This window comes from Variovorax sucrosi, assembly GCF_051216635.1.
Classification (GTDB): domain Bacteria; phylum Pseudomonadota; class Gammaproteobacteria; order Burkholderiales; family Burkholderiaceae_C; genus Variovorax.
The window spans coordinates 335,232-390,936 of the sequence record NZ_JBPJZU010000004.1; the positions used below are offsets into that span (position 1 = coordinate 335,232).

Consider the following 55,705-nt stretch of genomic DNA (forward strand, 5'->3'; position numbering starts at 1 on the left):
GGCCTTCGGTCGCGATCATGGCGGGCACCTGTCCGCCGAGCGTGTCTTTCACACCGGGCGGGCCGCCGGCATAGGCGATCGCTTCGAGCTTCAGGCCGCTGGCGCGCGCCAGCAGGAGCGTCAGGAAATGCGGCAGCGAGCCTTCGCCGGGATTGCCCACGCTCGCCCTGTCGGGGTTCGCCTTGAACCAGCCCAGCAGGTCCGGCAGCGTCTTGACCGATTCAGGCACGGCCGGCCCCACCGCGATGCCGTGCACGAACTCGCAGATGGTGCTGATCGGCATCAGGTCGCGGAACGGGTCGTAGTTCAGCTTGCCGTACACGTGCGGGTACATCGACACCACCGAGGAAGGCGTGACCAGCACGGCCGAGCCGTCTGCCGGCGCGGCCTTCACCGTCTCCATGATGAGGCGGCCCGCCGCACCCGGCTTCGATTCGACGATCACGGCCTTGGCCGTGTCGGGCACCAGCTTCTGGCCCACGCCGCGGGTCACCAGTTCACCCACGCCCCCTGGCGGATAGCCGAACATGATCTTCAAGAGGGGAACGGCCTCGTGCGCAGGCGCGGCGCCTGCAGGCAAGGCCAATGTCGCGAGCGCTGCGCATGCAAGGGTGCGCATCGCCTGTCGGCGGTCGGGATCTGTCATCGTTGTCTCCTTGTGGTTATCGAAGAATCGCGAGTGATCAATGCAGCGGTCGATCGGCCTCCAGGTCCATGGCCGCGACCGCATCGCGTGCGTCCTGGGGCTGTCGCCCCGTGAGCCGCTCGAAGTCGGGGCTCAGTGCGCTCATGTAGCCCTCGCGCATCGCCCGCACGTAGGCCAGGCGTCGCAAGATCATGTCCGGGGCCAGCGAGATCGCCTGCATTTCGGCCTGGTAGGCGCTGTCGTCGATGGCCTCGTAGCGCAGCGGCGACCCCAGCTTGGCGCCGACGATGCCCGCCAGATCGTGGAAGGACAGAAGTCGGGGGCCTCCGAGGCGGTAGGCACAGGTGTCGTGGCCCTCGCCGACGAGGGCGTGCGCGGCGGCAAAGGCCAGGTCGTCGCGCGCGATGAAAGGCAGGCGGGCATCGCCAGCGGCCATGCGGAACACCTGGCCCTGTTTGGCCGCATGGGCCATGCGAAGCACGGCGTTGTCCAGATAGGGCCCATTGCGGAGAAACGTCCACTTGCAGCCCGTCCGTGCGATGGCTTCCTCGGTGCTGCGGTGAACCTTGGCCACCCGCGAAGGCGAGGCCGGCGCGACATCGTAGAAGCTGGTGTAGACGATGCGGCGCACGCCGGCCTGGGCCGCCGCATGCACTGCGCGCGCTTGCACCGCTTCGCGCCAGTCGTCTTCGCCTTCGACCGACACCAGCAGCAGCGTGTCCAGGCCCGCGAAGGCACGCGCGAGATCTTCGGCCGATCCGCCGAAGTCGGCGCTGCGGAATTCATCGGCCAATGCCGCCAGTGCGCTCGGCGGTGCATCAGACCGTGTGAAGGCCCGAATCTGCATGCCGTCCGGCCGGATCCGATTCAGATGGGCCAGCACCCGTTGCCCGAGCTGACCGGCCGCGCCGGTGACGCCGACCGTCTGGCGCTGGGGCGCGCCCGTCATGAGGCCACCGCCGGGGTCGCAAGGCGCTGCGTGTCGAACCAGACGTGGATGTTCCCGGTGCCGCGTGCGTTCTCGTAGGCGGACAGCGGCTCGCCCTCGAGGCGACAAGCCGCGCCGCCCATCGCGCCGAGCATTTGCAGATAGTGCGCGCCGAAGGCTTCCCAGGGCCTGCGCCGGTAGTCGCCATCCCAGCGCTCGAGGATCAGATCGTGCCGGCCTTGCTTCATCAGTTCGATGGCCTGCTTGTCGCTCTCGATGTTTTCGGGCCGCGACACGTTGCTCTCGTGAAAGATGCGCGGATGGTTCGGCTTCCAGTCGATGCCGTTGAACTTGTGGCTCAGCGCACCGGACGCGATGAGCAGCACGCGCAGGTCGCTGCGTGCGATGGCCTCGCCGATCGCCTCGCCCGATGTCAGGAAGTGCGGCCACTCGCAGTTCTGGCACGAGCTCACGGTGACGACGGGCATGGCCGGCTCTTCGAAGCCCAGGTGCTTCACGAGGTTGATGGTCGGGTACTGCCGGCCGAGGTCGGGATGCGAGATCGCGCGGTTGTAGCCGCCGCGTTCGCGCGACACCGTCTCGATCGCCTGCGCCAGCTGCGGGTGGCCGCGGTAGTCGTAAGGCACACCGTGCAGGTACCACGGCATCTCGTCGGAGGTGTACATGCCGCTGTAGTGCCGGCCGGCATCGACCAGGTGGTAGCCGGTGGTGAACCAGTGCGTGTCGAACAGCACAACGACATCCGGCTTGGCCTCGGCGATCTTCGTGCGCAGCCGGGCGTAGCCGGCGATCAGGTCCGAATCCTCGCCCGCGCCCTGGAGGCGGCGGAACTCCTCGCACTGCATCAGGCCGGGGTGGTGCGACACCAGGGCGGCGCCAACGATCTGTCCCATGACTTGTCTCCCTTTGAAATCAGCGATGGCTGAAGCTGGCCTTGAAGGGCTTCTTCGGCACCACGACGTCCTTGACGTCGCAGAAGAACTCGAAGCTCCAGTCGCCGCCCTCGCGCCCGACGCCGCTGCGCTTGATGCCGCCGAAGGGCGCGGCCAGGTCGCGGATGCCGAAGCTGTTGACCCAGATGAAGCCGGTGCGCACGCGCTGCGCGACCTCGGTGGCGCGCGCCAAAGCGCCGTAGCAGACGCCGCCCAGGCCATAGTCGGTGCCATTGGCCAGCGCGATGGCCTCGTCGTCATCGGCGAAGGTCTGCAGCGTGAGCACCGGGCCGAAGACTTCGTTCTGCACGATCTCGTCGCTTTGCTTCAGGCCGGTGAGCATCGTGGGCTGGTAGTACTGCGCGCCGAAGGCATGCTTCGCGCCGCCCCACAGCACCTGTGCGCCGCCCGCCACCGCGCGGTCGACGAAGCCGGCCACGCGCTCGACCTGGCGCGGATGGATGATCGGCCCGACCTCGGTCACCTCGTCGCGCGGGTCGCCGACGATCAGCTTCTCGACGTAGCCACGCATCGCGGCGACGAAGGCGTCGACCACCTTTTCGTGCACCAGGAAGCGCGTGCCCGCCAGGCAGACCTGGCCGGCATTGCGGTACATCAGCGCGCCGGTCGCGGCCGCGGCATCGAGGTCGGCGTCTTCCAGCACGATGAACGGGCTCTTGCCGCCCAGCTCGAGGCTGCAGGGCACGAGGTTCGCGCCGGCGGCCTGCGCGATGGCCTTGGCCGTCGGCACCGAGCCGGTGAAGGACACGCGGGCGATGCGCGCATCGGCCACCAGCGCGGCACCGGTGCTTGCGCCCGTGCCCTGCACCACGTTGAACACGCCCGGCGGCAAGCCGGCCGCATGCGCCGCATCGGCCAGCAGCGAGCAGGTCAGCGGCGCCCATTCCGGCGGCTTGAGGATGCAGGTGTTGCCGGCCGCCAGCGCCGGGCCGAGCTTCCAGGTCGACAGCATCAGCGGCGCGTTCCAGGGCGTGATGATCACCACCACGCCGGCCGGGTCATGCCGCACGATGTGGTGGGCCTGCTCGGTGTCGATGGGCCGGTCCTGCAGCGTCAGTGCGTGCTGCGCGAACCACGAGATATTGAGCATCGCGCGCGGCACCACGCCGTGGCGCATGCGCGAAAGCAGCACGCCGGCGTCGTTGCTCTCCAGCGCGCAGAAGGCGTCGGCGCGCTGGCCGATCTCCTCGGCGAAGCGGTCGAGCAGCGGCTTGCGCTCGGCCGCGGTCATCGCGCTCCAGGCCGGGAAGGCCTTCTGCGCGGCGACGATGGCGGCCTCGACGTGTTCTGCGGTGCCCTCGGCGATGCGGCCGAGCACGCGCTGGTCGATCGGGCTCTGCAACTCGAAGTGCTGGTCCGACGCCACGCGGCGGCCGTCGATGTAGTGGTCGGGGGACACGGCGATGCCGGCCACGTCGAGGGTTGTCATGGGTGCACTTTCAGAATGATCAGACGAAGCGGACGGAGATGGAACCGAGCGGCCCGTAGTCGGCATGGAACACGTCGCCGGCCGCGCAGGGCACCGGCCGCGTGAACGAGCCGCCGAGCACGGTCTCGCCGGCCTCCAGCCCCTGGTCGAAGGCCGCGAGCTTGTTGGCCAGCCACGCAACGCCGTTGCCCGGGTGGTTGAGCACCGCGGCGCCCAGGCCCGACTCCTCGATCACGCCGTTCTTGAACAGCAGCGCGCCGGCCCAGCGCCAGTCGACGGCGTCGGGCTTCATCGGTCGGCCGCCCATCACGATGGCCGCGTTGGCCGCGTTGTCCGCGATGGTGTCGAGCACCTTGCGCGGGGCCTTGGTTTCGCGGTCGAACTGCTCGATGCGCGCGTCGATCAATTCCAGCGCGGGCACCACGTAGTCGGTGGCGTTGAGCACGTCGAACAGCGTCACGTTCGGGCCCTTGAGCGGCCTGGCGAGGATGAAAGCGAACTCGGTCTCGAAGCGCGGCACGATGAAGCGCGCGGCTTCCACCTCGGCGCCGTCGCGCAGCAGCATGTCGTCGAGCAGCGTGCCGTAGTCGGGCTCGGTGATCTGCGAGGCGAGCTGCATGGCGCGCGAGGTCAGGCCGATCTTGTGGCCGATGACGCGGCGGCCTTCGGCCAGGCACAGCTTCATCCATTCGGCCTGGATGGCATAGCTGTCCTCGATGGTCATCGTGGGATGGCGCAGCGAGAAATGGCCGAGCTGCACGCGGGTGCGCTGCGCTTCGTGCAGTTCGCGCGCCAGCGCGGCGTGGGTCGACGCGTCGAGCATGGGTGTGTCTCCTGTTGTTGTGCGCCCGCTCACCGGGCCGGGCGCCAGTGTCGAACGCGACACCGCCAGCAACAAGCAATGCTTCTGGATGCATTGCCAAGCAGAGATTGATAATCGCGCCATGTCCCTGTCCCGCGTCAGCCTGCGTCAGCTCGAAGCCTTCGCTCGTGTGGCGGAGCTGCACAGCTTCAGCGCCGCCGCCGAGCGCCTGGGACTCACGGCGCAGGCCGTGAGCCAGCTGGTGGCCGAGCTCGAATCGATCCTCGGCTTCCGCGTGTTCGACCGCACCACGCGGCGCGTCGCGCTGTCCGCGGCCGGCCGCGACTTCCTGCCCTCGGCCGAGACGGTGCTGCGCCACCTCGACGCGGCCGAGCGCGCCGCCGACGACGTGCGCCATCGCGCGGCCGGCGTGGTGCGCATCGGTGCGCCGCTCGCGCTGGCGAGCACTGCCCTGCCGGCCGCCATCCGCGACTACGCGGCCGAGCGGCCCAAGGTCGTGATCCGCATCCGCGATCTGCCGGTGGACCAGTTGGTCGACAGCGTGGCTGCCGGCGATGTCGACCTGGCCGTCGGGCCCGACCGCCCGGTCGGCGCCGGCGTGCAGAGCCGCCCGCTCTTCGACAGCCCCTGGGTGATGTGGTGCCCGCCCGACCACGCCCTGGCCAAGCGCAAGGTCGTGCGCTGGAAGGACCTGCGAGACCAGCCCTTGGTGGCCGCCGGCCACGACCACGAACGCAGCGTGGCGCAGATGCGGCTCACCGTGCCCGAGGGCTCGCGCGTCGGGCCGGTCGACGTGGTCGACAACCTCACGACCGCGATGGGGATCGCCTCGCAAGGCCTCGCCGCGACGCTCGCGCCGGCCTATGTGCAAGTGCTGGCGCGCCACTTCGGGCTGGTGATGCGGCGCGTGGTCGAGCCCGAGGCGATCCGTTCCGTCTGCCTGTACCAGGCGCAGGGGCGACACCTGTCGCCCGCAGCGGAAGGCTTCGGCGAGCACCTGGCGACGTGGCTGCCGCGATGGCATGCCGAGATGGCCGCGAGTAAGACAGCGCGCTGAAGCATTCGGTTGCGTGCCCGCCTCCAGATGCTGGCAACCTGTACGGCGAACTGAAAGGAATCTCTCATGCACCTTGGAAACGCACGCGCGCATTCATCGTGGCTGCTGCTCGCGGCCTGCGCGCTGGCCGGCAACGCCGCCGCTCAGGACAGCAACAACTGCGAAGCCATTCGCGCGCAGATCGAATCGAAGATCGCCGCATCGGGTGTCATCGGCTTCAGCGTCACGGTGGTGGACGCGAACGCGACCTCCAGCGGCCAGGTGGTCGGCAGCTGCGCGCTGGGCACGCGCAAGATCGTCTACACACGACCGAGCTCGGCCGGCACCGACAACGCCGCACAGCCTGCGCCGCCACGCGGGCCCGCCATGCTCACCGAGTGCAAGGACGGCAGCGCCCCCGTCGGTGGCACCTGCAAGCGTTGAGATTCGCGAGGCGCTGCTAGGCTCGCGGACATTGCCTCCGGAAGCCGCCGTGCTCATCTGCCAACTCTCCGACCTGCACATCCGCCCCGCGGGCCAGCGCTACAAGGGCGTGGCCGACTCGAACCGGATGCTGGGCGATGCCATCCGCCACGTACACGCGCTCGACGTGCGCCCCGACTTGGTAGTGCTGACCGGCGACCTCGTCGACCACGGACACCCCGACGAATACGCCCACGCCCGCACGTTGCTGGCGGACCTGACGATCCCGTATCGGGTCATGCCCGGCAACCACGACGACCGCGACCACTTGCGCGTGGCCTTCGCGGACCATGCCTACCTGCCGGCGACCGGCCCGCTGCACTACTGCATCGACACGCACCCCGTGCGCCTCGTGGCGCTCGATTCGACCGTGCCCGGACGGCACCACGGCGCCCTCGATGCGGCCGGGCTCGACTGGCTGCGGACCACGCTGGCACAAGACACGACGAAGCCCACCATCGTGATGCTGCACCACCCGCCCTTCGTCTCCGGCATTGCGTACATGGACGCGTACCGCTTCCTCGACGCGGCGCCGCTGGCCGAGGTCATCGGCGCGTTCCGCAACATCGAGGCCGTGCTGTGCGGTCACGTGCACCGGCCGATGTTCCGGCGCTGGGCCGGCACCGTGGTCTGCGCCTGCCCCAGCACCACCACTGAGATCGCGTTGCGCCTCGCGCCCGACGCGAAGCCCGCGTCCTTCATGGGCCCGCCGGCCTGCATGCTGCATCGCTGGGACCCGGCCGACGGCCTGGTGAGCCACATCAGCTACATCGGCGACTTCGAAGGCCCTTACGACTTCTATTGAGCGTGCACAGGGCGCTCAATCCTCGGCCTCGCCCTTCTTCACCAGGAACTCCACCATCTTGGCCGCCGCCGGCTGCAGGTTGTCTGCCTCGCGGTAGCAGATCGCGAAGCGCCGCCGCGCCCAGGTCTCATTGAGCGGGATCACCTTGACCGACCCCGCCGGCACGTAGGCCAGGCTGACCTGTCGTGGGATCACGCTGATGCCCAGGTTGGCCGACACCACGCGCAGCGCCGCATCGAAGTTGGAGACCACCACCCGGTAGCTCAGCGTGCGGCCCACGCGCGCGGCGGCGCGGTGCAGCATCGTGTGCACCGCGGTGGCGGGCGGCAGGCCGACGTGCTCGTAGTCGAGCGTCTGCTCGAAGCGCAGCGTGCGCTTGCGCGCCAGCGGATGGTCGGCGTGCACCGCCACGGCGAGCTCGTCGCGGCGGTAGGGCCGGTGCTGCAGGCCCTCGAAGCCGATGCTGTCCCAGCACACGCCGAGCGACGCGCTGCCCTCGCGCACCATGCGCACCAGGTCGCGCGAAAAGCGCTCCTCGATGTCGACCTTGATGTCGCGGTGCGCCGGCTCGCGCATGAAGGCGGCCACGTCGTCGAGCAGCGATTCGGCGATGGCCGACGCGCTCGCCACCAGCCGCACCTGCCCGCGAATGCCGCCTGCGAAGGCCGCGACGTCGGACTCGATCCGCGCCATGGTGAAGAGCAGCGTGCGTGCGTGCTCCAGCAATGCGACGCCCGCCGGGGTGGGCACCACCCCGCGCCGCCCGCGCACCAGCAGCGGCGCGCCGAGCTGCTGCTCGAGCTGCGCGATGCGCTTGCTGATGGCCGAGGGCTCGATGTGCTCCTGCGCAGCGGCCTGCTTGATGTTGCCGTGGTCGCAGACGGCCACCAGCAGCCGCAGCGTCTTGAGGTCGAGGTCGTGCATGGAATGGGCTCCGGTTCAGAGATTCCGATTTGGAACTTTTCATGTTCCGATTTACCACTGGATCATGCCATTGGGAATTCCTATAGTTCATCACATACCAGGAGACGAACGATGAACGGATTGCCAGCACGCGCTGTCGTGCGAGAGGTGGGCTTGCGCGACGGCCTGCAGAGCATCGCCACGGTGCTGCCCACCGAACGCAAGTTCGAGTGGCTGCGCGACGCGGTCGCCGCCGGCCAGCGCGAGATCGAGGTCGGCTCCTTCGTGCCGCCGCGCCTCTTGCCGCAGATGGCCGACACCGCCGAGGTGCTGGCCTATGCCAAGACGCTCCCCGGGCTCGTCGCCTCGGTGCTGGTGCCCAACTTGAAAGGCGCCGAACGCGCGCTCGAAGGCGATGCCGACCTGATGATCCTGCCGCTGTCGGCCAGCCACGCCCACAGCCTGGCCAACCTGCGCAAGACGCCCGACGAGGTGGTGGCGGAACTGGCCCGCATCCGTGTGGCACGCGATGCCTCCGGCCGCAAGACGCTGATCGAAGGCGGCGTGGGCACGGCCTTCGGCTGCACGCTGCAGGGCGCCGTCGAGCCCGCCGAGGTGCTGCGGCTGATGCAGGCGCTGCTCGACGCCGGTGCCGACCGCGTGAGCCTGGCCGACACCGTGGGCTACGCCGACCCGCTTTCGGTCAGCCGCCTGTTCGAGCAGGCGCTGAAGATCGCCGGCGATCGCTTCTGCTGCGGCCACTTCCACGACACGCGCGGCCTGGCGCTGGCCAACGTGCTGGCCGCCGCGCAGCTGGGCGTGACGCGCTTCGACGCCTCGCTCGCCGGCATCGGCGGCTGTCCGCACGCGCCCGGCGCGAGCGGCAACGCATCGACCGAAGACCTCGGCTTCATGCTGGGCGCGATGGGCATCGACACCGGCCTCGACATGGATGCGCTGCTCGCGCTGCGCACCAAGGTCGCCGGCTGGCTCGTCGGCGAACAGACCAACGGCGCCCTGTGGCGCGCCGGCCTGCCCAAGACCTTCCAACGCGCCGCGGCGCACTGACACCGAACCGAAAGCCCATCCGCATGAACACCGCATCGACCGCCACCGGCCTGCCGCTCGAGGGCGTGCGCGTCATCGAATTCACCCACATGGTCATGGGGCCGACCTGCGGGATGATCCTGGCCGACCTCGGCGCCGAGGTCATCAAGATCGAGCCGCCCGGCGGCGACAAGACGCGCAACCTGCCCGGCCTGGGCATCGGCTTTTTCCGCAGCTTCAACCGCAACAAGAAGAGCGTGGTGCTCGACATCAACACCCCCGACGGACACGCCACGGCCGTCGAGCTGATCGGCCAGTGCGACGTGATGCTGGAGAACTTCCGCCCCGGCCTGATGACCAAGCTGGGGCTGGACTACGAGACGTTGTCGGAAACCCATCCGGGCCTCATCTACGTGTCGCACAAGGGCTTCCTGCCCGGCCCGTACGAGCACCGCACGGCGCTCGACGAGGTGGTGCAGATGATGGGCGGCCTGTCGTACATGACCGGCCCGGCCGGCCGGCCGCTGCGTGCGGGCACCAGCGTCAACGACATCATGGGCGGCATGTTCGGCGCCATCGGCGTGCTGGCCGCGTTGCGCGAACGCGAGCGCACCGGCCGCGGCCAGGAGATCCAGAGCGCGCTGTTCGAGAACTGCGTCTTTCTCTCGGCGCAGCACGTGCAGCAGTTCCTGATGACGGGCGAGCCCGCGCCGCCGATGCCATCGCGCGTGTCGGCCTGGAGCGTGTACGACGTGTTCACGCTGGCCGAAGGCGAACAGCTCTTCATCGGCGCGGTGAGCGACAAGCAGTTCCAGACACTCTGCCGCGTGATCGACCGGCCCGACCTCGCCACCGACCCGGCCCTCGCCACCAACGCGCAGCGCGTGGCGGTGCGGCCCGAGCTGCTGCGCCACCTGGGCGAGACGATGGCGCATCGCCGCATCGACGAACTCTCGACGCAGCTCGAAGCGGCCGGCCTGCCTTACGCCCCGATCACCCGGCCCGACCAGCTGGTCGACGACCCGCACCTGCTGGCCAGCGGTGGCCTCGCGCCAATGCAGGCCGAGGACGGCACCGACACGCAGGTGGTGCTGCTGCCCCTGCTGATGGGCGGCCGCCGGCCGGGTGTGCGGCAAGCGCTGGCGAAGATCGGTGAGCACACCGACGAAGTGCTGGCCGGCCTGCCCGGGCGCTGACAGCGGTCCTTTCCCCACCCTGAAAAATGACGGAGACAAAAGACATGAGCTCATCCCTTGCACGCCGCACCCTGCTGACCCTGGCGGCCGCCGCACTCTGCGGCGCCACCGGCCTGGCCGGTGCACAGACCCCGACGACACCGCTGCGCGTCATCCTCCCCGTGGGCGCCGGCTCCGGCGTCGACACCATCATGCGGTCGGCCCAGGTCGCGCTGTCCAAGGCGCTCGGCGGCCAGCCGGTGGTGATCGAGAATCTGCCGGGCGCCGGCGGCATCAATGGCACGCAGGCGGTCGTCAAAGCGGCACCGGACGGCAACACCGTGGGCGTCGTGTCGAACAACCATGCGGTGAACCCGAGCGTCTTCAAGAAAATGCCCTACGACAGCATCGGGGACATCACGCCCATCAGCGTGATCGGCGGCTCGCCCTTCGTGCTGGTGGTCAACCCGGAGAAGGTGCCGGCGAAGAACGCGAAGGAACTGCAGGCCTTCCTGAAGGCCAAGCCCGGCGGCTACAACTACGGCTCGTCGGGCAACGGCACCGTCATCCACCTGGCCGGCGAGATGGTCATGGAGGCGGCGGGCGTCGACGTGCGCCACATCCCGTACAAGGGCATGGGCCCGATGCTGGCCGACATCGTCGGTGGCCAGGTCGAGATGGGCGTGGGCGCGGTACCCGCCGTGCAGGGCCACCTGAAGGCCGGCACGCTGCGCGCCATCGGCATCATGGGCAAGCAACGCGTGGCCTCTCTGCCCGACGTGCCGACCATCGCCGAGCAGGGCTTCCCGTCGGTCGACGTCGAAGGCTGGTTCGCCTTGGTCGGCCCGGCCAAGCTGCCGGCCGCACAGGTCAAGCGCCTGCACGACGCCATCGTGGTGGCCTTTGCCGACCCGGAGGTCAAGGCCGCGATGGCCAAGCAGGACAACTTCATCGACCCGAGCACGCCCGAGGCCGCGGTGAAGTTCTTCAAGTCGGAGCAGGAACGCTACGCGAAGCTGGTGAAGAAGGCGAACGTGCAGGTCGAGTGACCTGCCGGCCTTATGCGGCGAAGCGCGCGAAGGTGTCGTTGAGCCGATCGATGTAGCGCGCCTTGGCAGCGTCGTCGATGAAGCTTCCCTCGAAGCTGTTGGCCGCGAGTTGCCAGGCGTGCTTCGCCGTCAGGCCGGTGGCCGCGAAGGTCTGCAGGAAGTTCTCGTTCATGTAGCCGCCGAAGTAGGCCGGGTCGTCGGAGTTCACCGTGGCGACCAGGCCGGCATCGAGCAGCGTCTTCAGGTTGTGTTCCTTCAGATCGGGGAACACGCAGAGCTTGAGGTTCGACAGCGGGCAGACCGTCAGCGGGATGCGGTCCTTCGCCAGCCGCGCCATCAGCGCCGGGTCCTTCGCGCTCTGTACGCCGTGGTCGACGCGTTCCACCTTGAGCACGTCGAGCGCGCTCCACACGTAGGCGGGTGGGCCTTCCTCACCCGCATGCGCCACGAGATGCAGGCCGAGTTCATGGCAGCGCGCGAACACCTTCGCGAACTTCTCCGGCGGATGGCCGACCTCGCTCGAATCGAGGCCGACGCCGATGAATTTGTCGCGGTAGGGCAGCGCCTGCGCGAGCGTCTCGAAGGCCTCTTCCTCGCTCAGGTGGCGCAGGAAGCACAGGATGAGCGCGGCGCTCACGCCCAGCTTGGCTTCCGCGTCGACGCAGGCGCGGTGCAGGCCGTCGATGACCACCTTGACGTCGACGCCGCGGGCCGTGTGCGTCTGCGGGTCGAAGAACATCTCGGTGCGCACCACGTTGTCGGCCGCGGCGCGCTCGAGGTAGGCCCAGGCCATGTCGTAGAAGTCCTGCTCCTTCAGCAGCACGCTGGCGCCTGCGTAGTAGATATCGAGAAAGCTCTGCAGGTTGGTGAAGGCGTAGGCCCGGCGCAGGTCCTCCACGCTGGCGTAGGGGATGGCAACGCCGTTGCGCTGTGCCAGCGCGAAGATGAGTTCGGGCTCGAGCGAGCCTTCGATGTGCATGTGCAGTTCGGCCTTGGGCATCGCGCACAGCAGCGCGGGCAGGCGCTCGGCGGGGATCTGGAAATCGTGGGAGGTCATGGTGGCACTGTAAGTCCATCTTCCGTGGCGGGCCAGCTTCCGCACGGGGCCTCACGGCATTCATCCGCCGTCCATCTTCGGCAGCGACAATCGCGACGCCCATGAATGCCTGGAACCTCACGCTCTTCGACTTGATCGCTGCCGGTCACCGGCCCCACCCCGTGTTGTTGTGGGTCGCCGCGGTGTTGGCCGAGCGCTCGACCTGGGTGTGTGCCGCGCTGATCGCCGCCGCCGCCTGGAAGCGGCCAGCCGCGCGTGCACGCGTGGCCTTCGTCCTGGTGGTCGCGGCGCTCGCCTCGCCGTTGTCGCGCGAACTGGCCGCGGCCATCGATGCGCCGCGCCCGTTCATGTTGGGGCTGAGCCCCGAGTATGTGGCGCATGGCGCACGCGCTGGCCTGCCGAGCACGCATGCCACCGTCATGTTCACCGTGGCCTTCATGCTGGTGGCCGACCGGCGCCTGCGCACCGTCGGGCTGGCCGTGCTCGCGATCGCGGTGGCGACCGCCTGGGCGCGTGTCTATGTGGGCGTGCATTTCCCGTTCGACGTGGCCGCCGGTGCGCTGCTGGGCGCCGGCGTCGCCGCGACCGCGCAGGCCGTGCTGGCGGGCGTGGCCCGTCTGCGCCGGCGCACCGTGTCCTGAAGGCGCAGGCGACGGCCAGGCCGGCGGAGCCCGGAGCGCCAGCAGGCTCGCTAACATCAGAGCGCAATGGCTGGTGCCCGCATCGGCGCAGCGCTCCGTCCTCCATCCATCCCCGTCGCCGTCGGCGACCCCATCCCCATGGCACTGACCCGCCTTCGCGCCGAATGGGCGCCGAACATTCCCCGCGAACTGATGGCCGGCGCCGTCGCCACCTTCGCACTCATCCCCGAGGTCATCGCCTTCTCCTTCGTGGCGGGCGTCGATCCGTCGGTCGGCCTGTTCGCGTCCTTCGTGATCAGCCTCGTGATCGCATTCACCGGCGGGCGGCCCGCCATGATCTCGGCCGCAGCCGGCTCGGTCGCCCTGGTGGCCGCGCCGCTGGTGCAGTCGCACGGCCTGGCCTACCTGCTGGCAGCTGGCGTCCTGGCGGGGCTGGTGCAGGTGCTCTTCGGCCTGCTGCGGCTGGGCGTCCTGATGCGCTTCGTCTCGTCGTCGGTGCGCACCGGTTTCGTCAACGCGCTGGCCATCCTGATCTTCGCGGCACAGATGCCGCACCTGGTGGGTGCGAACGCCGCCACCTGGGGCATGGTGGGGCTGGGCCTGGCGATCATCTACGGGCTGCCGCGCATCACGTCGGCCGTGCCCTCGCCGCTCGTCTGCATCGTGGTGCTGGCCGTGATCGCGTCGTGGTTCGGCCTGCCGCTGAAGACCGTGGCCGACCTCGGCACGCTGCCCGACGCCCTGCCGGTCTTCGCATGGCTGGACGTGCCCTTCACCCTCGGCACCCTGCGCCTCATCGCGTTGCCCGCACTGGCGATCGCGATGGTCGGCCTGCTCGAATCGATGATGACCGCCAGCGTGGTCGACGAGCTCACCGACACGCCCAGCTCGAAGAACCGCGAATGCAGCGGCTTGGGGCTGGCCAACATCGCGGCCAGCCTCTTCGGCGGCATCGCGGGCTGCGGAATGATCGGCCAGACGGTGAGCAACGTGCGCTATGGCGGCCGCGGGCGACTGTCGACGCTGTTCGCTGGCGCCTTCCTGCTGATCCTGATGGTGCTGCTCAAGCCCTGGGTGTCGCAGGTGCCGGTGGCCGCGCTGGTCGCGATCATGGTGATGGTGTCGGCCTCGACCTTCGACTGGGGGTCGCTGCGCAGCGTGGTGCGCCACCCTCGCCTGTCGAGCGCCGTGATGCTGGCCACGGTCGCGGTCACCGTCGCGACCGACAACCTGGCGGCCGGCGTGGCCGTCGGCGTGATGCTCAGCGGCGTGTTCTTCAGCTTCAAGGTGTCGCGCCTGCTCGCCGTGCACGCCGAGGACGACCCGGCCAGCGGCATGCGCACCTACCGCGTCGCCGGCCAGGTTTTCTTCGCCTCGGCCGACGTGTTCGTCGATGCGTTCGACACCCTGGACACCGAAGGCCGCCCCGTGCGCATCGACGTGACGCAGGCGCACCTCTGGGACGTGACCGCCGTCGCGGCGCTCGACAAGGTGGTGCAGCGGCTGCAGAAGCACGGGAGCGCGGTCGAGGTGATCGGGCTCAACGCCGCGAGCGCGGTGCTGGTCGATCGGCTCGGGCCGCAGAAGTAGCGGGTTGTCCCCTCATGCGGGGACCGCCCGCAGGCTGCGCGGCGACTTCCGCCGGGTGGACGGGGTGTCCTGGCGGATCGCCTGGCGCAACAGATCCGCGAGACGCGCGACCGTCGCTTCGGGCTGTGCCTGCGCACGATAGAGCCAAAGGCTGATCACCGGAAGTTCCGGCAAACCAGCAGCCGCAGCATTGAGCCCCTTCACGCTGCGCGGCAACCCGAACGAGGTCCGCACCGTCAGGCCGAGGCCGGCCGCGCTCGCCGCCCACAGCGCGGCCAGGCTCGAACTGCTGAACCCGTGGCGCCACGGAATGCCCGCACGGTCGAGCGCCGCCGTGGTCATCTCGCGCACCGGGCAAGGTGCGTCGAGCAGGACCAATGGCAGCGCCTCCGCATGGCGGCCGCCCCCGGCCCGGCGCTCCGGCCACCAAGGCGGCCGCTCGGATGCGTGTTCGCTCGCAGCGCCGATCCATTGCAGCGGCGCGTGCAGCAAGCACTCGCCATGAGGCAGTGGCGCTTGGTTGCCCGTTTCCCAGACGAGGGCCAGGTCGAGCTTGCCCAGGCTCAGGCGTTCGCGCAGTTCGGTGCAGCGCGCCATGCAGGCCTCGACCCGCACCTGGGGATGCGCGCGCGTGAAGCGGCCGAGCACGTCGGGGAGCAGCGTCTCGCCGAAGTCCTCCTGCAGGCCGAGCCGAACCAGGCCATGCAGATGGGCACCGCGCATGGCCGCGGCGGCTTCGTCGTTGAGTTCGAGCAGCCGGTGCGCATAAGCCAGCATGGTCTGGCCGGCGTCGGTCAATTCCAGGCCTCGGCCGGACTTGCGAAACAGGGCCGTGCCCGCCTGCGCCTCAAGCTTCTTGAGCTGCGCGCTCACCGCGGAAGTCGACCGGCCCAGTCGGTCGGCGGCACGCGCAAAGCTGCCGAGGGCGACGCCGGTCGCGAAGCTGCGAAGCACGTCGAGGTCGAACATGGGTTGGGCCATGGAACAGTCCTGAATTTGTGGATGGTTTGATCCATATTTTCTGATATTCAGAATTGTCGCGAGATTCGACACTGCCGCCATGCCTTGTCATGCCTCGTCCTCCAGCACGCTACCGGTCGTGCCCGCCGCACCCGCACCCGCTTCTCTTCCCCGCCATCGATGGAAGGTACTCACCGCCGGCGTGGTCGCCAACGCGGCGTTCTCCGTGGCCTTCAGCGGCATCCCGATGACCGCGGTGCTGATGCGCTCCGACTACCGGCTCGACACGGCCACCCTCGGTCTCGTCCTCGGTCTCATGGGCCTGGGCATCGCGTTGAGCGAGTTGCCGTGGGGGCTGCTGACCGATCGCTGGGGTGACCGGCCTGTGCTGCTGACCGGCCTGACCAGCACCGCCGCCGCCTTGGCTGCCATGGCTTTGTGGGCTGCGCCGCACGGCGCACAGGTGCCGCCGCTGAGCTGGCTGGCTGCCGGACTGGTGCTCGTCGGATTGCTCGGCGGCAGCGTGAACGGCGCCAGCGGCCGTGCCGTGATGACGTGGTTTGCCGAAGGCGAGCGCGGCTTGGCCATGAGCATCCGGCAGACCGCCGTGCCACTGGGCGGCGGCGTCGGTGCCCTGCTGCTGCCGGTGCTGGTGCTGCATGGCGGCTTCGGCGCCGTGTACGCGGTGCTCGCCGGCTTGTGCGCGCTGGGCGCACTGCTCGTCATGGCCTGGGTGCGAGAGCCAGCTCCGAGTTCGGCGCGCAGCCCGGCCCAGGCAGCACCGACGGCCGGCCGCGCGCGCGGCCAAGGCCCGTTGCACGACGCGCGGGTCTGGCGCATCGTGGCCGGCATCGGCATTCTGTGTGCGCCGCAGTTCGCGGTGCTCTCTTTCGGCACGGTGTTCCTGCACGACTTCGGCCATGCGACGCAGGCGGCCATCACCGCGGCCATGGTGGTGGTGCAGATCGGTGCGATGGGCATGCGGATCTGGAGTGGCCGATGGACCGACCGCCATCGCAATCGCCCGGCCTACCTGAAAGGCTGCGCCTTGCTGAGCGTGCTGCTGTTCATGGCACTCGGCGCCTTAGCTCTCCCGGGCGACTTGGTTCCCGGCTCTTCCGGTGGACGCGCCGGACTTGTCGTGCTGCTGGCCTTGAGCGGCGCCTGCGTGTCGGCCTGGCACGGCGTGGCCTACACCGAGTTGGCCAGCCTCGCCGGTGCCGCGCGCGCCGGCACCGCACTGGGCATGGCGAACACCAGCGTCTTCGTGGTTTGTTTCGTCACGCCCCTGTCCATACCGCATCTGATCTCGCTGCAGGGCTGGCCGCTGGTGTGGTTCGCCGCCGCGGCGTGCGCGCTGGTGGCTCTCCCGTTGCTGGTGCCTTCTCGCACGCGGTCGACACACTGACGGCACGCAGAACGAAAAAGGCCGCCTCGACGGGCGGCCTTTTGTGTGCGCGCAGAACGCCTTACTTCTTCTCGCCGCCCGGCACCTTGCCTTCGACGCCCTTGACGTAGAAGTTCACGCCCGAGAGGAACTTGTCGTCGGCCACGGCGCCGGCTGCGACCAGCTCCTTGCCGTCCTGGCCGACGATCGGGCCCTTCCAGATCGAGTACGTGCCGTCCTTCAGGCCGGCCTTCACGGTCTCGACCTTGGTCTTGATGTCGGCGGGCACGTCGTCGGCGATCGACACGATGTCGATGGCGCCTTCCTTCACGCCCCACCAGCTCGAGCCGGTCGCCCACTTGCCTTCAAGTGCGTCCTTGGTGGCCTTGATGTAGTACGGCCCCCAATTGATGACGGCCGACGCCAGGTGGGCCTTCGGGCCGTAGGCCGTCATGTCCGAATCCCAGCCGAAGGCGCGCTTGCCCTTTTCCTGCGCGGTCTTGAGCACGGCCGGCGAGTCGGTGTTCTGGAACAGCACGTCGGCGCCGCCGTTGATCAGCGCGGTGGCCGCTTCGGTTTCCTTCGGCGGGCTGAACCATTCGTTGACCCACACCACCTTGGTCGTGATCTTCGGGTTGACCGACTGCGCGCCCAGCGTGAAGCTGTTGATGTTGCGCAGCACTTCGGGGATCGGCACCGAGCCGACCACGCCCAGCGTGTTCGACTTGGTCATCGAGCCCGCGATGATGCCGGCCATGTACGCGCCTTCGTAGGTGCGGCTGTCGTAGGTGCGCAGGTTCTCGGCCGTCTTGTAGCCGGTGGCGTGCTCGAACTTGATTTCCTTGTTGTCGGCGGCGACCTTGAGCATCGGTTCCATGTAGCCGAAGGTGGTGCCGAAGACCAGCTTGTTGCCCTGGCCCACCAGGTCGCGGAACACGCGCTCGGCATCGGCCGATTCGGGCACGCTCTCGACGAAGCTCGTCTTGACCTTGTCGCCGAATTCCTTCTCGAGCGCCTTGCGCCCGTTGTCGTGCGCGAAGGACCAGCCGCCGTCGCCCACCGGGCCGACATAGGCGAATGCGATGTTCAGCGGTGCGGCCGGTGCAGGCGCCGCAGCGGCCGGCGCAGGTGCAGGCGCTGCAGCAGGTGCCGCCGCTTCTTCCTTCTTGCCGCAGCCGATCAGGGCGGCAGATGCGACGGCCGTGAGTGCAGCCAGCTTGAGCAGGGAGCGCTTGTTCAAATCATTCATTGGTCGAGATCCTCGAAGGACAGGTTGGCGGGAGCGAAACGGGAATTATGAGCCGGGGTAGAACGGTTTACCGATCGACGCCGGCATGTTGATGCGGATGAAGGCCGGGTTGCGCGAGATCAGGGCCAGAACCACGATCGGCGCGATGTACTGCAACATGCTCAGGAACTGGCTGGGCACGTCGACGCCGGTGCTCTGCAGGTGGAAGCCGAGCATCGACACGCCGCCGAACAGGTAGGCCCCCAGCAGCACGCGGACCGGCCGCCAGGTGGCGAAGGTGGTGAGCGCCAGTGCGATCCAGCCGCGGCCGGCCACCATGCCTTCGACCCACAGCGGCGTGTAGACCGTCGACAGGTAGGCGCCCGACAGGCCGCACAGCGCGCCACCGGCCACCACCGCCATGAAGCGGATGCGCCGCACCGGATAGCCGAGCGCGTGCGCCGATTCCGGCGACTCGCCCACCGAGCGCAGCACCAGGCCGGCGCGTGTGCGGTACAGGAACCAGATGAGTCCGATGGTCAGCGCGACCGCGAAGTACACCATCGGGTGGTGCCGGAAGAAGGCCGGGCCGACGAGCGGAATGTCGGCCAGTACCGGGATCGCGTACGGCACGCTTTCGGGCAGTTTGGCCTGCACGAAGCCGATGCCGACGAAGGCCGAAAAGCCCACGCCGAACAGGCTGAGCGCCAGCCCGGTCGCGTACTGGTTGGTGTTGAGCCAGATCACCAGCACGCCGAAGATGGCCGCCAGCACCGCACCGGCCCCCATGCCGGCCAGGAAGCCGAGCCACGGGTTGCGGGTGACCACCACCGTCGCGAAGCCGGCAATGGCGGCGCAGAGCATCATGCCCTCGGCGCCGAGGTTGACGATGCCGGCCTTCTCGTTGATGAGCAGGCCGAGCGCCGCGATGGCGAGCACCGTGCCGGCGCTGAGCGCCGAGCCGACGAGCAATGCGTACGAATCCATCAGACGGTCCCCTCGGAAGTGCGCGCTGCTGGCGCAGTCAGTGGCGTGCTGGCCTGCAACGATGACGTGCTCGCCACCACCGCGGGCACCGCCTTGGCGGCGGTCTTGCGGCGGATGCGATAAGCGATCAGCGTGTCGCAGGCCAGCAGCGAGAACAGCAGCAGCCCCTGGAACACGCCGGTCAGCGACTTGGGCAGGCCCAGGCGCGACTGCGCCAGTTCGCCGCCGATGTAGAACATGCTCATCAGGATGGCCGAGAAGATCATGCCGACCGGGTGTAGCCGCCCGACAAAGGCCACGATGATGGCCGCGAAGCCGTAGCCGGCCGGCACATAAGGCGTGAGCTGGCCGATGGGGCCGGCGACTTCGAGCGCGCCCGCGAGGCCTGCCGCGCCGCCCGAGGTCAGCAATGCGATCCACACCGCCCGCCGCGACGAGAAGCCGGCGTAGCGCGCGGCCGCCGGCGCCAGCCCGCCGACCTGCTGCGCGAAGCCGGCACGCGTGCGGAACAGGAAGACCCACAGCACGCCTGCGCCGACCAGCGCGATGATCAGGCCGATGCTCACGCGCGAGCCCTTGATGAGGCGGGGGATCTGCGTCACCGCATCGAAGTTCTTGGTCTGCGGAAAGTTGTAGCCCATCGGGTCTTTCCACGGGCCGAACACCAGGTAGCCCAGCAGCAGCGTCGCGACGTACACCAGCATCAGGCTCACGAGGATTTCGTTGGCGTTGAAGGTGTCGCGCAAGAAGGCGACGATGCCTGCCCACACCATGCCGCCCAGGATGCCGGCCATCAGGATCGGCAGCACGATCCACGGACCCGTGCCCTTGTCGGCCAGCAGCGCGACGCCGCCGGCCGCGATGGCGCCCATCACGAACTGGCCTTCGGCGCCGATGTTCCACACGTTGGAGCGAAAGCACACCGCCAGGCCGAGCGCGATGATGAGCAGCGGCGTGGCCTTGACCATCAGCTCGCCGAGTGCGTAGCCGCTCTTGATCGGTTCCCAGAAGAAGACCCCCAGGCCCTTGACCGGGTCCTTGCCGAGCAGGGCGAACAGCGCGACGCCGATCACCACCGTGATGACCAGCGCCAGGATGGGCGAGCCATAGCTCCAGAAGCGCGAGAGCTGCGGGCGGGGTTCGAGCTTAAGCATGGGCCGTCTCCTGGGCGTTGCGAGAAGCGGTCGCGCCTTGTGCATCCCACAGCCCGCTCATCCATTCGCCGATCTGCGGCACGGTCGCGGCGGCGCGGTCCACCGAGGGCGACAGCCGCCCCTTGGCGATCACATACAGCCGGTCGCTGATCTCGAACAGCTCGTCGAGCTCTTCGCTCACCACCAGCACCGCGCAGCCGGCATCGCGCAGCGCGAGGATCTCGTTGCGGATGAGCGCGGCCGCGCCCACGTCCACGCCCCAGGTCGGCTGCGAGACGATGAAGAGCTTGGGGTTGGCATCGATCTCGCGGCCGACGATGAACTTCTGCAGGTTGCCGCCCGACAACGAACGCGCCGCCGACTGCGGCCCACCGGCCTTCACGTTGAAGCGACGGATGATCTCGCTTGCATGCTTGGCGAGCTGCCCGGTGCGGATCCAGCCGCCCGCACCGACCGCGTTGCTGCGCGTCAGCAGCATGTTGTGCGCGAGCCCGAGCGTCGGAACCGCGCCGCGGCCCAGCCGCTCTTCCGGCACGAAGTGCACGCCCAGTGCGCGGCGCTTGCGCGGGCGGAAGCGCGCCGCCGCCTGGCCGAAGACCTCGATCATCGCGGGCTCGGCGCGCGTGTCTTCGCCCGACAGCGCATAGAGCAGTTCTTTCTGGCCGTTGCCCGACACACCGGCGATGCCGACGACCTCCCCCGCGCGCACGTCGAGCGACACCGCGTCGAGGTCGACGCCGAACTGGTCTTCGCGCGCCAGCGTCAGCGCCTTGACGCGCAGCGCCACCGCGCCCGCCTTCAGTTCGCGGTGCTGCAAAGGCGGCGGCTCGGCGCCGATCATCAGGCGCGAGAGCGATTCGTTGGTTTCGTTCTGCGGGTTGCACACGCCCGTGACCTTGCCGCCGCGCAGCACGGTGCAGGCCGTGCACAGTTCGCGGATCTCGTGCAGCTTGTGGCTGATGTAGAGGATGCTGCAGCCTTCGGACGCCAGCTTCTTCAGCACCACGAAAAGCTTGACGACCGCCTGCGGCGTGAGCACCGAAGTCGGCTCGTCGAGGATCAGCAGTTGCGGGTCGGTGAGCAGCGCGCGGATGATTTCCACGCGCTGCATTTCGCCGACCGACAGCGTGTGCACCGGCCGCGAGGGGTCGATGTCGAGCCCGTACTCGCTCGCCTTGGCGGTGATGCGCCGCGTGACCTCGGCCAGCGCCAGGCTCTTGTCGAGCCCGAGCCAGACGTTCTCGGCCACGGTCAGCGTGTCGAACAGGCTGAAGTGCTGGAACACCATGCTGACGCCCAGCGCGCGCGCCTCCTGCGGGTTGCGCACGTTCACCGGCTGGCCGTTGAACGTCACGCTGCCCTCGTCGGGCTTGACCGAGCCGTAGATGATCTTCATCAGCGTCGACTTGCCGGCGCCGTTCTCGCCGAGAACGGCATGCGTTTCGCCCGGCTGGACGACCAGCGACACGTCGCTGTTCGCCACCACCGCCGGGTAGCGCTTGGTGATGTGTGCGAGTTGGAGTCGTGGGGTTGTCATTCGATCGATCTCAATGGATGTCCTTGGCGGCACCGGCCGGCGCGCGCAGCGATGCCGCCACCGACTTGATGCGTTCGCGCAGCCAGCGCGCGGAACTCGACGCATGGGTGCGCTCGTGCCACAGCTGGTAGTACATGAGGCGTGGGAAGTCGACCGGGCACGGCAGCAGCTTCACCGGGAGCCGATCCGTGAATCGCTCGCAATACTGGCGGCCGGTGGTCAGCACCAGCAGGCTCGACGCCACCATGTCCGGGATCAGGCCGAAGTGCGCGCAGCGCACCGTGATGTTGCGCTGCAGGCTCTGGGCGTCGAGCATCTGGTCGATGATGCCGCGCGCGCCAGGATGCAACGGCGTCGGCGCGATGTGCTCGGCGGCGAGCCAGGTGTCGGCGTCCCAGCCGCGTCGCGTCGCGGGATGGTCGGCGCTCACCAGCGACACGATCTCGTCGCCGAAGAGCCGCGCCATGTGCAACTCTTCGGGCGGCTTGAGCCAGTTGCCGATGACCAGGTCGATGTGGCCGAGCGACAGGTGCGCCTGGTAGTTGGAATCGGGCGACAGCGGATGGATCTCGATGCGGCACCCCGGCGCCTGGGCCTTCACCTGCGTCACGAACATCGGCAGGAAGAGCGGATCGAGGTAGTCGCTCGCGGCGATGCGGAAGGTGTTGGTGGCGGTCTGCGGGTCGAAGCCCCGCGCGTCGCTGAACAGCACCTCGGCCGAGCGCAGGATGCTGGCGGTGGGCTCGATCATCCGCAGTGCCGCGTCGGTCGGCACCATGCCCGAGCCGGAGCGCACCAGCAGCGGGTCGCCCGACAGCTCGCGCAGCCGCTTGAGTGCCGACGACACCGCCGGCTGGTACATGCCCAGGCGGATGGCGGCGCGCGAGACGCTGCGTTCGGTCAGCACGGTGTGGAGAACCCGGATGAGGTGAAGATCGATCTTGTCGAAAAGGGCTTGGTCACGCATGCGGCGCCGCGGTGTGGGGGATGCGCAGCGTTATACCGCCGCTCAGGCCCCCGCCTGCACCGCGGTGATCGCGTTCAGGATCGCCTCGCTGGTCGCCGGCGCGCGCAGCGGCGGGTCAACACGGTGACCGCCAGCCGCCGACACCGCATCGCGGATCGCGAAGAACACCGAGAACGGCAGCAGCAGCGGCGGCTCGCCGACCGCCTTGCTGCGGTGGATGGAGTCCTCGAAATTCGGCCCCTCGAACAGCTTCACGTTGAAGACCGGCGGGCAGTCGTTGGCGGTCGGGATCTTGTAGGTGCTCGGCGCATGCGTGCTCAGCTTGCCGCTCTGCGGGTGCCACACCAGTTCTTCGGTGGTGAGCCAGCCCATGCCCTGGATGAAGGCGCCCTCGACCTGGCCGATGTCGATCGCCGGGTTCAGCGAGCGGCCGGCATCCTGCAGGATGTCGGCGCGCAGCAGCTTCCATTCGCCGGTCAGGGTGTCGATGACGACCTCGCTCACCGCCGCGCCGTACGCGTAGTAATAGAAGGGGCGGCCCTTGAGCGTGTCGCGGTCCCAGCTGAGGCCGGGCGTCGAATAGAAGCCGTCGGACCACAGCTGCACGCGGTCGAGGTAGGCCTCGGCGACGAGGGTCGCAAAGCTCAGGCTGCGGCCGGCGACCTCCACCGTGTCGTTGGCGAAGCGCACATCGGCCGCATCGCCGCCATGGCGCGCAGCGGCACAGGCGGCGAGGCGTTCGCGGATGCGGCGGGCCGCGTCCTGCGCGGCCTTGCCGTTCAGGTCGGCGCCGGTCGAGGCGGCGGTGGCCGAGGTGTTGGCGACCTTCGTCGTGTCGGTGGCCGAGGCCCGCACGCTCTCGAAGCTCACGCCCAGCTCGTGCGCCACCACCTGCGCGATCTTGGTGTTCAGGCCCTGGCCCATCTCGGTGCCCCCGTGGTTCACCAGCACCGAGCCGTCGTTGTAGACATGCACCAGCGCGCCGGCCTGGTTGAAGTGCGGCACGTTGAAGGAGATCCCGAACTTCAGGGGCGCCAGCGCGATGCCGCGCTTGAGCACCGGGCTCTGCGCGTTGAAGGCGGCGATGGCGTCGCGGCGAGCGCGGTAGTCGCTGCCGGCCTCGAGCTCGGCCACCAGCTCGTGGATCACGTTGTCGGTCACGACCTGCGCATAGGGCGTGACGTTGCGCTCCTCTTTGCCGTAGAAGTTGATGCGCCGCACGTCGAGCGGGTCGCGCCCGAGCCGGCGCGCCACCGTGTCGAGGATGTTCTCGACCGCGATCGCGCCCTGCGGTCCGCCGAAGCCGCGGAAGGCCGTGTTGCTCTGGGTGTTGGTCTTGCCGGAATAGCCGTGGATCGCGACCTCGGGCAGCCAGTAGGCGTTGTCGAAGTGGCACAGCGCGCGGGTCATCACCGGGCCCGACAGGTCGGCTGAATGGCCGGCGCGCGACACCATGGTGATCTCCGCGCCGAGCAGCCGGCCCTCGTCGTCGTAGCCGACCTCGTAGTCGTACCAGAAGCAGTGGCGCCGGCCGGTGATCAGGAAGTCGTCGTCGCGGTCCAGCCGCAGCTTGACCGGGCGCTTGAGCTTGGCCGCCGCCACGGCCGCCACGCAGGCGAACAGGCCCGATTGCGACTCCTTGCCGCCGAAGCCGCCGCCCATGCGCCGGCATTCCACATGCACCTCGTTCGCGTGCAGATGCAGTGCATGGGCCACCAGATGCTGCATCTCGGTGGGGTGCTGGGTCGAGCAGTGCACATGCATGCCGCCGCCCTCCTTCGGGATCGCGTAGCTGATCTGGCCTTCCAGGTAGAACTGTTCCTGGCCGCCGACCTCCAGCGTGTCCTTCAGCCGATGGGGCGCGGCCGCGATGGCGGCACGCACCGCCGCCTGCTCGTCGCCGCCGGGCGCGCGCGCGCTGCGCAGCAGGTGCATCGGCGGCACCACGTACTGGGCCCTGGCATGCGCGTCCTGCGGCGTGAGCACCGGCGGCTCGGCCTCGATGGCGAGCACGTCCTTGGCGCGCGCCGCGGCACGGCGGGCGGCCTCGCGGGTCTCGGCGATCACCGCGAACACCGGCTGCCCGAGGTAGCGGATCTCGCCGCTGCAAAGAATGGGGTCGTCGTGCACGATCGAGCCGCAGTCGTTGCTGCCCGGAATGTCCTCGGCCGAGAACACCGCCACCACGCCTGGCATGGCGCGGATCGGCCCCAGGTCCATGCCCGTCAGCCGGCCGTTGGCCACCGGCGACAGGCCCAGCGCGCCATGCAGCGTGCCGCGCAGTTCGGGAATGTCGTCGATGTAGGTCGCCTCGCCGGCCACGTGCAGCGCGGCGGATTCGTGCGGCCGGCTGATGCCGACGCGGGCGCCGCCGTCCTGCGCCTTGGCCTCGGCACCGCGGTCGATGCGGGCCGCGATGTTGGCCTGGTAATCGGCGAAGGGTTCCACGGGTTGGAGCAACGCGATGTCGATGGGCTTGTTCATCTCAGGCTCCTTGTGCCGCTTGTGCCGCTTGTGCCGCGGAAGGCAGCACGTCGTGCGGCATCACGCTCCACACGCTGGTGGCTTCCGACGGCAGCGCATCGGTCGTGCGGGTCTCGAGCCACAGGCGCTGGATGAGGTTCTGCGCCACCTGCAGCCGGTAGGCAGCCGAAGCGCGCATGTCCGACAGCGGCTGGAAGTCGTCGGCCAGCGCCTGCTTCGCTGCGTTCACCGAGGCCTGCGTCCAGGGCTGGCCCAGCAAGGCCGCCTCGGCCTTGGCGGCGCGCTTCACGATGCCGGCCATGCCGCCGAAGGCCAGCCGCACCTCCTTGACCACATCGCCGTCGAGCGCGAGGGCGAAACCGCCGCACAGCGCCGAGATGTCGCAGTCGAAGCGCTTGCTGATCTTGTAGGCCCGCACTTGCCGCTGCAGCGCCGCCAGCGGCACTTCCAGCCCCTGCACGAACTCGCCTGGCGCCAGCTGGTTCTTCATGTAGTCGACGTAGAAATCGGTCAGCGGCATCCGCCGCACCTGCGCGCCGCGCCGCAGCACGATCTGCGCGTCGAGCGCCATCAGCACCGGTGGCGCATCGCCGATCGGCGAGCCGTTGGCCACGTTGCCGCCCATGGTGCCGGCATGGCGGATCGGCGGCGACGCGAAGCGCAGCCACACGTCGGTGAGCGCCGGCACGCGCTGCGCCAGCGCGCGCCAGGCGTCTTCGAGCGAAGCGCCGGCGCCGATGTGCAGCGTGTCGCCGCGCACCCCGACCGCTTTCAGCTCGGCCACGTCGCCGACATAGATCAGGTCGCCGACGTCACGGAACTGCTTGTTGACCCAGAGGCCGATGTCGGTCGAGCCGGCCAGCAGGCGGGCGTCGGGCTTGCGCTCGCGCAGCGCCGCCAGTTCGTCGAGCGCCCTGGGCGCGTGGAAGTGGTCGGTGCGACCGTTGCGGGCAGCCGCATAGTCGAAGCCGGTGTCTTGCTGCAGGCGGGTGAGCGCCTCCACCACCACCCGCGCGTCCAGCCGCATCGGCGGCAGGTCGAACATGCGCTGGCCGGCGTCGAGGATCGGCCGGTAGCCGGTGCAGCGGCACAGGTTGCCCGACAGGTCGTCGGCCAGCTGCTGGCGCGTCGGCTGGGTGCCGGCGGCGCCGTGCTGCTCGTAGGTCGACCACAGCGACATCACGAAGCCGGGGGTGCAGAAGCCGCATTGCGAGCCGTGGCACTCGACCATCGCCTGCTGCACGGGGTGCAGCCGTTGCACCGGGTGCTTGTCGTGGCGTACGCCGTCGTGCACCTTGCCGCCGTCGTTCAGCAGGTCGGTCTTCAGGTCTTCGACGGTGAAGAGCGCCTTGCCGTGCAGCGTCGGCAGGAACTGGATGCAGGCATTGACGGTCTGCAGCGTCAGGCCGTCGACCGCGCCCGGCGCGCCCTCGGCTGCCAGCTCGCCGACGACCACGGTGCACGCACCGCAATCGCCCTCGTTGCACCCTTCCTTGGTGCCGGTGCAGTGCGCGTCCTCGCGCAGCCAGTCGAGCACCGAGCGGGTCGGATGCACGCCGCTGACCTCGACCGTGCGGCCCTGATGGAAGAAGCGGATGGGGGCGGTGGGGTTCGGAAGGCTCATGGTCACTGCTTGCTCGTTCGTGGGAGGCGCGATGCGCCGACTGTGAACTTAAGGGCTGGCGGGGGTGCATTCATACCACCGCGCCCATAGTGGCTATACAGGCTCGGCGGGGGTCGCCGCGGCGCGGCGCCGGTACAGCGCCCATACAGCATCGATACCGCACCGACACAGCAATTGTCGCGCCATGCGCGCACCCGGACGACTCCTAGAATGGGCCGATCCCTCCGCCTCTCCTTCCCGCACGCGCAGCCCGTGGTCACCCTCAACGCACCCGACTTCCCGATCTTCGACAGCTCCGATTTCGGCGGCGAGGAAGGCGCGTTCTATTTCGACCTGGTGCGACTGGAAGACCGGCCCGACATCCCGCGCGGCTTCCCGCACCGCCACAATTACTATCACCTGCTGTGGATGAGCGAAGCGGCCGGCACCCACCTGCTGGATTTCGAGAGCTTCGAGGCGCGCGCCAACGCGGTGTTCTTCGTCTCGCCCGGCCAGTTGCACGCGTGGCATTCGACGGTGCAGCCCAAGGGCTTCGTCATCAACTTCAGCACCGAGTTCTTCGTGCAGATGTTCCCGCGCTCCGACGAGATCGCGCAGTACCCCTTCTTCCACGTCGCGTCCGACGCGCCGGTGCTCTACCTCGAACAGGCGCAGCATGACGAGTTGCTGCCGCTCCTGATCGAGATGGAAAAGGAAATGCTCGGCCGCGCCGAGGCGCGGCTGGACATCGTGCGCTCCTACCTGCTGGTGCTGCTGACGCGGCTGCGCCGGCTCTACCCGGTCAGCACGCGCGACGGCGCCTCGCCGCAGAGCCACTCGCTCACCCAGCGCTTCAAGCTGCTGATCGACCAGCACTACCTCGACTTCGGCCCGCTGCGCGACTACGCCGAGCACCTGCACGTGACCGAGCGGCAACTGAACGAGGCGGTCAAGCGCACGCTGGGCAAGACGGCCGGGCTGCTGGTGCAGGAGCGCTTGGTGCTCGAAGCCAAGCGCCTGCTGAGCAACACCGACATGGGCGTCGCCGAAATCGCGTTCCACCTCCATTTCGAGGACCACGCCTATTTCGGCCGCTTCTTCAAGAAGCACACGCAGCTGACGCCCGGCGACTTCAAGAAGCGCTACGGCACACCGCGCTGACCTAGCGTAAGCCCCTAGTCCGGGCCGCAGAAAAGTACCAAGCGGGCTCGCAATCGTCCTACCGCTCACCGCGGGCGGCTGCCTAGAGTCGAGGCCTCCTCAACTCCACCGCCGCAATGGCGGCCGATGGCCGGCGATGAACGACTCCCCTTCCCTGCGCAGTGGCGGCCAGCTGGTCGTCGACGCGCTCCGCGCCCAGGGCACCGACACGGTCTTCTGCGTGCCGGGCGAAAGCTACCTCGACGTGCTGAATGCCTTGTACGCCGCGCAAGACGCGGTGCGTGTGGTGGTCTGCCGCCATGAGGGGGCGGCAGCCTTCATGGCCGAGGCGCACGGCAAGCTCACCGGCCGGCCGGGCGTCTGCATGGTGACCCGCGGCCCCGGCGCCACCAACGCCAGCATCGGCGTGCACACCGCCTTCCAGGACTCGACCCCGATGATCCTGCTGATCGGCCAGGTGGGGCGCGGCATGATCGAGCGCGAGGCCTTCCAGGAGATCGACTACCGGCGCATGTTCGGCCCATTTGCGAAGTGGGTGGCCCAGATCGACGACGCCGCGCGCGTGCCCGAGTTCATGGCGCGGGCCTATTCGGTGGCCATGTCCGGCCGGCCCGGCCCGGTGGTGCTGGCGCTGCCGGAAGACATGCTGACCGACAAGGCCCCCGCCATCGCGGTGCCGCGCGTCGAGGTGCCCCAATCGCACCCGGCGCCCGACGCGATGCAGCGCCTGCGCGAGCAACTGGCCGGGGCGCAGCGACCGCTGCTGCTGCTCGGCGGGCCGGGCTGGAGCGACAGCGGGCGCCGGGCGATCGAGCGCTTCGCGGTGCAGAACGGCCTGCCGGTGGCCTGCGCCTTCCGGCGCCAGGACCTGTTCGACAACCGCCACCCGCAGTACGTCGGCGAGGTCGGCATCGGCGTCAACCCCGCGCTGGCCGAGGCGGTGCGCGAGGCCGACCTGTTGATCGCGGTCGGCAGCCGGCTCGGCGAGATCGTGACCAGCGGCTACACGCTGCTGTCGGTGCCGATGCCGCGCCAGCGCCTGGTGCATGTGCTGCCCTGCGCCGAAGAGCTGGGCCGCGTGTACCAGCCGGTGCTCAAGGTGCTGAGCCACGTCGACCCTTTCGCCCAGGCCGCGGCCGCGCTGGCGCCGGTGGAAGCCGTTGGCTGGCGCGACTGGCTCGGTCGCCTGCGCGCCCACTACGAAGCCTACGTGGCGCCGTCGACCCGGCAGGCGCAGCTCGACCCGGCGCGCGTGATCCATGCGCTGCGCGACACGCTCGCGCCGGACGCGATCCTCACCAACGGCGCCGGCAACTACAGCGCCTGGGCCCACCGCTACTACCCTTTCTCGCGGCCGGGCACGCAGCTGGCGCCGACCAGCGGTGCGATGGGCTATGGCGTGCCGGCGGCGATCGCGGCCAAGCTGCAATGCCCCGATCGCCAGGTGATCTGCCTGGCCGGCGACGGCTGCTTCCTGATGAGCGCGCAGGAACTCGCAACCGTGAAACGCCATCGGCTGGCGATCGTCTTCATCGTCTTCAACAACGGCATGTACGGAACGATCCGCATGCACCAGGAGGCCAACTACCCGGCGCGCCCGATCGGCACCGACCTCTGCAACCCGGACTTCGTGCGGTACGCCGAGTCCTTCGGCCTGCGGGCCGAGCGGGTCGAGCGCAGCGAGGACTTCGCACCGGCGCTGCAGCGCGCCCTGGCCGCGGGCGGCGCGGCCCTGATCGAGCTGGTGATCGAGCCGGAGATCCTGACACCCCGCGCCAGCTTGAGCGAGGTGCGCGACAAGGCCCTGCGCGCGGCGGCCTGACGACGATGCATTTTTCGATAACAACCCAGGAGACAACCATGAAGAACTTGCTGCGGGCCTCGGCCCTGGCAGCGGTGGCCGCCTGCGCGCTGGCCACCGCCCACGCACAGGCCCCCGCCGACTTCCCCAACCGGCCGATCAAGATCATCGTGCCCTTCGCCGCCGGCGGCGCCACCGACGTGATCGCGCGCGTGGTGGGCCAGAAGGTGGCCGACCAACTCGGCCAACCTGTCGTCGTCGACAACAAGGCCGGGGCCAACGGCAACATCGGCGCCGTTGCCGTGGCACGCGCTGCACCCGACGGCTACACGATCCTGATGGCGACCTCGAGCCACGCCATCAACGCCACGCTCTACAAGAAGCTCGACTACAGCCTGACCAAGGATTTCGCCGCGCTCTCGAATCTGGCCTCGGTGCCGCTGGTGCTGGTGGTGAACCCCGGCGTGCCGGCCCGCAACGCCGCCGAGTTCGCGGCCCTGGCCAAGACGCAGGGCGACAAGCTCAACTTCGCCTCCGGCGGCACCGGCACCGCGTCGCACCTGGCCGGCGAACAGTTCAACACCATCGTCGGCGCCCGCATGCTGCACGTGCCGTACAAGGGCGGCGCCGTGGCTCAGACCGACCTGATCGGGGGCCAGGTGCAGGCGATGTTCGCCAACCTGCCCGAGGTGCTGTCGCAGGTGCAGGCCGGCAAGCTGCGCCCGCTGGCCGTGACCGGCAAGGTCCGGCGCCCCAACCTGCCCAATGTGCCGACCTTCGCCGAGTCCGGCTATCCGCTGATGGAGACGCGCTCCTGGTTCGGCCTGTTCGCGCCGGCCGGCACGCCGGCACCGATCGTCGCCAAGCTGTCGGCCTCCATCGCGCAGGCGGTGGCCGACCCGGCGGTGCAAGCGCGCCTCAAGGAACTCGGCGCCGACCCGATCGGTGACCGCCACGAAGCCTTCCAGCCCTTCGTTGCGCAGGAAGTGACGCGATGGGGCGCGCTGGTGGAACGTTCCGGCGCCACCGCCGACTGATTTCAACCCCTGCTTTTCGCCCACAAGGAAACCATGCTCTACGACGTCCGCACCTACACCTGCCGCCCCGGCACCCTGAAGCGCCACCTGGCCCTCTACGCCGAACACGGCTACGACACGCAGCGCCGCCACCTCGGCGAACCGCTGGCCTACCTGCAGACCGAGACCGGCAACGTCAACAGCTACACGCACATCTGGGTGTTCGCCGACGCGGCCGACCGCGCGGCCAAGCGCGCCGCCATGCAGCGCGACCCGGCCTGGGCCGGCTATCTCGAGAAGAGTGCCGAGGCGGCGTACCTGGCGTCGCAGGAAACCCGCCTGATGGTGCCGACGGCCTTCTTCAAGCCCCAGCCCTGAAGCCCGGTGCTGCTACGCGACCAGGTCGCGCAGCATCATCAGCACCGCGAAGCCCATCAGCGCGGTGCCGCCCCAGCCCAGCCAGCGGGTGCGGCGGCTGGAGACGAAGGCGCCCATCACCTTCTCGCGGGCCACCAGCATCATCATGGCGGCCATGATCGGCACCGCGACCACGCCGTTGATGACGGCGCTCCAGTAGAGCGCCTTCATCGGGTCGACCGGCGTGAAGTCGAGCGCGGTGCCGGCCAGCGTCGCGATGCCGATGATGGCGTAGAACTTCTTGGCTTCGCGCCAGTGGCGTTCGAGCCCCTCTTCCCAGCCGAAGGCCTCGGCCACCGCGTAGGCGGCCGACGAGGCCAGCACCGGCACCGCCAGCAGGCCGGTGGCGATGATGCCGCCGGCGAAGAGCCAGAAGGCGAAGTCGCCGGCCAGCGGCCGCAGCGCCTCGGCGGCCTGCGCCGCGGAGGTGACTTCGTGGATGCCGGCCTTGTACAGCACCGCGCCCCCCACGACCATCACGAAGAAGGCGATGGTGTTCGAGAAGATCATGCCGATCCAGGTGTCGAGCTTCACGCGGCGCAGGGCGCGCCAGACCTCGGCGTCGCTGCCGCGCCGGCCGCCCTGCTGGCGCAACTCCTCGACCTCCTGCGAGGCCTGCCAGAAGAAGAGGTAGGGCGAGATGGTGGTGCCCAGCAGCGCCACGATCATCATCCAGTAGTCGCCGCGCCATTGCAGCTTCGGCACGACAAGGTCGTGCAGCACGCGGCCCCACGGAACATCCACCACGAAGACGGCGGCCACATAGGCGAACAGGGTGAGCGTGAGCCACTTCAGGATGTGCGCCAGCCGCCGGTACGGCACGAAGACCTGCAGCAGCACCGTGACCGCGCCGAAGACCAGCGAGTGGAAGTGCTGGCCGCCGCCGACCACCAGCTGCAGCGCCTCGCCCATGGCACCGATGTCGGCCGCGATGTTGATGGTGTTCGCGATCACCAGCAGCCCGACCAGCCCGAGAAGCAGCCAGCGCGGCATGTGCTCGCGCAGGTTGGCCGCCACGCCCTGGCCCGTGACCCGGCCGATGCGCGCCGACACCATCTGGATGGCGATCATGAAGGGCAGCGACAGGAACACCGTCCACAGCAAACCGGTACCGAACTGCGCGCCGGCCTGGGTGTAGGTGGCGATGCCGGACGGGTCGTCGTCTGCGGCACCGGTGACGACGCCCGGGCCGACGTGGCGCAGGAAGGAGGGGATGCGTTTTTTCACGGGCGCGACGCTATCACGCCCGAATTGGCCCAAACTGACTCGGCGACGGGTTCAGACGTTGCCGTGCACCAGCCGCTCGAAGAAGTCCTCACCCCCCATCTGGCCGCCCTTCAGCGCGATCTCCAGGCCGTCGAGGCGCGGCGATTCGCTGTGCAGCCGGCACAGCGCGACGCCCGGCGCCAGCGGCGCCCGGTACGAGAGGCCCCAGGCATCGAGCGCCTGCACCGCGTGGCTGGAGGTGTCGCCGCCGGCGATGCCGACGCGCGACAGCGGCACCGCCGCCAGCACGCCGGCCAGCAGGTCGCCGCCGGCCTGCGCGAGCGCGCGCGCCGGCACGCCGGGGTGGGATGCCTGGGCCGCACCGGGCCGAACCGTGCAGGCCAGGACGTGACGGCCCTGCGCCAGCAGGGAGGCGATGACTTCGACCGCATCGGCGCGCGCGCGCGCATCGGCCACCAGCCGCTGCGGGTCGAGCCACACCGTTTCGAAGGAGCGTGCCGCGGCCACCTGCCGCGCCGTGACCGGCGACAAGCTGCCCGCCAGCGCCAGCACCGGCCCGCGGGCGGCGGCCACGGTATCGGGTGAGGGCGGTGTGCTTGCGAAGCGCGGTGCGAAGGCCTGCACCACGCTGCTCGGGCCGACCACGAGCAGCGACGCGGCTTCGGCCTGTGGACCGAGCAGGCCGCCGATGGCTTGCAGGTGCGCGTTCTCCGCGACATCGAACAGCAATGCGTCCGGCGACGCCGCCAACGCCGCAGCGAAAGCGTCGCGCAACGCTGGCGCGCTCTTGGCGTACGCCGGGTACGGCAGCGACCGCACATCGGCCAGCCCCTGCGCGGCCAGGTGCAGGCGCAGGTCGGCCTCATGCATCGGCGTGACCGGGTGCCGACTCATGGTCGGATGGCGGTCGATGCGGTGCACCTCGCCGCCGCTACCCGCCGCGGCGAAAAGGTTGCCGAACAGGCAGTAGCGCTCCAGCTCGGGCTGGCCGCCGACGATGGCAGTCCAGGGCGTATCGACCGCCGGCCGCAGCGTGTCGATCGCGACGCCGACGCTGCCCACCTCGGGCGCGCTGTCGAAGGTCGAGCAGGTCTTGTAGTGCAGCACGCGCGCGCCGAGGCGGCGGAACAGCGCGGCGACAGACGCGAGTTCGGCCCGCATCTCGCCCGGCGCCATCGAGCGCGCGGCGCCGGCGATGCCCAGGCAGTCGAGCGGCCCGGCCGCGGCGATCTGCGCCGGCGTCGGCACCCGCAGGAAGAGCAGCGTGCGCAGGCCCGCGCGCGCGCCGGTCGCCAGCGTGTCGGTCGCGCCGGTGAAGTCGTCGCCGTAGTAGACGATGGCCGGCGGCAAGCGCGTCGGCCGGCTCATCGCTTGCCGAAGAAGGCCAGCGCCGCGGCGAGTTCCGGCGCGCCCTTCGCCGCCTCGTCCAGCGGCGTGCCGGCGCGCGCGGCGGCCCAGGCCTGGCGGATGCTGGCCACGCCTGCGGCCGGGCCCTGCGGGTGCGCGAGGATGCCGCCGCCCGACATGAAGAGCAGGTCGTCGCTGCCGATCGCGCCCCAGGTCGCGGGCACGGTGCCCGCCCACTGGCCGGACGAGAAGGCCGGCATCACGCGGTCGTCGATGCCCTCGGCCAGCGGCGTGAAGCAGTCCTGCGCGGAAGCGATCACCTCCTCGTCGGGCTGCGAGAACTTGCCCTGCAGCCCGTGCACGTGCATGTGGTCGACGCCGGCCAGCCGCCACAGCGTCTGGTAGGCCTGGAAGGAGATGCCCAGCAGTGGATGGCGCGACAGTGCGCCGTAGCCGTTGCGGTGGCCGTGCAGCGCCAGCGGCGTGTGGCGGCGCAGCGTCTGGATGGCCGAATGGCCGCACCAGTTGAGGCTGGCCATCACGCAGGAGCCGCCCTCGCGCTCGACCAGGTCGGCGTGGCGCTTCATGGCGTCGGTCTCGTCGGTGATGTTGAAGGCCACCATCACATGCTTGCCGGTGCGCGCCTGGTGCGCGCGCACCACCGCCATCACGGCCGGCACGCGCTCGGCCAGCGGCGCGTGGTCGGGGTCGGCGCAGACCTCGTCGTCCTTGATGAAGTCGACGCCCGCCGCGCACAGCCGACCGACCAGCTCGGCCGTCTCGGCCGCCGAGAAGCCGACGTTGGGCTTGATGATGGTGCCGACCAGCGCGCCGCTCGCCACGCCGGTGGCGCGGCGCGTGCCGGCGATGCCGACGCGCGGCATGTCGAAGCGCGCGCGGTAGGCGGCGGGCAGGTGCACCGTCTCCAAGCGCAGGCCACTCACTTCGCCCAGGTCGTAGAGGTTGCCCGCCACCGTGGCGGCCAGCGTCGGCAGGTTGGCGCCGATGTTGGCGACGGGGAAGGAGATCTCGACGCGCGCGCGCCGCCACGGGCCTTGCGTGCCCTTGCGCTCCAGCAGCGCGTTGGGCAGGCTGGGCACCGTCACGGACTCGAGTTCGACGATCGATTCGACCGTCGCACGGGCCCGCGCCCGCAGTGCGTCGGTCTCGCCCTCGACGCGGGTGAAGGTGCCGCAGGACTGCTCACCCGCCATCACCTCGGCCACCTTCTCGGGCGGCTCGGGCGTCTCGATGAGGTAGCTGGCGCGGAGGCGTTCGGTGGCCATCGCGCTCAGAGCTTCGAGAGGTCGGGGAAGGGGCGCACCGGGTCGGTGGTGCCGTCCCAGGTCTTGGAGGTCTCGCGGATCAGGTCGAACATCTTGCCTTTGGGGCCGGCCACTTCCGACAGCTCGATCACCGTGCCCGGGTGGTACTCGGTGTCGAAGTAGATGAAGCGCCCGCGTGCGCCGACCTCGCCGCTCATCTTGGGCTTGAAGCCTTGCTCGAGCAGGCGTTCGACGTCGGCGTCGTACGCCTGCGTCCAGTAGGCGACGTGCTGCAGCCCGGTGCGGCCGGCCTGCAGGAAATCGCGGTACATCGAGGGCACGTCGTTGCGCGTCTGGATCAGCTCGACCTGCACGAAGCCCGAGTTGGCGAGCGCCACCGAGTTGTGCGGCTCGTAACGCTGGCCGTCGTACTGGTAGTTCACGATGGGCACCTTGGGGTTGTAGTACCAGGGCCCGACGCCCAGCGTCTTGCTCCAGTAGTCCATGGCGGCTTCGATGTCGTGCACGACATAGCCCAGCTGGCGGATCTCTCCGAAATGGCGGCTCATTGTGGTTTTCCGTGTGTGAGTGCGGTGGAGGAAATGCGGCGGCGACGCGTTGGAAGGCGCGCCTTACTTGGCGAGGAAACCGATGGAGAACCAGGGCACGGCGGCGATCAACACCAGGCCGACCAGCAAGGCGACCATGTAGCCGCCGATGTACTTCATGCCTTCGTTCGGGTCGACCTTGGCCACGGCGCAGGCGCCGTAGTAGCCGACGCCGATCGGCGGTGCGAACAGGCCGATGCCCATCGCGAAGATGACGACCATCGCGTAGTGCACCGGGTGCACGCCGGCCGCCTGCGCGATGGGAAACAGCAGCGGTCCGAACAGCACGATGGCCGGGATGCCCTCGAGCACGCAGCCCAGCACGATGAAGGCGAGGATCGAGATCGCGAGGAAGCCGTACGAGCCGCCGGGAATGGCCGCCATCCAGCGCGCCAGGTCGGTCGAGAAGCCCGACTGCGTGAGGCCCCAGGCCATGGCGGTGGCGCAGCCGACGATGAACATGATGGCGCCCGAGAGCGAAGCCGTCTCGATCAGCATCGGCTTCAGGCGGCCCCAGTCGAACTGGCGATAGATGAGCAGCCCGGCGAGTGCGGAATACACGATCCCGATGGTCGACACCTCGGTAGCGGTCGCCACGCCTTCGACCACCGCGGCGCGGATGACGAAGGGCAGCGCCACCGCCGGCAGCGCGACGATGAAGAAGCGGCCGATCTGCGCGCGCGAGTAACGCGCCACTGCGCTCAGGTCTTCCTTGCGGTAGCGCCACCACACCACGCTGCACAGGCACAGGCCGAGCACCAGCGCCGGCACCATGCCGCCGGTGAACAGCGCGGCGATCGACACGCCCGTGACCGAGCCGATGGTGATGAGCACGATCGACGGCGGAATGGTTTCCGTCTGTGCGCCGGTGGCCGACAGCAGCGCCACCAGGTCGCCCGGCTTGGCACCGCGCTTCTTCATCTCGGGGAACAGCACCGGCGCGATGGCCGCCATGTCGGCGATCTTCGAACCCGAGATGCCCGACACCAGGTACATCGCGCCGACCAGCACGTACGACAGGCCGCCGCGCACATGGCCCAGCAGGCTGGCGAGGAACTGGATCATGGCCTTGGCCATGCCGGTCATCTCGATCAGCGCGCCCAGGAAAATGAAGAGCGGCACCGCCAGCATGATGAGGTGCGACATGCCCTCGTCCATGCGGCCGACCATCACCACCATCGGCGTCGAGGTGGTGAGCGCCAGGTAGCCGAAGGTGGCCAGCGCGAACGAAAAGGCGATCGGCACGCCAGCGAACACGTTCACCGCGACGATCACCAGGAAGAACACCACCAGGTTCAGCTTGCCCAGCGACGCGAACAGCGGCCGCGCGAGCCAGAAGGCGGCGACCACCAGCACGACGAAGCCGAGCGTGACCGCGATCTCGCGGGCGGTCGAGAAGCGCAGCAGGCGTAGCGCGCCGAAGACGATCATCAGCGCGACGCCGACCGGGATGGCCGCGGCCCGCCATGCGTTGCTGATCTCCAGCGCCGGCGTGACGATGAAGGCCTCGTCGGCCGCGTATTCGTAGGCAGGCCACAGCACCAGGGCCAGGAAGGCGAGCGACGCGGCGATGGCCAGCGCCTCGAGCATGCGCCGCGCCGACGGGCCCACCTTGCCGACCACCGCCGTCATGCGCATGTGCTCGCCGCGCCGCAGCGCCACCACGGCACCGAGCATCGACAGCCACAGGAAGAAGATCGAGGCGAGTTCGTCCGACCACACGAGCGGCGCGTGGAAGGCGTAGCGCGCAACCACACCGGTGAACAGCACGACGATCTCGACCCCCACCAGCGCGGCGGCAATGGCTTCGATCACCGCGCCCAGGCGCCGATCGATGCGGTCGGCGATGCCGGTGAAGGAATTGGCCGGCGCGGCGCCGAGCTCGACAACAGAGGCGATGGACATCGGCGGGTCAGGCGAGCTTGCCGACGCTCTGTTCGAGCAGGCCCCAGGCCTCGTCGCCGAAGCGGCCCTTCCATTCGCTGTAGAAGCCGGCATCGCGCAGCTTGGCGCGGAAGCTGTCGGCGGTCGGGCGGTTGATGGCCAGGCCCTTCGCTTCGAGATCGGTCACGACCGACTCGTTGAGCTTCTTGATGTCCTCCCGCTGCTTGAGGCCCGCGTCGTTGATGGACGCGGCGACGATGGTCTTCAGGTCGGCCGGCAATGCCTCCCAGGCGCGGCCGTTGGCGATGAACCAGTAGCCGTCCCAGATGTGGTTGGTGAGCGAGGCGAACTTCTGCACCTCGTAGAGCTTGGCCACCTGGATGATCGGCAGCGGGTTCTCCTGCGCGTCGACGATTCTTGTCTGCAGCGACGAGTACACCTCGCTGAACTGCAGGCTGGCCGGCGATGCGCCCAGGCTCTTGAACATCGAGATCGACAGCGGGCTCACCGGCACGCGGATCTTCAGGCCGTCGAGGTCTTTCGCCGACGTCACCGGCCCCTTGGAACTGGTGGTCTGGCGGAAGCCGTTGTCCCACATCTTGTCGAAGGCGTAGAGGCGGGTCTTGGCGATGGCTGCGCGCACGTGGGCGCCCAGCTTGCCGTCCATCGCGCCCCACACCTGGTTGTAGTCGGAGAAGGCGAAGCCGATGGCGTTGATGGCCGCGACCGGCACCAGCGTGGCGATGACCAGCGCCGACGGCGTGAAGAACTCGATGCCACCCGAGCGCACCTGCGCCAGCATGTCGGTGTCGCCGCCGAGCTGGTTGTTCGGGAAGATCTTGATCTCGACCCGGCCCTTCGTTTCCTTGGCAATGCGCTCGACGGCCTCTTGCGCACGCACGTTCAGCGGGTGCGTCACCGGCAGGTTGTTGCCGTACTTGTAGGAGAACTCGGCGGCCCGGGCGATGCGCGGCACGGCCGTCACGATGCTGGCGGCGGGGAGTGCGGAAAGCGTGCGCAAGGCACCGCGTCGGGTGAGCGAGTTCATGGTTTGTCTCCGTTGTTGGCTTGATGCCTTTTGATGCATCATGACTGAAAGGCATTCGGACGATAGAGACGTGACACCGCTTCGTCAAACAAACGAGATGATGGTTTTTGATTTATGAGGGTTAACCCCGAACCTCCCGACACCCCGCTGCCGAGCCGCGCGCGGGTGGTCGACATCGCGCGCGCCGCCGGCGTGTCGACGGCCACCGTCGACCGCGTGCTCAACAAGCGGCCGGGCGTGCGCGACGCCACCGTGCAGCGCGTGCTGAAGGCGGCCGGCGAACTCGACTACCTGCCGGGCCAGGCGCTGTACGCCGCGCTCGCGCCGCAGCCCTTGCGGCTGAGCGTGCTGCTGCCGGCCGGCACCAACCGCTTCATCCGCATGCTCGGCGACATGGTGGGTTATTCGCAGGAGCACTGGGCGCCCTTCAACGTGCGCTGCCGGGCCGAGTTCATCGAGAGCTTCAACCCGCACGAACTGGCTGCCGCGCTGCGGCGGCACGGCAAGCGCAGCGACGGCATCGCGGTGATGGCGCTCGAGCACCCGGCGGTGCGCGAGGCGGTGGCCGAACTCGCGGCGCAGGGCGTGCCGGTGATCACGCTGATCTCCGACCTGTCGAACTCGCCGCGCGTGGCCTATATCGGGCTGGACAACCGCGCCGCCGGGCGCACGGCGGGCTACCTCATCGGCCGCTTCATCGGCGCGCGCAGCGCCAAGGTCGCGCTCATCGCCGGCAGCCTGAGCTACCGCGCGCACGAGGAGCGCGAAGCCGGCTTCCTGCACGTCATCGACGAGATGTTCCCGCAGCTGTCGGTGGTGGGCCTGCGCGAGGGCCACGACGACGCCGAGCAGAACTACCGCCAGACGCGCGCCCTGCTCGACCAGCACCCCGAGCTCGGCGGCATCTACAACATCGGCGGCGCGTCCGACGGCGTAGCGCGGGCGCTGAAGGAAGCGGGGCGCGACCAGAAGGTGGTCTTCATCGGCCACGGCCTCACGCCGGACACGCGTGCCCTGCTGATCGACGGCAGCCTCGATGCGGTGATCACGCAGAGCCCGCACACCACGTTGATGAGCTGCGTGCGCATCTTCACCAACCTGCGAGACGGGCGCGAGGCGCTGAGTGGCGTGGAGAACACGCGAAGCCAGGTCATATTTCGCGAAAACCTGCCCTGAGGGCTTTGACCCCGTGCCGGCCGGCGCGGAAGAACGCGGCGAAACTAGCGCGCTCACTTGCCGTCCCTGCCCCGGAGTCCGCCCCCTTGTCATCCAAAGTCTTTCGCATCGCCCTCGCCGCCTCGGCCGCCGCCGTCGGCGCCATCGCGACCTACTGGACGCTCCTCGCCACGCGGCAGGGCCACATCCTCTTCAACGCCCGCAAGCTGCCGGTCGTGGCGCTGTCCGACGACTTCTCGACCTACTCGCATGCAGTGCCCGGCGGCATGGTGCGCGGCTACGTCTACCACCCGCACGGCGAAGACGCGCTGCAGGATCTCTTCATCTACTTCGCGGGCCGCGGCGAAGACGTACGCGCCACCGCCAAGGCACTCACCTGGCTGCCGGCGGGCTTCGGTTTCGCGGCGATCAATTACCGCGGCGTCGCCGACTCGGAGGGGCACCCGTCGGAGATCGCCTCGGTCGAAGACGCGAACCAGCTCGCCAGGCACCTGCGCCGCGCCTTCCCGCAGGCGCGGCTGCACGTCGTCGGCCGCAGCCTGGGCACGGGCGTGGCGATCCAGCTGGTGGCGCGGCAGGACTTCGCGAGCCTGCAGCTGATCACGCCCTACGACTCGATGCTGGAAGTGGCCAAGCGGCGCTTTCCGCTGGTGCCGCTGTCGCTGCTGCTGCGCAACCGTTTCGACTCGCTCACGCACAGCCGCGAGGTGGCGGCCAAGACCCAGGTGCTGCTGGCCGCGCACGACGACGTCGTGCTGCCGGTGCGATCGCAGAAGCTCATCGACGCCTGGCCCACGCCGGTCCACGTGCAGACGGTGGCGGGCTCGGACCACCACGACATCATGCGGATCGAAGCGACCTGGCTGTACCTGGTCGACTTCGCCCTGACCGCGGTCCTTCCCGAGCCCAAGGCTGCCTGAGCAGCGGGCGCACGGCGGCCGGGCCCGTGTGCGAGCAAGCTTGCGCCGACTGAGGGTGGCCCCCCTGGCATTCAGAGAATCAGCAACGCCCGGAAATCATTGACGTTGGTGTGCGTCGGCCCCGTGACGAGCAGGTCGCCGATGGCATCGAAGTACCCGTAGGCGTCGTTGCGGTCCAGATGGTCGGCGAGCTTGCATCCCTGTGCCGTGGCGCGCACCAGCGTGTCGGGCGTGACGAAGGCGCCGGCGTTGTCTTCCACGCCGTCGATGCCGTCGGTGTCGGCGGCCAGCGCCCACACGTCGGGCTGGCCGGCCAACGCGCCAGCCAGGCCCAGGCAGAACTCGCCGGCGCGGCCGCCGCGGCCCTTGGCCTGGCCGGGCTGGCGCGGGCGGATCGTCACCGTGGTCTCGCCGCCCGAGAGGATCACGCAGGGCTTCGCGAAGGGCGCGCCGCGCAGCGCGACCGCGCGCGCCAGCGCGCCATGCACCTTGCCGACCTCGCGCGATTCGCCTTCCATCTCATCGCTCAGGATGTGCGCGTCGATGCCGGCCGCGCGCGCGGCGGCGGCCGCCGCTTCGAGCGACTGCTGCGGCGTCGCGACGAGGTGCGTGGTGTGGCCCTGGAAGACCGCATCCGACGGCTTCGGCGTTTCGAGCGTGCCGCGCTCCAGCTGCGCGCGCACCGGGGCCGGCACCTCGATGCCGTAGCGGTCGAGGATCGCCATCGCATCCGCGCAGGTGGTGGCGTCGGGCACCGTGGGGCCGCTGGCGATGACGGCCGGGTCGTCGCCCGGCACATCGCTGATGGTGAGCGTGACCACCTGCGCCGGTGCGCAGGCCGCGGCCAGCCGGCCGCCCTTGATGCGCGACAGGTGCTTGCGCACGCAGTTCATCTCGCCGATGTGGGCGCCGCTTTCAAGCAGCTGCCGGTTGATGCGCTGCTTGTCTTCCAGCGTCAGCCCGTCGGCCGGCAGCGTGAGCAGCGCCGAGCCGCCGCCGGAAATCAGGCACAGCACCAGGTCGTCGGCGGTGAGACCTTCGGTCAGCGCCAGGATGCGCTCGGCCGCTTTCAACCCGGCCGCGTCGGGCACCGGGTGCGCCGCCTCGACGACCTCGATGCGCGACGCGAGGCCGTCGGGACGCGGCGGGATGTGGCCGTAGCGCGTGACAACCAGGCCCGACAGCGGCGCCTCCGCCGGCCACAGGGCTTCGAGCGCCTGCGCCATCGAGCCGCCCGCCTTGCCCGCGCCCAACACCAGCGTGCGGCCCTTGGGCGACTTCGGCAGGCACGGCGCCATGCCGGTGAGCGGCAGGGCGCGCGCGACGGCGACACCATACAGATGCGCGAGGAATTCGCGCGGGGACGTGCGTGCGTCGGGCACGCCGGAGGAAAGGTTCGGTGCGATCATTTGCGTTGTCTCCACGCTCTATTCTGTCTGCTCGCGCCATGACCACCCTGCTGATCCGCAACGCGACCTGCGTCGCCACCTTCGACGACGCGCGCAGCGAGTGGCGCGATGCGTCGGTCTTCGTGCGCGAGAACCGCATCGAGGCAATCGGTCCGGCGGCCGACCTGCCGCAGACCGCCGACGAGGTGATCGATGCGCGCGGCCACCTCGTCGTGCCGGGGCTGGTCAACACGCACCATCACATGGTTCAGTCGCTCACCCGCGCCATCCCGGAGGTGCAGGACGCTGAACTTTTCTCATGGCTGCGTGGCCTGTACCCGATCTGGGCCGGGCTCACGCCGGAGATGGTGCACGTGTCGACGCAGCTCGCGATGGCCGAGCTGCTGCTGTCGGGCTGCACCACCAGCAGCGACCACCTCTACATCTACCCCAACGGCGTGCGGCTGGACGACAGCATCGACGCGGCGCGCGAGATCGGCATGCGCTTCGTCGCGAGTCGCGGCAGCATGAGCGTCGGCGCCTCGCAGGGCGGCCTGCCGCCCGACCGCGTGGTCGAGCGCGAAGACGCCATCCTGAAGGACACGCAACGCCTGATTGAAACGCACCACGAGGCCACGCACGGCGCGATGGTGAACGTGGCGGTGGCGCCCTGCTCGCCCTTCAGCGTGAGCCGCGACCTGATGCGCGAATCGGCCCTGCTGGCGCGGTCTTTCAAAGGCCAAGGCGTGCGCCTGCATACCCACCTGGCCGAGAACGACCACGACATCGCCTACAGCCGGGAGAAGTTCAATTGCACACCGGCCGAATATGCGCAGGACCTGGGCTGGCTCGGCCACGACGTCTGGCACGCGCACTGCGTGAAGCTCGACGCCGAAGGCATCGCGCTGTTCGCAAAAACCAAGACCGGCGTGGCGCACTGCCCCTGCAGCAACATGCGCCTGGCTTCGGGCATTGCGCCGATCCGCCGCATGCTCGACGCCGGCGTGCCGGTGGGCCTGGGCGTGGACGGCAGCGCCAGCAACGACGCGGCGCACATGGTCAACGAGGCGCGCCAGGCACTGCTGCTGGCACGCGTCGGACGCGCGCTGGAGCCCTTCGGCTGCGACCACGGGCCTTCGGAGATGACGGCGCGCGATGCGCTGTCGATCGCCACCCGCGGAGGCGCCGAGGTCCTGGGCCGCACCGACATCGGCCACCTGGCGCCAGGCCTGTGCGCCGACCTCGCGCTGTTCGACCTGAACACCGTCGCCTTCGCCGGCGGCGCGGTGCATGACCCGGTCGCGAGCCTGCTGCTGTGCGCCAGCCCGCAGGCGGCATACACGGTGGTCAACGGGCGGGTGGTGGTGCGCGCCGGGCAGTTGACGACCGTCGACCTGGGGCCGCTGGTGGAACGCCACAACCGGCTGGCGATGCAGCTGGCGCTGTCAGCAGGCTGAGACTCAGTCGTCTCGGCCTTGTGCGCTCAGTCGCGCAACCTCGCGGTCCAATGCCTCGTAAGCGCTATCGCAGAACAGTTCGCACAGCCGGTCGACCGCCGCGCGGCTCGGCACGTCGACCACGGCAGCGTCCTGCGCCATCTTTCCCTTGCCGAACAGACTCTTGCGAAACTGCATCGACACCGACTGAATGAGGTACGCACCGCCCAGGTCGGCGCCGTCGCCGAGCAGGGTGACCCACAGCTCGCGCTGCGCGGCCACGTTCTGCAGCACCACGGCCGGCAATGCCCCCTCCTGCTGCTCATCCCACAGCGCGTGCTCGGCCACCCAGGGAAAGGCGTCGATGGCATGGCGAAAAGCCATGAAATCGGTCGCCCCCTGCGGCTCGGCCGGCAGGTCGTCGCCGACTTTTTGAAAGGCATGAGTCAACATGGTGGCGGGGCGGCTTGCGCCAAGTCAGAAGGCCTGCATTCTGGTCCCATCCTCAGAAGCTGTAGCGCGCGCTCAGTTCGACCGAGCGCGGTGCCCCGGGCAGGATGCCGATGTCGTTGTTGGCCGACACGTCATAGCGCCGGTCGAACACGTTCTTCAGGTTGACTGCTGCACTCCAGCCTTTGGGCGCGGGGCGCCAGTACACCGCCATGTCGGCCGTGACGAAACCGGGGAGCCGGACGGCGTTGTCGACGTTGGCGTACTCGAAGCTGCGCGCCGTGATGCCGCCACCGACCTGCACGCCGGGCACCCAGGCATCCAGCGATTTCAGCAGCCACAGGCTCAGGCTGTTGCGCGGGGCCAGCGCCAGCGTCTTGCCCTGCAGCGGAGTCGGCCTGGCGGACGAGAACGGCGCGGTCACCGTTCCCACGCCACGCGTCACTTCGGTCTGAAGGTACGAGTAACCGGCCAGCAACTGAAGGCCAGGCGCGATCTGGCCTGCAAAACTCAGCTCGAGGCCGCGGGCGCGCTGCTCACCGATGTTCACCAACCTGTTGAGCACCGGGTCGGTGTATTTCACGTCGCTGCGCGTCAGCTGGTAGATCGCCGCGGTGAACGAGGCGCCACCGTTGAACATGTCGGTCTTGGAGCCCACTTCCCAGTTGGTGCTCTGCTCGGGCTTGAGTTGCGCGTTGCTGGTCGCCAGCGGACCGGCTTCGCCGGAGGGCTGGTACGACCGGGTGCCCGAGACGTAGTAGCTCTGCGTCGCCGTGGGCTGCCACACCAGGCCGGCGCGCGGCGAGATATTGCGATCGGTGCGCGACAGGTCGGCATTGGCGGGCAGTTGGTCGTCGTATTTCTGGCCGAAGGCGTCGTAGCGCAGGCCGACCATCGTCTTGATGGTCGGTGTCCAGGTCGACAGCGACTGCACGTAGGCACTGCGCGTGGTGTTCACCGTGTAGCCCGTGGTCGGGGCGGACGACTGCGCAATCGGCACATAGAACGGCAGGTCGCGACCGACCGGCGCGAAGACCGGGGTGCTGAACGAGTAGCCGGCGCGGTTGGTGGCCGCGTTGGTGACGGCCTGGAAGCGGTCCTGCTCGCCGACCTCGATGCCGGCCAGCAGCTTGTGCGTGGTGCTGCCGAGTGTCAGGTCGTGGCTGATCTCGGACTGGTTGAACCAGCCGTGTTCGTAGCGCTGGACCGCGCCACGCGACAGCAGCGCCATCGGCACCGCGCCGCTGTCGTTGACCGAGCCGATCCGGGTGTGGCGGCGGTCGAGCGAATAGTCGTAGTAGCGCAGCGTGTTGGTGAAGGCCGTGGCGTCGGACAGGCGCCGCTTGTATTGCACCGTGCTGGCTTCCATCGTCGAGATGGTGTGGTCGAGCCGACGGGCGTCGGCAGCGCCGTAGTAAGTGTTGCGCGGCACGTCCGCCGGTCGGCCGGTCGACGCCAGGCCGGGCACGCCGAAGTCGATGCTGCGTTCCTGCTGCTGGTAGTTGAACTGCAGCAGCAGGCTCTGGTCGGCATCTTTCCAAAGGATGCTGGGCGACAGTGCCTGGCTGCGCAGGTAGCCGTTGGTGCGATAGCTGTCGGAATCTTCCAGCGCCCCGTCGAGCCGCACCGCGAGGTTGTCGCTCACCGGCTGGTTGACACCGAAATCGGTGCGCTTGAGGCTGTCGCTGCCGAAGGTCACGCCCACGTCGCCGCCCGCCGCGAAGGACGGCTTCTTCGTGACAAGGTTGATCAGCCCGCCCGACGAACCTCTGCCGTAGAGCGCCGCGGCCGGGCCCTTGACGACTTCGACACGGTCGATGTTGTAGAGATCGCGAAAGTACTGCGCATCGTCGCGCACGCCGTCGAGGTAGATGTCGTAGAGCGCGCTGAAACCGCGGATCACCGTCGCATCGCGCTGCCCGTCGCCGGTGGCGAGGCCGACGGAGGGCACGGTCTTCATCACGTCCTGCACGCTGCGGGCGCCTTGGTCGCGCATGACTTCCTGCGTCACGATGTTGACCGTCTGCGGGATGTCGCGCAGCGGCGCGTTCACCTTGGCAGCCGTCGTGCTGTCGGCGGGCGCATAGTTCGCGCCGTGAGTCTGCTCGGATGTGACGTCGACCTGCGGGAGGGTTTGGGCCTGCGCCGTGGCAGCGCAGGCAGCCAGCACCATGAGCACGGCCTGGGCAACAGCGCAGCGCGTGGAAGGAACGAAGAGGTGCATGAAGAAAGACCAGTGGTGAAGGGTTGAGAACCTTCGCTGGCTGGAACTTTTCTTCGTTCTGGCTTGCTAGAACCGCGAGACTATAGCGAACGAACCTGACTGGAAGCCCGTCTTCACCAGAGACCGTCGCGGTCGCGGTCGTTCGCCTACTTACCGTCAGTTCGTCCTGGCGCCCGCGTTGAACCAGCGCCCGATCAGCTCGCGCTCCGCATCCGTGATGCCAGTGGCATTGTTCATCGGCATGATCTTCGTGATCACCGCCTGCTGGTAGATGGCCTGCGCGTGCAGCGCGACCTGATCGGGCGTGTCGAGCCGCACGTTCTTCATCTGCACGGCCGCGCCGTGGCACAGGTAGCAGCGCTGTTCGAGTACTTTCTGCACGTCGCCGAATGCGACTTTGGGCACCACCGCGCCGGGCGCCGGTGCGGCCACGGGGTCGGGCTTCATCCAGACGATGGTGAGCCCGAGCACGGCGATGCCGACCATCGCGTAAGGCAGCGGGTTCTTCGCGTTGCCCAGCTTGAAGCGATGCCGCACCACGAAGAACTGTCGGATGGCCGCGCCGCCGAGCATGATCAGCAGCAGCACGACCCAGTTGTAGGGGTGCGTGTAGGTGAAGCTGTAGTGGTTGCTCAGCATCGCGAACAGCACCGGCAGCGTGAAGTAGGTGTTGTGCACGCTGCGCTGCTTGCCGCGCTGGCCGTGCACCGGGTTGATCGGCTTGCCCGCGCGCATCAGCGCCACGTTCTCGCGCTGGCCGGGAATGATCCAGAAGAACACGTTGCCACTCATGGTCGTGGCCATCATCGCGCCGACCAGCAGGAAGGCGGCGCGGCCAGCGAACCAGTGGCAGGCCAGCCAGGCCGCGAAGGCGACGAAGCTGGCGACCAGCACGCCGACGATCGCATCGCCGTTCTTGCGGCGCCCGAAGATCTGGCAGATGCCGTCGTAGACGATCCAGAACACGACGAAGAAGGCCAGGGCGACGCTGATGGCCGCGCCCGGTTGCCAGTCCATCTTGGACTTGTCGATGAGATACGTGCTCGCGTTCCACAGGTAGGACATCGTGAAGAGCGCGAAGCCGGTGATCCAGGTCGTGTAGCTTTCCCAGTACGACCAGTGCAGGTGGTCCGGCAGCTTCTTGGGCGCCAGGCCGTACTTCTGCATGTTGTAGAAGCCGCCGCCGTGCACCGCCCACTGTTCGCCGCTGACGCCCTTGTCGAGCGACTCGGCGTCCTGCGGCTTCTCGAGGCTGTTGTCCAGCATCACGAAGTAGAAGGAGGCACCGATCCAGGCAACGGCGGTGATGACGTGGACCCAGCGCAGCAGCAGGTTGGCCCAGTCGAGGTAGTAGCTTTCCATGCTCAACCTTGTCGGCGCGTGGGAGCGCCTTGTCGCTTTGGCCTGCTCACCACCGCGGGCGCTGTAAGCAGAAGAAGAGCCGCGAACGCAGGCCCGGGAAGGGGCCTGGCTCCGCTGCGGCATGGAGTTGTGAACCGAAGTGTATGCACTTTATCGGCCTTCGGGCCGCCATCGTCAGCCCTTGTCGAGCGATTGCAACAACTGTGCCGCGACAGCGACGGCGATCACCTCCGGCTCCTTGCCGCCGATGCCAGGCACGCCGATCGGGCAGGTGATGCGGGCCATCTCCTCTTGCGAAAATCCCCGCGCCTCGAGCCGATGGCGGAAGGTGGCCCACTTGGTCCTGCTGCCGATCAGGCCGATGTAGGGCAGGTCGTCGCGCTGCCGCAGGCGCTGCAGGCAGGCGATGACGATGTCGAGGTCTTCGGCATGGCTGAAGCTCATGATCAGCACGCGCGAGCCCGGTGCGAGATCGGTCACTGCCGAATGCACCGGCTCGGAATGCTCGGTCTCGACCTGCGCGGACGCGGTGGAAGGGAACACGCCTTCGCGGCTGTCGATCCAGCGCACGGCAAAGGGCAGCGTCGCGAGCAGCCTCGCCAGGGCGGCGCCCACGTGGCCGCCACCGAAGAGCGCCACCGGTTTCAGGTGCGCGCCGAGTTCTTCGCGCAGCGCGGGCGCATCCGCGGCCTCGATGCGGCGGAAGCGCAGGAACACCACGCCACCGCAGCACTGCCCCAGGCTCGGCCCGAGCGGGTAGCGGCGAACGCCGTCGATCGGGTCCCCGCCACCGAGCCAGGCACGCGCTTCCCGCACCGCCTGGAACTCGAGCTGGCCGCCGCCGATGGTGCCGGTCAGTGCGTCGGGCCAGACGGCCATCCAGGTGCCGGCCTCACGCGGCACCGAGCCCTCGGTGGCCTCGACGCGCACCAGCACCCCCGGCCCAAGGCCGAGCCGATGCAGCAGATCGTCGAGGGCAGGGTTCATGCGGTCGATTGTCCCGCGGGATGACGCCCGGTTACCGAGCACGGCTGTATGCACGGTATAACCCCGGCGATGATTTGCAGCCTCTCACCGCGTCGTTTCGCCCTCGCCGGCGCCCTCTTCGCCACCCTGTGGCTCGCCGGCTGCGGCAGCAGCCCGACCGCCCCGATCACGGCGCCGGTGCCCGGCCAGCTCAGCGGCGCCACGCCGGAGCCCGGCCCGGCCACCCGCACCGTGCCCCGCGCATCGACCGCGGCGAACCCGCGCGACTATCGCAAGGACGCGGCGCGCCACATCTACGACGCCAACAAGCAGCGCATCTACGGCGGCAAGCTGCCCGCGCTGCTCTATGCGGTCGGCACGCTGCAGGTGAACCTGGATACGCAGGGCAAGGTGCTGTCGATGCACTGGATGCGTGCGCCGAAACACGCGCCGGAAGTCATCGCCGAAATCGAGCGCACGGTGCTCGAAGCCTCGCCCTTCCCGGCCGCCACGCAGCTCGGCCGCGTGACCTGGACCGACACCTGGCTGTGGGACAAGGGCGGCCACTTCCAGCTCGACACACTGACGGAAGGTCAGCTCTAGGTCTAACTCAGGAGCCTCGGTAGGTCGAGTAGCTCCAAGGGCTCACCAGGAGCGGCACGTGGTAGTGCTGGTCGGTGTGCGCCACGCCGAAGTCGAGCGAGACCTTGTCGAGGAAGTTGGGCTCGGGCAGTTGCACGCCGCGCGCCTTGAAATAGGCCGCCACCTCGAAGGTCAGGCGGTAGGTGCCGACGCGGATGGTGTGGTTGTCGTAGAGCGGGCCGTCGCTGCGGCCGTCGGCATTGAGGGTGAAGCGTTTCACCAGCGTCGCGCTGTCGCCCTGCGTGGTGTACAGCGAGACGGCCATGCCCACGGCGGGCGCGCCGTGCATCGTGTCGAGTACGTGGGTGCTCAGGCCCATGGGTTGCTCCTTCGGTCTCCGGCACGCCGGCGGTTCGTTTGGTGAACAAAAGTGTATACAGTTATTGGCTTTGGGTCTATCATGAATCCATGGAGCCCTCCCCCACCGGCACGATCGTCGAAGCCCTGACCAAGGCCATCGTCGAGCATCGCCTGCAGCCGGGCAGCAAGCTGGCCGAACAGAAGCTCGCCGACCACTTCGGGGTGTCGCGCACGCTGGTGAGGCAAGCCTTGTTCCAGCTCTCGCAGAACCGCCTGATCCGGCTCGAGCCGGCGCGCGGCGCCTTCGTGGCGGCACCGGCGGTCGACGAGGCCCGGCAGGTCTTCGCGGTGCGGCGCATGCTCGAAGCCGAGATGACGCGCGCCTTCGTGCGCGAGGTCACGCCGGCCCGCATCAGGGCGCTGCGCGAGCATGTAGCGAACGAGAAGGCGGCGGTTGCCGCCGGCGTCGGCGCCCGCGGCAACGAACTGCTGGGCGACTTCCACGTCCGGATGGCCGAGCTGATGGGCAACCAGGTGCTGGCGCAGATGCTGGGCGAGCTGGTTTCGCGCTGCGCCCTGATCACGCTGATGTACCAACGGCCGGTGGCGGCCGTGCACTCCAACGAAGAACATGCCGACATCGTGAAAGCGCTGGCGGCCCGAGACGAAGAACGGGCCGTGCGCCTGATGACCGAACACCTGGAACATGTCGAGGCCAGCCTGACCTTCGACCGCCAGGTGCCGACCAACGACATCTCACTTGCGCTGTCCTGACCGCGGCGCCCCACCATGAGCGACACCGTCCCCACGCCCTACCCCCGCGACCTCGTCGGCTACGGCCGCCACGTGCCCCACGCCCAGTGGCCCGGCCAGGCGAAGATCGCCGTGCAGTTCGTCCTCAACTACGAGGAAGGCGGCGAGAACAACCCGCTGCACGGCGACCCGAGCTCCGAAACTTTCCTGTCGGAACTCATCACCGCGCAGGCCTACGAGAACCGCCACATGACGATGGAGTCGATGTACGAGTACGGCTCGCGCGCCGGCGTCTGGCGCATCCTGAAGGAATTCGAATCGCGCGGCCTGCCGCTCACGGTCTTCGGTGTCGGCATGGCGCTGCAGCGCTACCCGGAACTGGTCGAGACCTTCCTGAAGAACGGCTACGAGATTGCCAACCACGGCCTGCGCTGGATTCATTACCAGAACCTGCCCATTGCGACCGAGAAGCGCCATCTCGACCTGGCCACGCACGTCATCCGCGACATGACCGGCGGCCAGTGGCCGCTGGGCTGGTACACCGGCCGCGACAGCCCCAACACCCGCCGCCTGGTGGTCGACCAGGGCAGCTACGAGTACGACAGCGACTACTACGGTGACGACCTGCCCTTCTGGATGCAGGTGGAGAAGAGCGACGGCACCATCGCGCCGCACCTGGTCGTGCCCTACTCGCTCGACTGCAACGACATGCGCTTCGTGCAGACGCAAGGCTTCAACACCGGCGACCACTTCTTCACCTACCTGCGCGACAGCTTCGACGCGCTCTATGCAGAAGGCGAGGACGCACCGAAGATGATGAGCATCGGCATGCACTGCCGCCTGCTGGGCAAGCCCGGCCGCATCGGCGCGCTGCGCCGCTTCCTCGACCACGTGCAGCGCCACGAGCGGGTGTGGGTCTGCCGACGCATCGACATCGCCCGGCACTGGAAGCAGGTGCACCCGTTCCAACCCGTCGCAGGGGAATGACATGCCGCTGAGCATCGATGAACTGAACGCCACCTCGGCCACCGACGCCGTCGCCCTGCTCGACGGCGTGTACGAGCATTCGCCCTGGATCGCCGAGAAGGCACTGGCCGCGCGGCCCTTCCGATCGCTGCAGCACCTGAAGCACGCGATGGCGCGGGTCGTGAACGATGCCGGCGCCGATGCGCAGCTCGGCCTGATCCGCGCCCACCCCGAACTGGCCGGCAAGGCCATGACGACGAACACGCTGACCGCCGAGTCCACGAACGAACAGCGCAAGGCGGGGTTGACCGACTGCACGCCCGACGAACTGGAGAAGATCCGCCAGCTCAACGCCGCCTATGGCGCGAAGTTCGGCTTCCCCTTCATCCTCGCCGTGCGCGGGCCGCGCGGCACCGGCCTGGGCAAGCGCGAGATCATCGAGACCTTCGAGCGCCGCCTGGACAACCACGCGGACTTCGAGCGCGCCGAGTCGCTGCGCAACATCCACCGCATCGCCGAGATCCGCCTGAACGACAAGTTCGGCGTGACGCCCGCGCTGGGCAACGACGTGTGGGACTGGCAGGAGCAGCTCGCCGAGCACAGCGACCCGGGCTTCAAGGAAAAGGGCCAGCTCACCGTCACCTACCTGACCGACGCGCACCGCGCCTGCGCCGCGCAGATCGCCGGGCTGATGCACGAGGTCGGCTTCGACACGGTCGAGATCGATGCCGTCGGCAACGTGGTCGGCCGCTACGAAGCCTCCGTGCCCGGCGCGCGCGCGTTGCTCACCGGCTCGCACTACGACACCGTGCGCAACGGCGGCAAGTACGACGGGCGACTGGGCATTTTCGTGCCCATCGCCTGCGTGCGCGAACTCGCACGCCAGGGCCGCCGCCTGCCCTTCGGCTTCGAGGTGGTCGCCTTCGCCGAAGAAGAAGGCCAGCGCTACAAGGCAACCTTCCTCGGCTCGGGTGCGCTCATCGGCCACTTCAACCCCGACTGGCTGACGCAGAAGGACGCGCAGGGCGTGACGATGCGCGACGCCATGCAGCATGCCGGCCTGCGCGAGCAGGAGATTCCCGCCATCCAGCGCGACCCGGCGCGCTACCTCGGCTTCGTCGAGGTGCACATCGAGCAGGGCCCGGTGCTCAACGAGCTCGAACTGCCGCTGGGCATCGTCACCTCCATCAACGGCAGCGTGCGCTACGTGTGCGAAATGATCGGCATGGCGAGCCATGCGGGCACCACACCGATGGACCGCCGGCGCGATGCGGCGGCCGGCGTCGCCGAGCTCATCCTGTACACGGAAAAGCGCGCCGCCCAGGACGGCGATTCGGTCGCCACGGCAGGCATGCTCGAGGTGCCCAACGGCTCCATCAACGTGGTGCCCGGCCGCTGCCGCTTCAGCCTCGACCTGCGCGCGCCGAACGATGCCCAACGCGACGCGCTGGCCGCCGACGTGCTGGCCGCTTTCGACGAGATCACCGAGCGCCGCGGCCTGCGCCAGACGCGCGAACTCACCATGCAGGCTGCCGCCGCGCCGAGTGCGCCGGCCTGGCAACAACGCTGGGAACGCGCCGTCGACGCGCTCGGCGTGCCGATCTTCCGCATGCCCAGCGGTGCCGGCCACGACGCGATGAAGCTGCACGAGGTCATGCCGCAGGCGATGCTCTTCGTGCGCGGCATCAACTCGGGCATCAGCCACAACCCGCTCGAAGCGAGCACCAACGACGACATCGACCTGGCGGTGCAAGCCTTCCGGACGCTGCTCGACAACCTAGCCACCGAACACGCCACCGCGACCCCATGACCGACTACGCCAAGCTCGACGCCTGGATCGACACCCACTTCGACGAAGAAGTGCGCTTCCTGCAGGAACTCGTCCGCGTCCCCACCGACACCCCGCCCGGCAACAACGCGCCGCACGCCGAGCGCACCGCCGAACTGCTCGAAGGCTTCGGCCTGACGGCAGAGAAGCACCCGGTGCCGACGCAGCAGGTGAAGGACTACGGCCTCGAATCCATCACCAACCTGATCGTGCGGCGCGCCTACGGCCCGGGCCGCACGGTCGCGCTCAACGCCCACGGCGACGTGGTGCCGCCCGGCGACGCCTGGTCGCACGACCCCTACGGCGGCGAGATCGAGGGCGGCGCGCTCTACGGCCGCGCCTCGGCGGTCAGCAAGAGCGACTTCGCCAGCTTCACCTTCGCGCTGCGCGCGCTGGAAGCCGTGGCCAAGCCCACGAAGGGCGCGATCGAACTGCACTTCACCTACGACGAGGAATTCGGCGGCCTGCTCGGCCCGGGCTGGCTGCTGAGCCAGGGCTTGACGAAGCCCGACCTGATGATCGCCGCCGGCTTCAGCTACGAAGTGGTAACCGCCCACAACGGCTGCCTGCAGATGGAAGTGACGGTGCACGGCAAGATGGCCCACGCCGCCATCCCGTCCACCGGCGTCGACGCGCTGCAGGGCGCGGTGCACATCCTCAACGCGCTCTATGCGCAGAACGCGCTGTACAAGCAGCGGACCTCGGCTGTCGAGGGCATCACGCATCCGTACCTGAACGTCGGCCGCATCGAAGGCGGCACCAATACCAACGTGGTGCCCGGCAAGGTGACATTCAAGCTCGACCGCCGGATGATCCCGGAGGAAAACCCGGCCGAGGTCGAGGCCGCGATCCGCCGCGTGATCGCCGAGGCGGCCGCGCAATGCCCGGGCATCACGGTCGACATCAAGCGATTGCTGCTGGCCAATTCGATGCGGCCGCTGCCGGGCAACCAGCCGCTGGTCGACGCCATCCAGACGCACGGCCAGGCGATCTTCGGCGAGCCGATTCCGGCGATGGGCACGCCGCTGTACACCGACGTACGGCTCTACGGCGAGGCAGGCATTCCCGGCGTCATCTACGGTGCCGGGCCGCGCACCGTGCTGGAGTCGCATGCCAAGCGCAGCGACGAGCGCGTGATGCTGGAGGACCTGCGCGGCGCCACCAAGGTGATTGCGCGCACGGTGGCCGACCTGCTCGCCTGAACGGTTGAACGGTTGAACACCTGAGCGGCATCGCTGTGGCAACGGCCCTCGGCTCGGCTACAGTCGAAGCGCCCATGATCTCTCCCCAACTCCAGCGCGGTTTCTTCCTGTTCCTGCTGGCGGCCGTCACGGTCGCCTTCTTCTGGATCCTGCTGCCCTTTGCCGGCGCCGTGCTGTGGGGGGTGGCGCTGGCCATCCTCTTCAACCCGCTCTACAAGCGGCTGCTCGCGAAGATGGGCAAGAAGCGGCGCACGCTGGCGGCGCTGGCCACCCTGGGGATCTGCCTGGTGATCGTGTTCCTGCCGCTGTCGATGATCGCCGGCTCCCTGGTGCAGGACGTTGCGACGGTGACGCAGCGCATCCGCTCGGGCGAACTGAATTTCGTCAGCTACGTCCAGCAAGTGGTCAGCGCACTGCCCCGGCCCCTGCTGAATCTGCTCGACCGCTTCGGGCTGGGCAACATGGAAGCGCTGCTTGCCAAGCTGGCCGACACCGCGGCGCAAGGCTCGCAGATGATCGCGCAGCAGGCGCTCAGCATTGGCCAGAACACCTTCGATTTCGTGGCGAGCTTCTTCGTCATGCTCTACCTGCTGTTCTTCCTGCTGCGCGACGGGGCCGACCTGTCCAAGACGATCCGCGAGGCGCTGCCGCTGGCCCGGCCGCACACGCACTACCTGCTGAACAAGTTCACCACCGTGATCCGTGCGACGGTCAAGGGCAACGTGGTGGTTGCCGCGGTGCAGGGCACCATCGGCGGCATCGCCCTGGCGGTGCTCGGCGTGCAGGGCGCGCTGCTGTGGGGCGTGGTGATGGCCTTTCTGTCGCTGCTGCCGGCCGTGGGTGCCGCGCTGATCTGGGGGCCGGTGGCGATCTATTTCCTGGCGACCGGCGCGATCGCCAAGGGCCTCGGCCTGGTCTTCGTCGGCGTCTTCGTGATCGGCCTGATCGACAACATCCTGCGCCCGTTGCTGGTGGGCAAGGACACGCAAATGCCCGACTACGTGGTGCTGATCTCGACCATCGGCGGCATGGCGCTCTTCGGCATCAACGGCTTCGTGATCGGGCCGGTGGTCGCCGCGCTGTTCATGGCGGTGTGGAGCCTGTTCGTGGCTGCGAACGAGGACGCCGAGGCGACCGGCGAGAAAGACGGCCCGCCGCCGCTGTAACGCATTGGCCGGTGCCGCCGGCCCCCGGGGGTTCCCCCTGCAGAGCCCCGCCGCTTTGGGGTAGCCTCTCTCCCTGATTTTTTGCGACATCGAACGGAGAGCCCCATGGCCACCAAACTTTCCCCCGCCGAAGAAGCACTGCGCGAAGCGGCGCGCGAATACCACCGCAGCCCGGTCCGCGGCAAGATTTCCGTCACGCCGACCAAACCGCTGCTCAACCAGCGCGACCTGTCGCTCGCCTACTCGCCCGGCGTGGCCT

At 69.0% G+C, this 55,705-nt stretch carries 50 protein-coding genes (2 of these 50 only partly in view); 23 read left to right on the plus strand and 27 right to left on the minus strand.

What is annotated here, in order from left to right:
* The 5 genes in view from ACSFBE_RS10435 to hpaH are tightly spaced (at most 37 nt apart) and all read right to left on the minus strand, a layout consistent with a single transcriptional unit that may run on beyond the window.
* On the minus strand, window positions 1-646 hold the 5' portion of the coding sequence (locus ACSFBE_RS10435) for a tripartite tricarboxylate transporter substrate-binding protein (protein ID WP_435490303.1). Its footprint begins 353 nt before the window's first position; the window shows 646 of its 999 coding nt (coding positions 1-646); the start codon lies at window positions 644-646; its stop codon lies beyond the left edge, outside the window.
* A gap of 37 nt (window positions 647-683) precedes the next feature.
* Window positions 684-1,595 (minus strand): NAD(P)H-binding protein, encoded by a 912-nt coding sequence (locus ACSFBE_RS10440; protein ID WP_435490304.1) that lies wholly within the window; start codon window positions 1,593-1,595, stop codon window positions 684-686.
* A complete protein-coding gene (locus ACSFBE_RS10445) occupies window positions 1,592-2,488 on the minus strand; it encodes a DODA-type extradiol aromatic ring-opening family dioxygenase (protein WP_435490305.1) in 897 nt (298 codons plus the stop codon). The genes ACSFBE_RS10440 and ACSFBE_RS10445 overlap by 4 nt, the downstream gene beginning before the upstream one ends.
* 19 nt (window positions 2,489-2,507) lie before the next feature.
* The gene (locus ACSFBE_RS10450; protein ID WP_435490306.1) at window positions 2,508-3,977 is read right to left on the minus strand and encodes an aldehyde dehydrogenase family protein; all 1,470 of its coding nucleotides are present in this window, start codon (window positions 3,975-3,977) and stop codon (window positions 2,508-2,510) included.
* A gap of 19 nt (window positions 3,978-3,996) precedes the next feature.
* A complete protein-coding gene (gene hpaH, locus ACSFBE_RS10455) occupies window positions 3,997-4,800 on the minus strand; it encodes a 2-oxo-hept-4-ene-1,7-dioate hydratase (RefSeq protein WP_435490307.1) in 804 nt (267 codons plus the stop codon).
* A 121-nt stretch (window positions 4,801-4,921) separates the two neighbouring features.
* Between hpaH and ACSFBE_RS10460 the strand changes: the two genes are divergently transcribed.
* The 3 genes from ACSFBE_RS10460 to ACSFBE_RS10470 all read left to right on the plus strand — a co-directional run bounded on the left by ACSFBE_RS10460 (window position 4,922) and on the right by ACSFBE_RS10470 (window position 7,124).
* On the plus strand, window positions 4,922-5,857 hold the full coding sequence (locus ACSFBE_RS10460; RefSeq protein WP_435490308.1) for a LysR family transcriptional regulator: 936 nt from the start codon (window positions 4,922-4,924) through the stop codon (window positions 5,855-5,857).
* Between the two features lie 66 nt (window positions 5,858-5,923).
* Window positions 5,924-6,280, plus strand: coding sequence for a DUF1161 domain-containing protein (locus ACSFBE_RS10465; protein WP_435490309.1), 357 nt, complete (start codon window positions 5,924-5,926; stop codon window positions 6,278-6,280).
* Window positions 6,281-6,329: 49 nt separating this feature from the next.
* Window positions 6,330-7,124: a phosphodiesterase gene (locus ACSFBE_RS10470; RefSeq protein ID WP_435490310.1), complete on the plus strand. Its 795-nt coding sequence runs from the start codon at window positions 6,330-6,332 to the stop codon at window positions 7,122-7,124.
* Between the two features lie 15 nt (window positions 7,125-7,139).
* Here ACSFBE_RS10470 and ACSFBE_RS10475 read toward each other — a convergent pair whose 3' ends face one another.
* Entirely contained in the window at window positions 7,140-8,048 is a 909-nt protein-coding gene (locus ACSFBE_RS10475) for a LysR substrate-binding domain-containing protein (RefSeq protein WP_435490311.1), read from the minus strand.
* Between the two features lie 111 nt (window positions 8,049-8,159).
* Between ACSFBE_RS10475 and ACSFBE_RS10480 the strand changes: the two genes are divergently transcribed.
* Genes ACSFBE_RS10480 through ACSFBE_RS10490 form a run of 3 tightly spaced genes read left to right on the plus strand, consistent with a single transcriptional unit; the run spans window position 8,160 to window position 11,298 of the window.
* Window positions 8,160-9,095 (plus strand): hydroxymethylglutaryl-CoA lyase, encoded by a 936-nt coding sequence (locus ACSFBE_RS10480; protein WP_435490312.1) that lies wholly within the window; start codon window positions 8,160-8,162, stop codon window positions 9,093-9,095.
* Window positions 9,096-9,118: 23 nt separating this feature from the next.
* Window positions 9,119-10,270, plus strand: a complete 1,152-nt coding sequence (locus ACSFBE_RS10485; RefSeq protein ID WP_435490313.1) for a CaiB/BaiF CoA transferase family protein — start codon at window positions 9,119-9,121, stop codon at window positions 10,268-10,270.
* 44 nt (window positions 10,271-10,314) lie between these two features.
* On the plus strand, window positions 10,315-11,298 hold the full coding sequence (locus ACSFBE_RS10490; RefSeq protein WP_435490314.1) for a Bug family tripartite tricarboxylate transporter substrate binding protein: 984 nt from the start codon (window positions 10,315-10,317) through the stop codon (window positions 11,296-11,298).
* 10 nt (window positions 11,299-11,308) lie between these two features.
* Here the strand turns inward: ACSFBE_RS10490 and ACSFBE_RS10495 are convergent, their stop codons facing one another.
* On the minus strand, window positions 11,309-12,355 hold the full coding sequence (locus tag ACSFBE_RS10495) for an adenosine deaminase (protein ID WP_435490315.1): 1,047 nt from the start codon (window positions 12,353-12,355) through the stop codon (window positions 11,309-11,311).
* Between the two features lie 101 nt (window positions 12,356-12,456).
* Between ACSFBE_RS10495 and ACSFBE_RS10500 the strand changes: the two genes are divergently transcribed.
* Together ACSFBE_RS10500 and ACSFBE_RS10505 are read left to right on the plus strand one after the other, a co-directional pair.
* Complete coding sequence (locus tag ACSFBE_RS10500; RefSeq protein WP_435490316.1) at window positions 12,457-12,996, plus strand: phosphatase PAP2 family protein; 540 nt, start codon at window positions 12,457-12,459, stop codon at window positions 12,994-12,996.
* Between the two features lie 138 nt (window positions 12,997-13,134).
* Window positions 13,135-14,586 carry a SulP family inorganic anion transporter gene (locus tag ACSFBE_RS10505; protein ID WP_435490317.1) on the plus strand — a complete coding sequence of 484 codons (1,452 nt, stop codon included), beginning with the start codon at window positions 13,135-13,137 and terminating at the stop codon, window positions 14,584-14,586.
* 12 nt (window positions 14,587-14,598) lie between these two features.
* Here ACSFBE_RS10505 and ACSFBE_RS10510 read toward each other — a convergent pair whose 3' ends face one another.
* Window positions 14,599-15,567 carry a LysR substrate-binding domain-containing protein gene (locus tag ACSFBE_RS10510; RefSeq protein ID WP_435490390.1) on the minus strand — a complete coding sequence of 323 codons (969 nt, stop codon included), beginning with the start codon at window positions 15,565-15,567 and terminating at the stop codon, window positions 14,599-14,601.
* Between the two features lie 79 nt (window positions 15,568-15,646).
* Here ACSFBE_RS10510 and ACSFBE_RS10515 point away from each other — a divergent pair, with 79 nt between their 5' ends.
* Window positions 15,647-16,954, plus strand: a complete 1,308-nt coding sequence (locus tag ACSFBE_RS10515) for an MFS transporter (RefSeq protein ID WP_435490318.1) — start codon at window positions 15,647-15,649, stop codon at window positions 16,952-16,954.
* A 61-nt stretch (window positions 16,955-17,015) separates the two neighbouring features.
* Here ACSFBE_RS10515 and ACSFBE_RS10520 read toward each other — a convergent pair whose 3' ends face one another.
* Genes ACSFBE_RS10520 through xdhA form a run of 7 tightly spaced genes read right to left on the minus strand, consistent with a single transcriptional unit; the run spans window position 17,016 to window position 26,914 of the window.
* Window positions 17,016-18,182 carry a BMP family ABC transporter substrate-binding protein gene (locus ACSFBE_RS10520; RefSeq protein ID WP_435490319.1) on the minus strand — a complete coding sequence of 389 codons (1,167 nt, stop codon included), beginning with the start codon at window positions 18,180-18,182 and terminating at the stop codon, window positions 17,016-17,018.
* A gap of 45 nt (window positions 18,183-18,227) precedes the next feature.
* Window positions 18,228-19,148 (minus strand): ABC transporter permease, encoded by a 921-nt coding sequence (locus ACSFBE_RS10525; protein ID WP_435490320.1) that lies wholly within the window; start codon window positions 19,146-19,148, stop codon window positions 18,228-18,230.
* The gene (locus ACSFBE_RS10530; protein WP_435490321.1) at window positions 19,148-20,302 is read right to left on the minus strand and encodes an ABC transporter permease; all 1,155 of its coding nucleotides are present in this window, start codon (window positions 20,300-20,302) and stop codon (window positions 19,148-19,150) included. The genes ACSFBE_RS10525 and ACSFBE_RS10530 overlap by 1 nt, the downstream gene beginning before the upstream one ends.
* A complete protein-coding gene (locus ACSFBE_RS10535) occupies window positions 20,295-21,839 on the minus strand; it encodes an ABC transporter ATP-binding protein (protein WP_435490322.1) in 1,545 nt (514 codons plus the stop codon). Before ACSFBE_RS10535 ends, ACSFBE_RS10530 begins: the two co-directional genes overlap by 8 nt.
* Before the next feature lie 10 nt (window positions 21,840-21,849).
* Window positions 21,850-22,806, minus strand: a complete 957-nt coding sequence (locus ACSFBE_RS10540; protein ID WP_435490323.1) for a LysR family transcriptional regulator — start codon at window positions 22,804-22,806, stop codon at window positions 21,850-21,852.
* 42 nt (window positions 22,807-22,848) lie between these two features.
* Window positions 22,849-25,290, minus strand: a complete 2,442-nt coding sequence (xdhB, locus tag ACSFBE_RS10545; protein WP_435490324.1) for a xanthine dehydrogenase molybdopterin binding subunit — start codon at window positions 25,288-25,290, stop codon at window positions 22,849-22,851.
* A 1-nt stretch (window position 25,291) separates the two neighbouring features.
* The gene (gene xdhA, locus ACSFBE_RS10550; protein ID WP_435490325.1) at window positions 25,292-26,914 is read right to left on the minus strand and encodes a xanthine dehydrogenase small subunit; all 1,623 of its coding nucleotides are present in this window, start codon (window positions 26,912-26,914) and stop codon (window positions 25,292-25,294) included.
* Between the two features lie 210 nt (window positions 26,915-27,124).
* On the opposite strand from xdhA, the gene ACSFBE_RS10555 reads away from it, so the two are divergent.
* From ACSFBE_RS10555 to ACSFBE_RS10570, 4 genes are all read left to right on the plus strand, one after another.
* A complete protein-coding gene (locus tag ACSFBE_RS10555) occupies window positions 27,125-28,054 on the plus strand; it encodes a helix-turn-helix domain-containing protein (protein WP_435490326.1) in 930 nt (309 codons plus the stop codon).
* 136 nt (window positions 28,055-28,190) lie between these two features.
* Window positions 28,191-29,876, plus strand: a complete 1,686-nt coding sequence (locus tag ACSFBE_RS10560) for a thiamine pyrophosphate-binding protein (protein WP_435490327.1) — start codon at window positions 28,191-28,193, stop codon at window positions 29,874-29,876.
* Window positions 29,877-29,914: 38 nt separating this feature from the next.
* Window positions 29,915-30,892 (plus strand): tripartite tricarboxylate transporter substrate binding protein, encoded by a 978-nt coding sequence (locus ACSFBE_RS10565; protein WP_435490328.1) that lies wholly within the window; start codon window positions 29,915-29,917, stop codon window positions 30,890-30,892.
* A 33-nt stretch (window positions 30,893-30,925) separates the two neighbouring features.
* Window positions 30,926-31,249: an NIPSNAP family protein gene (locus tag ACSFBE_RS10570; protein WP_435490329.1), complete on the plus strand. Its 324-nt coding sequence runs from the start codon at window positions 30,926-30,928 to the stop codon at window positions 31,247-31,249.
* A 12-nt stretch (window positions 31,250-31,261) separates the two neighbouring features.
* Here ACSFBE_RS10570 and ACSFBE_RS10575 read toward each other — a convergent pair whose 3' ends face one another.
* The 6 genes from ACSFBE_RS10575 to ACSFBE_RS10600 form a co-directional block, all read right to left on the minus strand.
* On the minus strand, window positions 31,262-32,515 hold the full coding sequence (locus ACSFBE_RS10575) for an Nramp family divalent metal transporter (protein WP_435490330.1): 1,254 nt from the start codon (window positions 32,513-32,515) through the stop codon (window positions 31,262-31,264).
* A gap of 51 nt (window positions 32,516-32,566) precedes the next feature.
* Window positions 32,567-33,883: a four-carbon acid sugar kinase family protein gene (locus ACSFBE_RS10580; protein WP_435490331.1), complete on the minus strand. Its 1,317-nt coding sequence runs from the start codon at window positions 33,881-33,883 to the stop codon at window positions 32,567-32,569.
* Window positions 33,880-35,148, minus strand: a complete 1,269-nt coding sequence (locus tag ACSFBE_RS10585) for a ribulose-bisphosphate carboxylase large subunit family protein (RefSeq protein ID WP_435490332.1) — start codon at window positions 35,146-35,148, stop codon at window positions 33,880-33,882. The genes ACSFBE_RS10580 and ACSFBE_RS10585 overlap by 4 nt, the downstream gene beginning before the upstream one ends.
* A gap of 5 nt (window positions 35,149-35,153) precedes the next feature.
* Complete coding sequence (locus ACSFBE_RS10590; protein ID WP_435490333.1) at window positions 35,154-35,696, minus strand: VOC family protein; 543 nt, start codon at window positions 35,694-35,696, stop codon at window positions 35,154-35,156.
* A 63-nt stretch (window positions 35,697-35,759) separates the two neighbouring features.
* On the minus strand, window positions 35,760-37,640 hold the full coding sequence (locus ACSFBE_RS10595; RefSeq protein ID WP_435490334.1) for a TRAP transporter large permease: 1,881 nt from the start codon (window positions 37,638-37,640) through the stop codon (window positions 35,760-35,762).
* Between the two features lie 7 nt (window positions 37,641-37,647).
* The gene (locus ACSFBE_RS10600; protein ID WP_435490335.1) at window positions 37,648-38,667 is read right to left on the minus strand and encodes a TRAP transporter substrate-binding protein; all 1,020 of its coding nucleotides are present in this window, start codon (window positions 38,665-38,667) and stop codon (window positions 37,648-37,650) included.
* A 114-nt stretch (window positions 38,668-38,781) separates the two neighbouring features.
* On the opposite strand from ACSFBE_RS10600, the gene ACSFBE_RS10605 reads away from it, so the two are divergent.
* The gene (locus tag ACSFBE_RS10605; RefSeq protein ID WP_435490336.1) at window positions 38,782-39,843 is read left to right on the plus strand and encodes a LacI family DNA-binding transcriptional regulator; all 1,062 of its coding nucleotides are present in this window, start codon (window positions 38,782-38,784) and stop codon (window positions 39,841-39,843) included.
* An 86-nt stretch (window positions 39,844-39,929) separates the two neighbouring features.
* Complete coding sequence (locus tag ACSFBE_RS10610; protein WP_435490337.1) at window positions 39,930-40,763, plus strand: alpha/beta hydrolase; 834 nt, start codon at window positions 39,930-39,932, stop codon at window positions 40,761-40,763.
* Between the two features lie 71 nt (window positions 40,764-40,834).
* On the opposite strand, the gene ACSFBE_RS10615 is transcribed toward ACSFBE_RS10610, so the two are convergent.
* Complete coding sequence (locus tag ACSFBE_RS10615; protein ID WP_435490338.1) at window positions 40,835-42,172, minus strand: glycerate kinase type-2 family protein; 1,338 nt, start codon at window positions 42,170-42,172, stop codon at window positions 40,835-40,837.
* A gap of 38 nt (window positions 42,173-42,210) precedes the next feature.
* Between ACSFBE_RS10615 and ACSFBE_RS10620 the strand changes: the two genes are divergently transcribed.
* Complete coding sequence (locus tag ACSFBE_RS10620) at window positions 42,211-43,608, plus strand: 8-oxoguanine deaminase (RefSeq protein WP_435490339.1); 1,398 nt, start codon at window positions 42,211-42,213, stop codon at window positions 43,606-43,608.
* A gap of 3 nt (window positions 43,609-43,611) precedes the next feature.
* Here the strand turns inward: ACSFBE_RS10620 and ACSFBE_RS10625 are convergent, their stop codons facing one another.
* The 4 genes from ACSFBE_RS10625 to xdhC form a co-directional block, all read right to left on the minus strand.
* Window positions 43,612-44,040 (minus strand): hypothetical protein, encoded by a 429-nt coding sequence (locus tag ACSFBE_RS10625; protein ID WP_435490340.1) that lies wholly within the window; start codon window positions 44,038-44,040, stop codon window positions 43,612-43,614.
* 52 nt (window positions 44,041-44,092) lie between these two features.
* Complete coding sequence (locus ACSFBE_RS10630; protein WP_435490341.1) at window positions 44,093-46,261, minus strand: TonB-dependent receptor; 2,169 nt, start codon at window positions 46,259-46,261, stop codon at window positions 44,093-44,095.
* Window positions 46,262-46,417: 156 nt separating this feature from the next.
* Entirely contained in the window at window positions 46,418-47,623 is a 1,206-nt protein-coding gene (locus ACSFBE_RS10635; protein WP_435490342.1) for a urate hydroxylase PuuD, read from the minus strand.
* Window positions 47,624-47,797: 174 nt separating this feature from the next.
* A complete protein-coding gene (gene xdhC / locus ACSFBE_RS10640) occupies window positions 47,798-48,610 on the minus strand; it encodes a xanthine dehydrogenase accessory protein XdhC (protein WP_435490343.1) in 813 nt (270 codons plus the stop codon).
* Window positions 48,611-48,679: 69 nt separating this feature from the next.
* Between xdhC and ACSFBE_RS10645 the strand changes: the two genes are divergently transcribed.
* A complete protein-coding gene (locus ACSFBE_RS10645) occupies window positions 48,680-49,192 on the plus strand; it encodes a hypothetical protein (RefSeq protein ID WP_435490344.1) in 513 nt (170 codons plus the stop codon).
* 7 nt (window positions 49,193-49,199) lie between these two features.
* Here ACSFBE_RS10645 and uraH read toward each other — a convergent pair whose 3' ends face one another.
* Entirely contained in the window at window positions 49,200-49,550 is a 351-nt protein-coding gene (gene uraH, locus ACSFBE_RS10650; RefSeq protein WP_435490345.1) for a hydroxyisourate hydrolase, read from the minus strand.
* An 89-nt stretch (window positions 49,551-49,639) separates the two neighbouring features.
* Here uraH and ACSFBE_RS10655 point away from each other — a divergent pair, with 89 nt between their 5' ends.
* From ACSFBE_RS10655 to ACSFBE_RS10680, 6 genes are all read left to right on the plus strand, one after another.
* The gene (locus ACSFBE_RS10655; protein WP_435490346.1) at window positions 49,640-50,305 is read left to right on the plus strand and encodes a GntR family transcriptional regulator; all 666 of its coding nucleotides are present in this window, start codon (window positions 49,640-49,642) and stop codon (window positions 50,303-50,305) included.
* Between the two features lie 15 nt (window positions 50,306-50,320).
* A complete protein-coding gene (puuE, locus tag ACSFBE_RS10660; RefSeq protein ID WP_435490347.1) occupies window positions 50,321-51,271 on the plus strand; it encodes an allantoinase PuuE in 951 nt (316 codons plus the stop codon).
* 1 nt (window position 51,272) lies between these two features.
* Entirely contained in the window at window positions 51,273-53,060 is a 1,788-nt protein-coding gene (uraD, locus tag ACSFBE_RS10665) for a 2-oxo-4-hydroxy-4-carboxy-5-ureidoimidazoline decarboxylase (protein WP_435490348.1), read from the plus strand.
* Window positions 53,057-54,280, plus strand: a complete 1,224-nt coding sequence (locus ACSFBE_RS10670; RefSeq protein ID WP_435490349.1) for a M20 family metallopeptidase — start codon at window positions 53,057-53,059, stop codon at window positions 54,278-54,280. The genes uraD and ACSFBE_RS10670 overlap by 4 nt, the downstream gene beginning before the upstream one ends.
* Window positions 54,281-54,354: 74 nt before the next feature.
* Window positions 54,355-55,446 carry an AI-2E family transporter gene (locus ACSFBE_RS10675; protein WP_435490350.1) on the plus strand — a complete coding sequence of 364 codons (1,092 nt, stop codon included), beginning with the start codon at window positions 54,355-54,357 and terminating at the stop codon, window positions 55,444-55,446.
* 105 nt (window positions 55,447-55,551) lie between these two features.
* Window positions 55,552-55,705 carry the start of an NADP-dependent malic enzyme gene (locus tag ACSFBE_RS10680; RefSeq protein WP_435490351.1) on the plus strand. Its footprint extends 2,147 nt past the window's final position, so the window shows 154 of its 2,301 coding nt (coding positions 1-154); the start codon lies at window positions 55,552-55,554; its stop codon lies beyond the right edge, outside the window.

Excerpts from the sequence above, each read along its gene's own strand:
- ACSFBE_RS10485 (WP_435490313.1), top strand. The coding sequence starts at position 9,119 with ATGAACACCGCATCGACCGCCACCGGCCTGCCGCTCGAGGGCGTGCGC.
- ACSFBE_RS10465 (WP_435490309.1), top strand. The coding sequence starts at position 5,924 with ATGCACCTTGGAAACGCACGCGCGCATTCATCGTGGCTGCTGCTCGCG.
- ACSFBE_RS10590 (WP_435490333.1), bottom strand. The coding sequence starts at position 35,696 with ATGAGCCGCCATTTCGGAGAGATCCGCCAGCTGGGCTATGTCGTGCAC.
- ACSFBE_RS10530 (WP_435490321.1), bottom strand. The coding sequence starts at position 20,302 with ATGCTTAAGCTCGAACCCCGCCCGCAGCTCTCGCGCTTCTGGAGCTAT.
- ACSFBE_RS10675 (WP_435490350.1), top strand. The coding sequence starts at position 54,355 with ATGATCTCTCCCCAACTCCAGCGCGGTTTCTTCCTGTTCCTGCTGGCG.
- ACSFBE_RS10555 (WP_435490326.1), top strand. The coding sequence starts at position 27,125 with ATGGGCCGATCCCTCCGCCTCTCCTTCCCGCACGCGCAGCCCGTGGTC.
- hpaH (WP_435490307.1), bottom strand. The coding sequence starts at position 4,800 with ATGCTCGACGCGTCGACCCACGCCGCGCTGGCGCGCGAACTGCACGAA.
- ACSFBE_RS10500 (WP_435490316.1), top strand. The coding sequence starts at position 12,457 with ATGAATGCCTGGAACCTCACGCTCTTCGACTTGATCGCTGCCGGTCAC.
- ACSFBE_RS10625 (WP_435490340.1), bottom strand. The coding sequence starts at position 44,040 with ATGTTGACTCATGCCTTTCAAAAAGTCGGCGACGACCTGCCGGCCGAG.
- ACSFBE_RS10595 (WP_435490334.1), bottom strand. The coding sequence starts at position 37,640 with ATGTCCATCGCCTCTGTTGTCGAGCTCGGCGCCGCGCCGGCCAATTCC.
- ACSFBE_RS10645 (WP_435490344.1), top strand. The coding sequence starts at position 48,680 with ATGATTTGCAGCCTCTCACCGCGTCGTTTCGCCCTCGCCGGCGCCCTC.
- ACSFBE_RS10635 (WP_435490342.1), bottom strand. The coding sequence starts at position 47,623 with ATGGAAAGCTACTACCTCGACTGGGCCAACCTGCTGCTGCGCTGGGTC.
- ACSFBE_RS10450 (WP_435490306.1), bottom strand. The coding sequence starts at position 3,977 with ATGACAACCCTCGACGTGGCCGGCATCGCCGTGTCCCCCGACCACTAC.
- ACSFBE_RS10525 (WP_435490320.1), bottom strand. The coding sequence starts at position 19,148 with ATGGATTCGTACGCATTGCTCGTCGGCTCGGCGCTCAGCGCCGGCACG.
- puuE (WP_435490347.1), top strand. The coding sequence starts at position 50,321 with ATGAGCGACACCGTCCCCACGCCCTACCCCCGCGACCTCGTCGGCTAC.
- ACSFBE_RS10570 (WP_435490329.1), top strand. The coding sequence starts at position 30,926 with ATGCTCTACGACGTCCGCACCTACACCTGCCGCCCCGGCACCCTGAAG.
- ACSFBE_RS10460 (WP_435490308.1), top strand. The coding sequence starts at position 4,922 with ATGTCCCTGTCCCGCGTCAGCCTGCGTCAGCTCGAAGCCTTCGCTCGT.
- xdhA (WP_435490325.1), bottom strand. The coding sequence starts at position 26,914 with ATGAGCCTTCCGAACCCCACCGCCCCCATCCGCTTCTTCCATCAGGGC.
- ACSFBE_RS10535 (WP_435490322.1), bottom strand. The coding sequence starts at position 21,839 with ATGACAACCCCACGACTCCAACTCGCACACATCACCAAGCGCTACCCG.
- ACSFBE_RS10520 (WP_435490319.1), bottom strand. The coding sequence starts at position 18,182 with ATGAATGATTTGAACAAGCGCTCCCTGCTCAAGCTGGCTGCACTCACG.
- ACSFBE_RS10585 (WP_435490332.1), bottom strand. The coding sequence starts at position 35,148 with ATGGCCACCGAACGCCTCCGCGCCAGCTACCTCATCGAGACGCCCGAG.
- ACSFBE_RS10540 (WP_435490323.1), bottom strand. The coding sequence starts at position 22,806 with ATGCGTGACCAAGCCCTTTTCGACAAGATCGATCTTCACCTCATCCGG.
- ACSFBE_RS10620 (WP_435490339.1), top strand. The coding sequence starts at position 42,211 with ATGACCACCCTGCTGATCCGCAACGCGACCTGCGTCGCCACCTTCGAC.
- xdhC (WP_435490343.1), bottom strand. The coding sequence starts at position 48,610 with ATGAACCCTGCCCTCGACGATCTGCTGCATCGGCTCGGCCTTGGGCCG.
- ACSFBE_RS10670 (WP_435490349.1), top strand. The coding sequence starts at position 53,057 with ATGACCGACTACGCCAAGCTCGACGCCTGGATCGACACCCACTTCGAC.
- uraD (WP_435490348.1), top strand. The coding sequence starts at position 51,273 with ATGCCGCTGAGCATCGATGAACTGAACGCCACCTCGGCCACCGACGCC.
- uraH (WP_435490345.1), bottom strand. The coding sequence starts at position 49,550 with ATGGGCCTGAGCACCCACGTACTCGACACGATGCACGGCGCGCCCGCC.
- ACSFBE_RS10445 (WP_435490305.1), bottom strand. The coding sequence starts at position 2,488 with ATGGGACAGATCGTTGGCGCCGCCCTGGTGTCGCACCACCCCGGCCTG.
- ACSFBE_RS10440 (WP_435490304.1), bottom strand. The coding sequence starts at position 1,595 with ATGACGGGCGCGCCCCAGCGCCAGACGGTCGGCGTCACCGGCGCGGCC.
- ACSFBE_RS10515 (WP_435490318.1), top strand. The coding sequence starts at position 15,647 with ATGCCTTGTCATGCCTCGTCCTCCAGCACGCTACCGGTCGTGCCCGCC.
- ACSFBE_RS10560 (WP_435490327.1), top strand. The coding sequence starts at position 28,191 with ATGAACGACTCCCCTTCCCTGCGCAGTGGCGGCCAGCTGGTCGTCGAC.
- ACSFBE_RS10505 (WP_435490317.1), top strand. The coding sequence starts at position 13,135 with ATGGCACTGACCCGCCTTCGCGCCGAATGGGCGCCGAACATTCCCCGC.
- ACSFBE_RS10490 (WP_435490314.1), top strand. The coding sequence starts at position 10,315 with ATGAGCTCATCCCTTGCACGCCGCACCCTGCTGACCCTGGCGGCCGCC.
- ACSFBE_RS10480 (WP_435490312.1), top strand. The coding sequence starts at position 8,160 with ATGAACGGATTGCCAGCACGCGCTGTCGTGCGAGAGGTGGGCTTGCGC.
- ACSFBE_RS10655 (WP_435490346.1), top strand. The coding sequence starts at position 49,640 with ATGGAGCCCTCCCCCACCGGCACGATCGTCGAAGCCCTGACCAAGGCC.
- ACSFBE_RS10605 (WP_435490336.1), top strand. The coding sequence starts at position 38,782 with ATGAGGGTTAACCCCGAACCTCCCGACACCCCGCTGCCGAGCCGCGCG.
- ACSFBE_RS10565 (WP_435490328.1), top strand. The coding sequence starts at position 29,915 with ATGAAGAACTTGCTGCGGGCCTCGGCCCTGGCAGCGGTGGCCGCCTGC.
- ACSFBE_RS10630 (WP_435490341.1), bottom strand. The coding sequence starts at position 46,261 with ATGCACCTCTTCGTTCCTTCCACGCGCTGCGCTGTTGCCCAGGCCGTG.
- ACSFBE_RS10510 (WP_435490390.1), bottom strand. The coding sequence starts at position 15,567 with ATGGCCCAACCCATGTTCGACCTCGACGTGCTTCGCAGCTTCGCGACC.
- ACSFBE_RS10495 (WP_435490315.1), bottom strand. The coding sequence starts at position 12,355 with ATGACCTCCCACGATTTCCAGATCCCCGCCGAGCGCCTGCCCGCGCTG.
- ACSFBE_RS10580 (WP_435490331.1), bottom strand. The coding sequence starts at position 33,883 with ATGAGCCGGCCGACGCGCTTGCCGCCGGCCATCGTCTACTACGGCGAC.
- xdhB (WP_435490324.1), bottom strand. The coding sequence starts at position 25,290 with ATGAACAAGCCCATCGACATCGCGTTGCTCCAACCCGTGGAACCCTTC.
- ACSFBE_RS10475 (WP_435490311.1), bottom strand. The coding sequence starts at position 8,048 with ATGCACGACCTCGACCTCAAGACGCTGCGGCTGCTGGTGGCCGTCTGC.
- ACSFBE_RS10600 (WP_435490335.1), bottom strand. The coding sequence starts at position 38,667 with ATGAACTCGCTCACCCGACGCGGTGCCTTGCGCACGCTTTCCGCACTC.
- ACSFBE_RS10615 (WP_435490338.1), bottom strand. The coding sequence starts at position 42,172 with ATGATCGCACCGAACCTTTCCTCCGGCGTGCCCGACGCACGCACGTCC.